General features: G+C 65.6%; 53 protein-coding genes and 1 pseudogene (2 of these 54 cut by a window edge). 22 read left to right on the top strand and 32 right to left on the bottom strand.

Annotation, left to right across the window (positions count from 1 at the left end; translation table 11 throughout):
* Window positions 1-193, bottom strand: the 5' end (the start) of a protein-coding gene (locus KHO18_RS00515; RefSeq protein WP_211942578.1) for a Crp/Fnr family transcriptional regulator. 527 nt of this gene lie to the left of the window's left edge; the window shows 193 of its 720 coding nt (coding positions 1-193); it begins with the start codon at window positions 191-193; the stop codon falls past the left edge of the window.
* A 415-nt stretch (window positions 194-608) separates the two neighbouring features.
* Between KHO18_RS00515 and KHO18_RS00510 the strand changes: the two genes are divergently transcribed.
* From KHO18_RS00510 to KHO18_RS00500, 3 genes are all read left to right on the top strand, one after another.
* Window positions 609-863, top strand: coding sequence for a hypothetical protein (locus tag KHO18_RS00510; protein WP_211942577.1), 255 nt, complete (start codon window positions 609-611; stop codon window positions 861-863).
* A gap of 658 nt (window positions 864-1521) precedes the next feature.
* Window positions 1522-2589 carry an alpha/beta fold hydrolase gene (locus KHO18_RS00505; protein WP_144202158.1) on the top strand — a complete coding sequence of 356 codons (1068 nt, stop codon included), beginning with the start codon at window positions 1522-1524 and terminating at the stop codon, window positions 2587-2589.
* Window positions 2590-2693: 104 nt separating this feature from the next.
* On the top strand, window positions 2694-2942 hold the full coding sequence (locus KHO18_RS00500) for a DUF1488 family protein (protein WP_144202160.1): 249 nt from the start codon (window positions 2694-2696) through the stop codon (window positions 2940-2942).
* Window positions 2943-2963: 21 nt separating this feature from the next.
* Here the strand turns inward: KHO18_RS00500 and KHO18_RS00495 are convergent, their stop codons facing one another.
* Window positions 2964-3500: a GNAT family N-acetyltransferase gene (locus KHO18_RS00495; protein ID WP_144202162.1), complete on the bottom strand. Its 537-nt coding sequence runs from the start codon at window positions 3498-3500 to the stop codon at window positions 2964-2966.
* 303 nt (window positions 3501-3803) lie between these two features.
* On the opposite strand from KHO18_RS00495, the gene KHO18_RS00490 reads away from it, so the two are divergent.
* Entirely contained in the window at window positions 3804-5132 is a 1329-nt protein-coding gene (locus KHO18_RS00490) for an MFS transporter (RefSeq protein ID WP_144202164.1), read from the top strand.
* Between the two features lie 112 nt (window positions 5133-5244).
* On the opposite strand, the gene phaZ is transcribed toward KHO18_RS00490, so the two are convergent.
* The 8 genes from phaZ to KHO18_RS00450 form a co-directional block, all read right to left on the bottom strand.
* Window positions 5245-6087, bottom strand: coding sequence for a poly(3-hydroxyalkanoate) depolymerase (gene phaZ, locus KHO18_RS00485; RefSeq protein WP_144202166.1), 843 nt, complete (start codon window positions 6085-6087; stop codon window positions 5245-5247).
* A 70-nt stretch (window positions 6088-6157) separates the two neighbouring features.
* Window positions 6158-6598 carry a phasin family protein gene (locus tag KHO18_RS00480; RefSeq protein ID WP_244844390.1) on the bottom strand — a complete coding sequence of 147 codons (441 nt, stop codon included), beginning with the start codon at window positions 6596-6598 and terminating at the stop codon, window positions 6158-6160.
* Between the two features lie 46 nt (window positions 6599-6644).
* Window positions 6645-8363 (bottom strand): alpha/beta fold hydrolase, encoded by a 1719-nt coding sequence (locus KHO18_RS00475; RefSeq protein ID WP_244844389.1) that lies wholly within the window; start codon window positions 8361-8363, stop codon window positions 6645-6647.
* Window positions 8364-8374: 11 nt separating this feature from the next.
* Window positions 8375-8839 (bottom strand): MaoC family dehydratase, encoded by a 465-nt coding sequence (locus KHO18_RS00470; RefSeq protein ID WP_144202170.1) that lies wholly within the window; start codon window positions 8837-8839, stop codon window positions 8375-8377.
* Between the two features lie 40 nt (window positions 8840-8879).
* Window positions 8880-10673, bottom strand: a complete 1794-nt coding sequence (locus KHO18_RS00465; RefSeq protein WP_211942576.1) for an acyl-CoA dehydrogenase — start codon at window positions 10671-10673, stop codon at window positions 8880-8882.
* A gap of 267 nt (window positions 10674-10940) precedes the next feature.
* Complete coding sequence (locus tag KHO18_RS00460) at window positions 10941-11939, bottom strand: AraC family transcriptional regulator (protein ID WP_144202174.1); 999 nt, start codon at window positions 11937-11939, stop codon at window positions 10941-10943.
* Between the two features lie 241 nt (window positions 11940-12180).
* Window positions 12181-13173, bottom strand: a complete 993-nt coding sequence (locus tag KHO18_RS00455; RefSeq protein ID WP_144202176.1) for a tripartite tricarboxylate transporter substrate-binding protein — start codon at window positions 13171-13173, stop codon at window positions 12181-12183.
* A gap of 39 nt (window positions 13174-13212) precedes the next feature.
* Entirely contained in the window at window positions 13213-14379 is a 1167-nt protein-coding gene (locus KHO18_RS00450) for a mandelate racemase/muconate lactonizing enzyme family protein (RefSeq protein ID WP_144202178.1), read from the bottom strand.
* 112 nt (window positions 14380-14491) lie between these two features.
* On the opposite strand from KHO18_RS00450, the gene KHO18_RS00445 reads away from it, so the two are divergent.
* Both KHO18_RS00445 and KHO18_RS28610 read left to right on the top strand, forming a co-directional pair.
* Window positions 14492-15424 carry a LysR family transcriptional regulator gene (locus KHO18_RS00445; RefSeq protein ID WP_144202181.1) on the top strand — a complete coding sequence of 311 codons (933 nt, stop codon included), beginning with the start codon at window positions 14492-14494 and terminating at the stop codon, window positions 15422-15424.
* Between the two features lie 123 nt (window positions 15425-15547).
* A pseudogene (locus KHO18_RS28610) lies at window positions 15548-15887 on the top strand (gamma-glutamyltransferase); the annotation flags it as partial.
* A 535-nt stretch (window positions 15888-16422) separates the two neighbouring features.
* On the opposite strand, the gene KHO18_RS00435 reads toward KHO18_RS28610, so the two are convergent.
* A complete protein-coding gene (locus tag KHO18_RS00435; RefSeq protein ID WP_144202183.1) occupies window positions 16423-16755 on the bottom strand; it encodes a DUF883 family protein in 333 nt (110 codons plus the stop codon).
* A gap of 159 nt (window positions 16756-16914) precedes the next feature.
* Window positions 16915-19572 (bottom strand): cation-translocating P-type ATPase, encoded by a 2658-nt coding sequence (locus tag KHO18_RS00430; RefSeq protein WP_144202185.1) that lies wholly within the window; start codon window positions 19570-19572, stop codon window positions 16915-16917.
* Between the two features lie 379 nt (window positions 19573-19951).
* Between KHO18_RS00430 and KHO18_RS00425 the strand changes: the two genes are divergently transcribed.
* Genes KHO18_RS00425 through KHO18_RS00410 form a run of 4 tightly spaced genes read left to right on the top strand, consistent with a single transcriptional unit; the run spans window position 19952 to window position 21864 of the window.
* Entirely contained in the window at window positions 19952-20617 is a 666-nt protein-coding gene (locus tag KHO18_RS00425; protein WP_144202187.1) for a SagB/ThcOx family dehydrogenase, read from the top strand.
* Between the two features lie 45 nt (window positions 20618-20662).
* Window positions 20663-20905: a hypothetical protein gene (locus KHO18_RS00420; RefSeq protein ID WP_144202189.1), complete on the top strand. Its 243-nt coding sequence runs from the start codon at window positions 20663-20665 to the stop codon at window positions 20903-20905.
* Between the two features lie 54 nt (window positions 20906-20959).
* Window positions 20960-21607: a BON domain-containing protein gene (locus KHO18_RS00415; protein WP_144202191.1), complete on the top strand. Its 648-nt coding sequence runs from the start codon at window positions 20960-20962 to the stop codon at window positions 21605-21607.
* Between the two features lie 2 nt (window positions 21608-21609).
* Window positions 21610-21864 carry a hypothetical protein gene (locus tag KHO18_RS00410; RefSeq protein ID WP_144202193.1) on the top strand — a complete coding sequence of 85 codons (255 nt, stop codon included), beginning with the start codon at window positions 21610-21612 and terminating at the stop codon, window positions 21862-21864.
* Between the two features lie 241 nt (window positions 21865-22105).
* On the opposite strand, the gene KHO18_RS00405 is transcribed toward KHO18_RS00410, so the two are convergent.
* Window positions 22106-22384 (bottom strand): DUF1488 family protein, encoded by a 279-nt coding sequence (locus KHO18_RS00405; protein WP_144202195.1) that lies wholly within the window; start codon window positions 22382-22384, stop codon window positions 22106-22108.
* 205 nt (window positions 22385-22589) lie between these two features.
* On the opposite strand from KHO18_RS00405, the gene KHO18_RS00400 reads away from it, so the two are divergent.
* Window positions 22590-23036, top strand: a complete 447-nt coding sequence (locus tag KHO18_RS00400) for a universal stress protein (protein WP_144202196.1) — start codon at window positions 22590-22592, stop codon at window positions 23034-23036.
* Between the two features lie 119 nt (window positions 23037-23155).
* On the opposite strand, the gene KHO18_RS00395 is transcribed toward KHO18_RS00400, so the two are convergent.
* The 4 genes from KHO18_RS00395 to KHO18_RS00380 all read right to left on the bottom strand — a co-directional run bounded on the left by KHO18_RS00395 (window position 23156) and on the right by KHO18_RS00380 (window position 26958).
* Window positions 23156-23410 carry a hypothetical protein gene (locus tag KHO18_RS00395; protein ID WP_144202198.1) on the bottom strand — a complete coding sequence of 85 codons (255 nt, stop codon included), beginning with the start codon at window positions 23408-23410 and terminating at the stop codon, window positions 23156-23158.
* A 266-nt stretch (window positions 23411-23676) separates the two neighbouring features.
* Entirely contained in the window at window positions 23677-25281 is a 1605-nt protein-coding gene (locus tag KHO18_RS00390) for a DHA2 family efflux MFS transporter permease subunit (protein WP_144202200.1), read from the bottom strand.
* Window positions 25281-26387, bottom strand: coding sequence for an HlyD family secretion protein (locus KHO18_RS00385; RefSeq protein WP_144202202.1), 1107 nt, complete (start codon window positions 26385-26387; stop codon window positions 25281-25283). The genes KHO18_RS00390 and KHO18_RS00385 overlap by 1 nt, the downstream gene beginning before the upstream one ends.
* An 82-nt stretch (window positions 26388-26469) precedes the next feature.
* Window positions 26470-26958: a winged helix-turn-helix transcriptional regulator gene (locus KHO18_RS00380; RefSeq protein WP_144202204.1), complete on the bottom strand. Its 489-nt coding sequence runs from the start codon at window positions 26956-26958 to the stop codon at window positions 26470-26472.
* 117 nt (window positions 26959-27075) lie between these two features.
* On the opposite strand from KHO18_RS00380, the gene KHO18_RS00375 reads away from it, so the two are divergent.
* Window positions 27076-28548: an efflux transporter outer membrane subunit gene (locus tag KHO18_RS00375; RefSeq protein WP_211942575.1), complete on the top strand. Its 1473-nt coding sequence runs from the start codon at window positions 27076-27078 to the stop codon at window positions 28546-28548.
* 22 nt (window positions 28549-28570) lie between these two features.
* Here the strand turns inward: KHO18_RS00375 and KHO18_RS00370 are convergent, their stop codons facing one another.
* The 4 genes from KHO18_RS00370 to KHO18_RS00355 all read right to left on the bottom strand — a co-directional run bounded on the left by KHO18_RS00370 (window position 28571) and on the right by KHO18_RS00355 (window position 34885).
* Window positions 28571-30304, bottom strand: a complete 1734-nt coding sequence (locus KHO18_RS00370) for a SulP family inorganic anion transporter (RefSeq protein WP_211942574.1) — start codon at window positions 30302-30304, stop codon at window positions 28571-28573.
* Window positions 30305-30461: 157 nt separating this feature from the next.
* Window positions 30462-32600, bottom strand: a complete 2139-nt coding sequence (locus tag KHO18_RS00365) for a TonB-dependent receptor family protein (protein ID WP_211942573.1) — start codon at window positions 32598-32600, stop codon at window positions 30462-30464.
* Window positions 32601-32757: 157 nt separating this feature from the next.
* On the bottom strand, window positions 32758-33669 hold the full coding sequence (locus tag KHO18_RS00360) for a bestrophin family protein (RefSeq protein WP_211942572.1): 912 nt from the start codon (window positions 33667-33669) through the stop codon (window positions 32758-32760).
* 1 nt (window position 33670) lies between these two features.
* A complete protein-coding gene (locus KHO18_RS00355; protein WP_144202214.1) occupies window positions 33671-34885 on the bottom strand; it encodes a cation:proton antiporter in 1215 nt (404 codons plus the stop codon).
* A 206-nt stretch (window positions 34886-35091) separates the two neighbouring features.
* On the opposite strand from KHO18_RS00355, the gene KHO18_RS00350 reads away from it, so the two are divergent.
* The 6 genes from KHO18_RS00350 (at window position 35092) to KHO18_RS00325 (ending at window position 40072) form a co-directional block, all read left to right on the top strand.
* Window positions 35092-36516, top strand: a complete 1425-nt coding sequence (locus KHO18_RS00350; protein WP_211942571.1) for a PepSY-associated TM helix domain-containing protein — start codon at window positions 35092-35094, stop codon at window positions 36514-36516.
* Between the two features lie 78 nt (window positions 36517-36594).
* Window positions 36595-36993, top strand: a complete 399-nt coding sequence (locus KHO18_RS00345) for a hypothetical protein (RefSeq protein WP_144202218.1) — start codon at window positions 36595-36597, stop codon at window positions 36991-36993.
* 172 nt (window positions 36994-37165) lie between these two features.
* The gene (locus KHO18_RS00340; protein WP_144202220.1) at window positions 37166-37957 is read left to right on the top strand and encodes an alpha/beta hydrolase; all 792 of its coding nucleotides are present in this window, start codon (window positions 37166-37168) and stop codon (window positions 37955-37957) included.
* Window positions 37958-38055: 98 nt separating this feature from the next.
* A complete protein-coding gene (locus tag KHO18_RS00335; RefSeq protein ID WP_211942570.1) occupies window positions 38056-38607 on the top strand; it encodes a DUF3455 domain-containing protein in 552 nt (183 codons plus the stop codon).
* 128 nt (window positions 38608-38735) lie between these two features.
* Window positions 38736-39314 (top strand): sigma-70 family RNA polymerase sigma factor, encoded by a 579-nt coding sequence (locus KHO18_RS00330; protein WP_244844387.1) that lies wholly within the window; start codon window positions 38736-38738, stop codon window positions 39312-39314.
* Window positions 39311-40072 (top strand): anti-sigma factor, encoded by a 762-nt coding sequence (locus tag KHO18_RS00325; protein WP_211942569.1) that lies wholly within the window; start codon window positions 39311-39313, stop codon window positions 40070-40072. Before KHO18_RS00330 ends, KHO18_RS00325 begins: the two co-directional genes overlap by 4 nt.
* Before the next feature lie 5 nt (window positions 40073-40077).
* On the opposite strand, the gene KHO18_RS00320 is transcribed toward KHO18_RS00325, so the two are convergent.
* From KHO18_RS00320 to argH, 3 genes are all read right to left on the bottom strand, one after another.
* Window positions 40078-41070: a DUF3616 domain-containing protein gene (locus KHO18_RS00320; protein ID WP_211942568.1), complete on the bottom strand. Its 993-nt coding sequence runs from the start codon at window positions 41068-41070 to the stop codon at window positions 40078-40080.
* 98 nt (window positions 41071-41168) lie between these two features.
* Entirely contained in the window at window positions 41169-41726 is a 558-nt protein-coding gene (locus KHO18_RS00315; protein WP_211942567.1) for a hypothetical protein, read from the bottom strand.
* Between the two features lie 212 nt (window positions 41727-41938).
* A complete protein-coding gene (gene argH / locus KHO18_RS00310; RefSeq protein ID WP_144202231.1) occupies window positions 41939-43450 on the bottom strand; it encodes an argininosuccinate lyase in 1512 nt (503 codons plus the stop codon).
* Window positions 43451-43559: 109 nt separating this feature from the next.
* Between argH and KHO18_RS00305 the strand changes: the two genes are divergently transcribed.
* Window positions 43560-44432, top strand: a complete 873-nt coding sequence (locus KHO18_RS00305; RefSeq protein ID WP_144202233.1) for a LysR family transcriptional regulator — start codon at window positions 43560-43562, stop codon at window positions 44430-44432.
* Window positions 44433-44436: 4 nt separating this feature from the next.
* Here the strand turns inward: KHO18_RS00305 and KHO18_RS00300 are convergent, their stop codons facing one another.
* From KHO18_RS00300 to KHO18_RS00285, 4 genes are all read right to left on the bottom strand, one after another.
* Window positions 44437-46248 carry a tyrosine-type recombinase/integrase gene (locus tag KHO18_RS00300; RefSeq protein WP_211942566.1) on the bottom strand — a complete coding sequence of 604 codons (1812 nt, stop codon included), beginning with the start codon at window positions 46246-46248 and terminating at the stop codon, window positions 44437-44439.
* A 169-nt stretch (window positions 46249-46417) separates the two neighbouring features.
* Entirely contained in the window at window positions 46418-48082 is a 1665-nt protein-coding gene (locus KHO18_RS00295) for an S-layer protein (protein ID WP_313817364.1), read from the bottom strand.
* 111 nt (window positions 48083-48193) lie between these two features.
* A complete protein-coding gene (locus KHO18_RS00290; RefSeq protein ID WP_211942565.1) occupies window positions 48194-49159 on the bottom strand; it encodes a SphA family protein in 966 nt (321 codons plus the stop codon).
* A gap of 122 nt (window positions 49160-49281) precedes the next feature.
* Window positions 49282-50337, bottom strand: a complete 1056-nt coding sequence (locus tag KHO18_RS00285; RefSeq protein ID WP_144202258.1) for an SMP-30/gluconolactonase/LRE family protein — start codon at window positions 50335-50337, stop codon at window positions 49282-49284.
* 277 nt (window positions 50338-50614) lie between these two features.
* Between KHO18_RS00285 and serA the strand changes: the two genes are divergently transcribed.
* Window positions 50615-51817, top strand: a complete 1203-nt coding sequence (serA, locus tag KHO18_RS00280; protein ID WP_144202260.1) for a phosphoglycerate dehydrogenase — start codon at window positions 50615-50617, stop codon at window positions 51815-51817.
* Window positions 51818-52033: 216 nt separating this feature from the next.
* Window positions 52034-53023, top strand: coding sequence for a tripartite tricarboxylate transporter substrate binding protein (locus tag KHO18_RS00275; protein ID WP_144202262.1), 990 nt, complete (start codon window positions 52034-52036; stop codon window positions 53021-53023).
* A gap of 31 nt (window positions 53024-53054) precedes the next feature.
* Here the strand turns inward: KHO18_RS00275 and KHO18_RS00270 are convergent, their stop codons facing one another.
* On the bottom strand, window positions 53055-54125 hold the full coding sequence (locus KHO18_RS00270) for a type IV toxin-antitoxin system AbiEi family antitoxin (RefSeq protein ID WP_144202264.1): 1071 nt from the start codon (window positions 54123-54125) through the stop codon (window positions 53055-53057).
* A 300-nt stretch (window positions 54126-54425) separates the two neighbouring features.
* Between KHO18_RS00270 and KHO18_RS00265 the strand changes: the two genes are divergently transcribed.
* A complete protein-coding gene (locus KHO18_RS00265) occupies window positions 54426-54713 on the top strand; it encodes a DUF2188 domain-containing protein (protein WP_144202266.1) in 288 nt (95 codons plus the stop codon).
* 80 nt (window positions 54714-54793) lie between these two features.
* Here the strand turns inward: KHO18_RS00265 and KHO18_RS00260 are convergent, their stop codons facing one another.
* The 3 genes from KHO18_RS00260 to KHO18_RS28330 all read right to left on the bottom strand — a co-directional run.
* Entirely contained in the window at window positions 54794-55108 is a 315-nt protein-coding gene (locus KHO18_RS00260; protein WP_144202268.1) for a hypothetical protein, read from the bottom strand.
* Window positions 55109-55185: 77 nt separating this feature from the next.
* On the bottom strand, window positions 55186-55464 hold the full coding sequence (locus tag KHO18_RS00255; RefSeq protein WP_144202270.1) for a BON domain-containing protein: 279 nt from the start codon (window positions 55462-55464) through the stop codon (window positions 55186-55188).
* A gap of 103 nt (window positions 55465-55567) precedes the next feature.
* Window positions 55568-56501, bottom strand: the 3' portion of a protein-coding gene (locus tag KHO18_RS28330; protein ID WP_244844385.1) for a BON domain-containing protein. The gene runs 758 nt beyond the window's last position; only the last 934 of its 1692 coding nucleotides appear in the window; its start codon lies off the right edge, out of view — the gene reads right to left on this strand; it ends in the stop codon at window positions 55568-55570.

Here is a 56501-nt window from a genome sequence, read left to right as displayed (position 1 = left end):
CTTCCATCACATACAGCAGAGAAATGATCGCATTGGTTGGGAAATAGACAGAGCGTAGTTGATCACCCGACTCGTACACGACGTGGCCTAATGGCAACTCCACCAACATTAGGTACGGTGCGAGGCGCTCCCGGTCCGCCGCGGGGAGTGCGGCGAGAAGATGGTTCGATTTCGGATCCTGCATGATGCTCATGACTGCACCTCCCCGGCCAGAAAGGTTGAAAACGGTGACGTCTGACATCGATCTGTGCCCAGGATATTGAACCGCCCACAAGGCGACACAAGATCACTTGCTTTTAAAATATAGATCGGCGGACCGACCAGGCAAGTGCCGTAACGATTGCAGTACAAGTCGCGCTCGCGGCATCACCTTCGCACTATCTCCGTCCCGTCAGAACGGCTTGCGCACAACGGAATAAATGCCAGGTTCGACGCCCTGCGGACGGCACTTCTCCGCTGATAGCACGCTAGCGTACCGACAGATCGCCGGCATCCGTCGATAGTCGGGCCAGATGTGACCCTAGTACGAGGGATAGCTGTTCAGAAGTTCCGCCCCCATCCCACCGGACTGCGGAGGGTCCATCGCAAACCGTGGCATGGAGGATGTAATGCAAGCTAAGAGTGATGGCCACAGTGTGATCGTTTTCCCCGATCTTGTCGGTGGCTGGTACTTCGTAGAAATAGAAGGGAAAGCCGTCTATCGCTTTGGGCCCTTCGAGTCATACAAAATCGTTAGTGATCTAGTGCCAGTTCTGTTCCCTAAAGTTCCCAAGCTGGAGATCTTGGAACCCGCAGAATTCGACGACGATGCGCTGATGATTCTTGGCAATGGCGAACGCGTGGGGGAAATATCCAGGGAGTAGGCCAATCTTTCCGTGAGTGGGCGCCCGGCCCAGGCGCCCCTGACATGCTTGTAAAGGCCGAGCCGGATATCGCTGCGCACGTAGCGCAGTGCCAGACACAGTTCATTCCAATGATCGCTCGACAGCGACCAGCGAAACAACGAGCTGCAGGGCTTCCTCGACAGGCTAACCGCCCCCTAGGGGCCCCGTGTGTCACTGATTTGTAAGGGCTCTAGGTTGGGAAACCTATAACACCTATTCTTACGAGGTGAAACGTCCTGCACCGCTGTTCCCGGATTTCCCGAACTCTTCCAGACGCCCCCGCCCCTCCCCTGCATGCGATACCCGCCCTTCGTCATTGCATGCGCGGCCCTTCCCGTTCTCTGTTTGCCAAAACGCTTGCTGAGGCGAGGCGGCCGAATTGGTGCGCCTGGGCCTTCTTGATGCATCGCTTCTGCTTCTAGCTGAAATGGATTGTCTCCGTCCAATTTAACGGGGGCCTCACCACGATTCGATGGAACGCCCGTCTGGTCAAGCTCCAGCGGAAAATATGATGGAACCTGCAGAGGATCTTCACGAGCGGCTCGCGCAACTGAGCCGCCCCGCCGGCGACCTACTGGCGCCGAGCTTGCACACGAAATCCGAGTAGTTCAATGCGCCGCGCCCATGCGAGGAATTCATGTCTTCTTTCAAGAATAAGTCAAGTCAAACTTCAGTTGGCACCGCCGGTGCCCTTGCCGGAATAGGGATGGCGCTGGCCGGAGGGGCAACCGCACTATGGGTGCGAAGGCAAGCTCGCAAGGCGCAACACGACAATCCTCCGCTCGGGCAGTTTGTCGAGGTGGATGGCGTGCGCCTGCACTACGTCGAGAAGGGTGCTGGCCCACCCGTCCTCTTGCTCCATGGAAACGTATTCCAGCTAGAGGACTTCATCGCCAGCGGATTACTGGAGGTGTTGGCGCGGCACCATCGGGTGATTGTGTTCGACCGCCCCGGCTTTGGTCACAGTGACCGCCCCCGCGACCGCCAGTGGACGCCAGAGGCGCAGGCCGCGCTGATGACCGCGGCCCTGGCGAAGCTGGGTGCGGACCCACCCGTGGTAGTCGGGCATTCGTGGGGCGCGCTTGTAGCGCTCGGCATGGCGCTCGATTTCCCCACAGCAGTGCGCGGCCTGGTGCTGATAGGCGGCTACTACTACCCCACTGCCCTGGCCGAAGGCCCCTTGGCCGCGCCGGCGGCCATCCCAGTGGTCGGTGATGCCATGCGCTACACGGTAGCGCCGCTCGCCGGCCGCTTGTTCCTGAAGCAGGCGGTGCGCAAGATGTTTGCACCCGCGCCTATGCCACCCAACTTCTTCGAAGTGGTACCGCGTGAAATGCTGCTCAGGCCGTCACAGATCAAAGCCGCGGCAGAAGATGCCGCGACCATGACCCCAGCGGCGAAAAGGTTTCGAGATCGCTACGCCAGCATGGAGATGCCGGTAACCATCCTCGCAGGCGCGGGGGACAAGATCGTTGACGTCAAGGCGCATGCGTCCCGCCTGCATGATGAGCTGCCTCGCAGCACGCTCGTGATCGCGCCAGGGGCGGGTCACATGGTTCATCACGCGGTGCCGGGAGACATTGCCCAAGCGGTCGAGTCCATGTCGCGTGGCCCGGGCTCGTTGCGGCTTGCGCAGGCGGGACCATCTTCCTCGCCTGACGACGCCGGGGATGAAGTGGCCGAGGACGCCCGCACAACCCCGTGACGTCCTTCGCTCGCTGCCCCGCCTCTGGCCGGGAGAATGCGGAGTTGATGCGAAAGAACCTCTAGACACGTCCGGGTTAAATCCGGCTTCACAGGAATTCCGCTATGGCACTGAACTTCCCTAACCCCAGCCGCATCTACGACGCGTCGCGGCACTGCGTGTGTTTCTGGGGCTACGACAACGCACGCGAAGTCACCTTCCAAGTCTCCGACGATGTCCTTGCACACCTAAGCAAGGAAACCACCTCCGAAGAAGCCGCTTTTCTATCCACATTCGACCAGCATCGCGAGCAGATACTTCTGCTGGCAAGGGAACTCTACACGCCGGGCATGCGCAACACATACTCCATTTGAGCACTCTCAATCAACACTGTCTTACAGCGCAAGGGTCACCACGCGCAACGTAGTGTCGTCGGGACACGGTATGTCGGCGAATCCCAAATGGCGAGCCAATCGCCGCATCGCGGTGTTCGATGACAGGACATAGCCTTCCATGGATCGATACCCGCGGCGGCGAGCGGTGTCGATTAGCACGCTCAGCAATCGGCTGGCAAGGCCAAGCGCCTGCCAGTCATCGACGATCGTGACCGCAAACTCGCAAGTATCGTTGCCGGGTGCCGCGGCATAGCGCGCGCCCCCCACAATGGACGGCGCCTTGCCTTTGGTGGCAATTGCCACCAGGACAAGCTCGCACTCCGCCGACGGATGCGTCGCGTGCTCAAGCATTGCTTCGGGTAGCTGTTGCATGGCGGCCATGAATCTCGTGTAACGCGCGTCGGCGGAAAGTCTGTCGAACGCCGCCAGCAGGCCAGCCTTGTCGTCTTCGGCAATCTCCCGAACCAGCACCTCCCGTCCGTCGCGCAGCGACACGCTGAACGGCACGAATGTTGTTGTGTCAGATTTGTCTTGCATGGCAACCGTGTCGTAAGGGAAAAGGACGGGTTCGATGCATTCGCCTCGTCGCATTTCATACTAGGTGACCCGGTGCAGTTCGCCGGAGTTGGAGTCAGGCCGCCAGGCCCGGCATCGGGACCCTCAGGTTTTCCCGGACTTCCCGAAAAGCAAAATGCATGTCCCGGAATGTCAAACCGTACGCATCTGATACTAGATACTTGCTTCGGTTGCGACCGGACGTTGGCAAGCGCCATGGAAGGAAGCGTCAACGCCTCGGCTCAGGTGGCCGGGAGTCGTCAAAGTGTTCCCTCTGAGGTATTCATGCTCGAACGTTCCACATTTCCCACCCTGGCAGCAGATCCAGCCAGGCCAGTCGGACTCCACTACTACTCGTGGGTAGTGTTCGCCCTGGGCTTTGGTCTGCTGCTGTCAGACTACATGTCGCGCCAGGTGCTCAATGCGGTATTTCCGCTGCTGAAGCACGAATGGGCGCTGACTGATACGGAACTGGGCGCGCTCGGCGGCATTGTTGCGCTGATGGTGGGGATCCTGACATTGCCGCTGTCTGTCCTCGCCGACCGCTGGGGCCGGGTCAAGAGCCTCATGCTGATGGCCGGCTTGTGGAGCCTCGCTACACTCGGCTGTGCAGTGGCGACGAACTTCGGCGAAATGTTCATCGCCCGGCTGTGCGTGGGAATCGGCGAAGCTGCCTATGGCAGCGTGGGCATTGCCATGGTGCTGTCGGTATTCCCCCGCCGCTTGCGCTCCAGCCTGAGCGCCGCGTTCATTGCCGGCGGCCCATTCGGATCGGTGCTGGGAATGGCCCTGGGCGGCACCCTCGCCGCTCATCTCGGGTGGCGCTGGGCGTTTGCCGCGATGGCCATCTTCGGCCTGACACTCGTAGCAGTGTTTCGCTTCGTGGTAACGGAACCGCGCCTGAAGGCGCAGCGCGCGCGGATTGGTGAGGACAAGGGCGACGCGGCAGCACCCAAACGCCTGGCATTGCGGCCCCTGGTATCCGCCCTGTTCTCGGCCCCTTCGATTCTTTATACCTATGTCGGCAGCGCCATGCAGTTGCTGGTCACGGGCGCCCTGCTTGCGTGGATGCCGAGCTACCTGTCACGCTACTACGGCATGGCGACGGATCGTGCAGGCCTGACAGCCGCAGGCTTCGTGCTGGCGGCCGGCGCAGGCATGATTGCCTGCGGTGCGCTGACCGACTGGGCCGCCCGCAATGCCCCCACCCGCAAGTGGCTGATGGCCATTGCCTACAGCACCACCAGTTGCGTGCTGCTCGTGGCGGCCTTCCACACGCCGGCGGGCACAACGCAAATGGTCCTGATCTTTGCCGGCATGTTGCTGGTGGGCGGTACGGCCGGACCGGCGAGCGCAGTGGTAGCCAACCTCACGCATCCCGCCATTCACGCGACGGCCTTCGCCACGCTCACGCTCGCCAACAACCTGCTGGGCCTCGCGCCCGGTCCCTTTGTGACGGGACTGATCGCCGACAGAATCGGCTTGCTTGGCGCCCTGCAGATCATTCCGCTGGCCGGCCTGTGCGCCACATTGTGTTTCGGGATCGGGCGCAAGTACTACGCCGCCGATCTGCGTCGCATCGAGAGCGAGCGAGCCTCGCAGGCACAGACCTGACCGCCCTCCCCGCACTCTCCTACCTTGAGTTCCAAGGGAGGGGCCGACGCGGCATCTCCATCCAAGACAATGAGAGGAAGAGGTGGCCCCCCGGAATCCGGGGGCCACTGCGTCAGGCCTGAGGCTGACGCAGGAAACGCAGCACCACCGGTGCCGCTTCGCTGATGCGAGTCAGGAGGAAGAGGTGCCCATCCTCGAAGACGTGGAGCGCTGCATGCCGAATGCGCGAAGCGAGGATCCTGGCATTGACCAGGGGCACGATGGGATCGTCGGAGCCGTGCATGACCAGCGTGGGCTGGCTCAGCGCGCCGAGCCACAACAGGCTGCTCCATCCCCATGCCGCCAGCAACTGGTACATATAGCCGCGGCCGCGCGGCGGATGCATATGGCGGCCGTGCGCGTCCAGCAATGCGGGATCGTCGCGGAAGGCACCGCCATAGATATCGGCGCCCACGCGCCGCAGGTAGTCCGGGTCGGTATAGCGGCGCGCGCCGATCATCTTCGAGAGGACCGACACGCTACCCGGCACCATGATCACGCCGGGCGACGTTGCCGCCAGCACAAGGCGCCGGCAGCGCATCGGATAGAGATGCGCGAACTCCTGCGCGAGCGCCCCACCCCAGGAAACGCCGAGCACATCGACCTGCCCTTCATAGCCGAGATGACCAAGCAGTTTGTCAGCGAGCACGCACAGGTTGGACAGGCGATAGGGAAGCAGCGGCGCGGGAGAACCGCCAGCGCCGGGGACATCGAAAATGATCACTTCGACGCCATCGAGCGCATCGACGAACGGTTCGACGAGTTCCAGATTGGCGCCGATACCGTTGAACATAAGCAGCGGCGGCCCCGCATCGTTACCGGGCCGGATGCCGACCCGCAGCACCTGTCCATCCAGGTCTACGGTCCGGATTGCCATCTTGTGGCCAGATTCAACGCTGGCACCGTTTATTGTCATCAAGTCGTCCTGGAAGCATTGCCCTGAAACGGGCGGGACGGCACGACCTGGTGAGGCCGTGCCGGGTGCCTTACGGCTTGGGGCGCAGGATGCTTTTCACTTCTTCCACATTCTCCGCGAAACGCTTGCCGACCACAGCGAAGCTGTCGGCTTGCGTCTTGTACACGGTGTCGGTCAGGCCGCGCAGGCCGGCCACGGCCTTGTTCAGGCTGAGCGGCAGCAGGTCGGTCACGCGCACAGGCGAAGCCTTGGCTTCATCGCCCAGCTTCGCCGTGCCGAGCGACTGCAGATCGGCGGCGGTGCCACACAGGTACTCGGCCTGCAGACGGACCAGCGATTGCAGGCCGCTCAGCAGCGTGAGATTGACGCCGGCCAGCGCCTCGATGTCCTTGCGACGGGACTCCAGGATCGCCACCGGATCCAGGCGGTTGTGCTTGACGAAGTCAAACAGCTTCTTGTGCGGGGCGAAGGCGCCCGCGGTATTGGTCGATTCCATCTTCATGGTCTCCATTCAGGTTGCGTTGAAAAACTGGAAAAAGCTGCGGTATGGCCGGGCGTCAGGCTTCCATTACGTAGCGTCCGGGGGCTTCGCCGCACGGCGCGTGGCGTGCGTTGCCAGGCGCCGAGGGGGCTTTGCACTTTGGGCCGGACCGCTGCTTCAGCCACTGGCTCCAGTGGTTCCACCACGAATCGGACGTGGCCTCGGCGCCGTCCAGCCAGGCTTGCGGGTCGGTCGTATCGTCGCCGTTCACGAAGAACTTCGCCTTCGCATTCCCGGGCGGGTTGATCAGGCTTTGAATGTGGCCGCTGGAGCTCAAGACGAATTCGGTCTGTCCGCCAAAGGCACGTGCGGAGCGGAGCACGCCCTGCCACGGGGTGATATGGTCGGTCATGCCGGCCAATACAAATTTGTCGCAGGCGACCTTCGACAGATCGATGGGCTCGCCCATCACCGCCAGTGCGCCCGGAGTGGCAAGCAGGTTGTCCGAGAGGATGTCGAGCAACTGGCAATGGAATCCTGCGGGCAGCCGTGTCGTGTCGTTATTCCAGTACAGGACATCAAACGCCGGCGGCGCCTTGCCAAGCAGGTAGTTGTTGACCCAGTAGTTCCACACCAGATCATTGGGCCGCATCCATGCGAATACCCGGCCCAGTTCCTCGCCGTCGAGCACACCCCTGGCCTGGCTGCTTTGCCGCGCGGTGGTAACGGCCTCCGGCGTGGCGAACAGGCCCAGCTGAGATTGCTCGTCCAGGCTGAAGACGGACACCATCAGCGTGGCGGCATTCACCAGTTTCTCGCCACGGCTTGCGCAATAGCCCATCAGTGCCGCCATTGTCATCGCGCCGGCGCAGGCGCCATGCAGGTTCACGTCGTCACTGCCGGTGATATCGCGAATGGCATGGATCGCTTCGATCAGCGCCGCCACGTAGGTGTCGAGATTCCACTCGCGCTGCGCCGCAGTCGGATTGCGCCAGCTCACCATGAACACCTGGAATTCCTGCCCCACCAGGTACTCGACGATGCTCTTGCCCGAAGCGAGGTCGAACACATAGAACTTGTTGACCTGTGGCGGCACGATAAGTTGCGGGCGGGCGTGGACTTTGGCCGTGACAGGCGTGTACTGGATCAGTTCGAGTACGTCATTGCGGAAGACCACCGCTCCCTGCGTGCTCGCCAGATCCTTGCCAACACGAAACGCGCCCTTGTCGACCTGGGAAGGCATGCCCTGATTGGTCAGGGCATCGGTCAGCAGGTTGGTCATTCCGGAGAGCAGGCTGAGACCGCCCGATTCGAACGTCTCCCTGAGCGCCGCCGGGTTGCCCAGCAGCATATTGGTCGGCGCCAGCGCGTCGAAAACGAGGGATGTGAAGAACTGCGCGCGTTCCTTGCTGCGCGCATCCATGACAGAGCGGCTGACAAAGCCGGCCGCGGCATCCCGCCACGCAAGGTAGCCCTGCAGCGGCATGCGGAACAGTGGGTTGTCGTGCCACTCCCGGTCCGCGAAGCGACGGTCGCGGGCTGGCGGGGCACTGGCCGTGCCGGCGATCACGCGCAGCAGGTCATGCGCCAGTTGCGTCTGCTGCTCCAGCAGCAGTGCGGGCTCCTGAACGCATTGCGTGCCGATCTGGTGGGCGGTGGAAGCCAGATCCTCCGGGCGCAGGCCCACAAGGGGATTGGGGACGGCGGCGATCGATCCACCGCTGTCGGGCACGGCCGGCCGATTGGCCTTGGTTGGCTTGCCGGCCTTGCCTGTACGTTGCTTCGTCATTTCCATGGCGTCTCTCCTCAGGCCACCAGCAGTGCCAGCGACTCGGCAACCAGGGCCGGCCGGGCCTGGCCTTCGATTTCCATGGTGTTCTCCGTCCTCAGCATGATGCGGCCTTCACCTTTGTCCTCTGCCGCGAGCAGCTTCACACGATTGCGCACCCGGGCGCCGGCCCTCACTGGCGTCAGGAAGCGCGTTTTTTCGAGCCCGCAGTTCACGGCCGCTTTCGCATCGACCGGAACGATACCCATGCGGGTCAGCTGGCCGCCCAGCAGCGAAAGCGTGAGGAAGCCGTGCGCGACGGTGCCGCCAAACGGGCTTTCGCGACCCGCCCGGTCCACATCCACGTGGATCCACTGGTGGTCGTCCGTGCAGTCTGCAAATGCATCGATGCGCGCCTGATCCACCTCGACCCATTCCGATACGCCCAACTCCTGGCCGACGAACGCGCCAAGCGTCGCCATGCTGTAACCGTCGATTTTCATGCTGCTGTCCTTCAAAGTTTTTGGGTCTGGGCTGACTGCGTCAGAACTGCGCGTCGTTCAAGGCAAGGAATCCGTCTGTGCCGACGACACTGGTGATCGCCGCCTCCATGGCCGGCGCGCGCACCAGGATATGGTTGGCAAAGAACTCCGCGGTGGCGATCTTGGCGCCGTAGAAGGCCTCGTCCTCGTGATGCTTATCGATGGCAACGATGAGTGCCCGCGCCATCTGCCAGCCGGTCAGCACAATGCCAGCCATCTTCAGGTAGGCCACGCTGGCACCGAACACGGCGTTGGCATCGGTACGCGTCTTCGCGACGACGAACTCGATGACGTTTGCCAGTGCGGTGTGCGCTGCGCTCAGACGCTTGTACATTGCGCGGCATGCCGCATTGGCGCCACGCTCCGCGAGCGCGGCAAGCGTGTCATCGATCTGCGCGAGGATGGCCCGTGCGGTGGCGCCGCCGTCGCGGACGGTCTTGCGGCCAATCAGATCGTTGGCCTGGATGGCGGTGGTGCCTTCATAGATCGGCAGGATGCGCGCATCGCGGTAGTGTTGCGCTGCACCTGTTTCCTCGATAAAGCCCATGCCGCCGTGCACCTGCACGCCTAGGCTGGTGACCTCCAGCGACATCTCCGTGCTCCATCCCTTGATGACGGGCACGAGGTATTCGTAGACCGCGGCATACTGTGCGCGCGTCTCGGCATCGGCAGCGGCATGCGCGATGTCCGAGTAGCCCGCTGCCACCAGCGCGAGCGCCCGCGCGCCTTCGGTCAGCGCCCGCATTTCGGTCAGCATGCGGCGAACGTCGGGATGCCGGATGATCGGGACGGGTTCCTTTGCCGTGCCGTCCACGGGGCGGCTCTGCACCCGATCCTTCGCGTAGGCGACGGCCTGCTGGTATGCGCGATCCGAGATCGCGATGCCCTGCACGCCCACGCCAAAGCGCGCCGCATTCATCATGACGAACATGTATTCGAGGCCGCGGTTCTCTTCCCCGATCAGGTAGCCGATGGCGCCACCGTGATCGCCGAACTGAAGCACGGCGGTCGGGCTGGCCTTGATGCCAAGCTTGTGCTCGATCGACACGCACTGGACATCGTTGCGCGCCCCCAGCGAGCCGTCATCGTTGACGAGAAACTTCGGCACCAGGAACAGCGAGATACCCTTCACGCCTTCGGGCGCATCCGGCGTGCGTGCCAGCACCAGATGCACGATGTTCTCGGCCATGTCGTGCTCCCCGTACGTGATGAAGATCTTGGTGCCCGATACCTTGTAGGCGCCGTCCGCCTGGCGCACGGCGCGCGAGCGGACCAGCGCGAGGTCGGAGCCGGCCTGCGGCTCGGTGAGGTTCATCGTCCCGGTCCATTTGCCTGCGATCAGGCGCGGCAGGTAGCGCTGCTGCAGTTCGTCGGAGCCCGCCGTGAGCAGTGCCTCGATGGCGCCGTCGGTCAGCAGCGGACACAGCGCAAAGGACATGTTCGCCGCGTTCATCATCTCGATGCATGGCGTGGCGACCAGCTTGGGCAATCCCTGTCCGCCGAATTCGGTCGGATGGACGACGCCTTGCCAGCCGCCATCGCCGAACTGGCGAAACGCCTCCTTGAAGCCGGACGTGGTCCGCACTTCGCCGTCGTGCCAGCTGCTCGGGGCCTTGTCCCCTGCCGCGTTCAGCGGCGCCAGTACCTCGCCGTGGAATTTCGCGGCCTCGTCGAGAACCGCCTCGACCGTCTCCGGAGTGGCGTCCTCGAAACCGGGAAGCGTGGCAATCTTTGTCAGTCCGGCCAGATCCCGGATGATAAACAGCATGTCCTTGGTGGGTGCGGTATAGCTCATCTCTTGCCTCTTTATCTTGAGATGCAGCGCCCGCGGCTCGGTAGCCTGCTGCGCTGCGACATTGACGGAGTGATCGTAATGTCGGGCAGCGCAAAGCGGATTACCCGAACCGGCCCATTCGCTGACAAATCGTGCCGCTTTCCGCCTTGAACGGGCGCATGCACCCGGCGGACGGGATGAGTGTCGCCTGAAGTGGCAGGATTTGTTAGTCGACGGCCAGGATTGACAGTCCGTGTCGATCGACGCCAGCTGGCGCCAATCAACGGATCAGAGTGGGCGGCGGTAGGCGTTGGGGGTGCTACCCGTCCAGTGCCGGAATGCCCGATGGAAGGCGGTGGGATTGTCGAAGCCCACGTCGTAGGCGATCGCGGCAATGGGATCTTCGGAGCGCGTCAGGCGCTGGATGGCAAGATCGCGCCGCACCTCGTCCTTGATGGCCTGGAACGTCGTGCCTTCCGCCGACAGTCGCCGGCATAAGGTGCGCACGGAGTGGTGGAGTGCCTGCGCGACAGCATCGATGGTCGGCGAAGCAGGCAGGCATTCGGCAAGGTGCTGGCGCACGCGGTGGCAGGTCAATTGCTCGGCGAACGCGACGAAGATCCAGTCTTCGGGCGCGCGTGCTAGAAATTTCTCGAGGTCAGGCTTGCGTTGCCTGACAGGCAAGTCAAGGTAGGCCGCGTCGAAACTGATCTGCGTGCGTGCGCAGTCAAAGTGGACCGGGCCTGGAAACAGATAGAGATGATCGCTGCTCTGCGGCGGGAGCGGAAAGGCGAACTCGGCGCCATTGAGCAGGATTCTATGGCGGATGAGCCACGAGGCCATCCCATGCACCAGCTTCAGCATCAGTTCGCAGCCCAGCACGCTCACGCCCGGGCCATCCGGGTTCGCCACCAGTTCGACATACCCGTTCCCACCCTCACGCCGTAACGTCAGACGAAATTCATCAAGGATCAGGTGGAAGAACTGGCCAAAGCGATGCAGGGCAACCTCCAGCCTTGGCGCGTCGAGCAGACTGAGACCCAGGAACTTCAGCACGCCATTGCGCAGCGGACGGCTGAAGATGCCAGGCATTTCATCGTCAAGCTCCATTGCCAGCAGCCGATAGAGCGTGGCGAACTGTTCCTGGGTGACCCGCGCGGCGGGCTCCTGCAGAAGTTCATGCGCAATCCCCGAGCGTTCGGCAAGCCGCGCGATAGCAGCCGGGTCCGCGCCCGACAGGAAGCCGTTGACGACGGATATAGGGACGGTAGCGGACAGGCCTGTCAAGTGAGGGGGCAGGCAGTGAATGCCGGTCTGGGGTGATGACGCTACATTCTGGCACAGCCGTGGTGCCTTGAAAACGTGATATGGCTGCAAGGCCGCGTGGGGCAGCGATGCCCATGTGATGGAACGGTTCGGTTGCGTCGGCGTCGGGGTTCTCCCGGGCCCAGTCGTCCACCGAGCGCTTCGAGATGGCCCGACTGGGTTGTCTCCTGCCTGTGCGATTCGTCATAGCGCCGTCGCCGCCTCACTCCGGCTGGATTCCTGCGTCCTTGATAACCTTCGTCCACCGGACAACCTCGTCATCGAAGAACTTCTTGTGGCCTGCAGGAGAGAGGCGATCATCGGATATGACGGTGATGCCCAGCGCCTCCTCGCGCTTGATCAGGCTGGGATCCTTCAGTGCTGCGCGAAGCGCCTTGTTGATTTTATCGAGCACGGCTTGCGGCGTAGCCTGAGGGGCATATACGCCATGCCATACCGTGAAGTTGAAGCCGGGAAGCCCCGCCTCGATGAGCGTCGGGATTCCTGACAGCGCCGGCACCGCAGAGCGCTGCGCGCTGGTGACAGCGTAAGCCTTGACCTTCCTGGCTTCGATCTGCGGGGTGCTGTTGGTTGCCTGTTCGCACATGAGGTCGACTTGGCCTCCCATGATGTCGGACATCGCCGGTGCGGTTCCCTTGTAGGGAACGAACGTCATGTCGCTCTTGAGCATGTTCTGCAGCAGCAAGCTGCAGAGATGCGAAGCCGACCCCACCCCGGCATTCGCGAGATTCAGCTTGCTACCGCTGGCGCTGATGAGCTCTCGGAGCTCGGCGAAATTATTCGGCGCCAGAGCCGTTTTTCCGATGAGCGTCGACGGCGCCTCGTTGATGAGGCCAACGAAGGCCAGATCCGATGTCTTGTATCCGAGCTTCTTGTAAAGTGCGGGTGCGGTGGCCAGCCCGATATGGTGGACGAGCAACGTATAGCCGTCAGGCGCGGCGCGAGCCACACGTGCCGTGCCGATGGTGCCGCCCGCGCCCGCCGTGTTTTCGACGACGACGGTAGTGCCGAGCGTCTTGCGCAACGACTCGGCAACGTCGCGGGCGATCTTGTCGCTCGGGCCACCAGCCACGAACGGGACAACCAGGGTGACAGGCTTTTCTGGATACTCGGCGTTGGCGTGACCCGCACCGATAGCCAAGCCACTGACAAGGCAAAGGGTTGCGGCCCGTCCGGCCGCTTGTCTGATCCACATGGTTGTCTCCGTTTGTGTATTTTTTTTGATGTCTGCCGCTTAGTTCGACAGTTGCTGCATCACGCTGTACAGGTCCGACTTGCCTTCGAAGCCGATACCCGGCAGGTCCGGCATCGTGAGGTAGCCTCTCTCCACCTTGACCCCGTCGGGGAAGCCACCGAACGGCTGGAAGAGATCGGGATAGCTTTCGTTGCCACCCAGGCCGAGGCCGGCCGCGATGTTCAGCGACATCTGATGGCCGCCGTGCGGAATGCAGCGGCGCGCCGACCAGCCGTGCTCCTTGAGCATGTCCAGCGTGCGGAGGTACTCCACCAGGCCGTAGCTCAGCGCGCAGTCGAACTGCAGCCAGTCTCGGTCAGGACGCATGCCCCCATAGCGGATGAGATTGCGAGCGTCCTGCATCGAGAACAGATCCTCTCCGGTCGCCATCGGCTTGTCGTAGTAGTTGCGCAGCGTGGCCTGCAGCTCGAAGTCCAGCGGGTCGCCCGGCTCTTCGTACCAGAAGAGGTCGTATTGCGAGAGCGCCTTCGCATACTGGATCGCCGTATCGAGGTCGAACCGACCATTGGCATCGACCGCCAGCTTCTGCCCGTCCTGCAACACGCTCAGAATGGAGTCGATACGACGCAGGTCCTCGTCGAGCGATGCGCCACCTATCTTCTTCTTGACCACCGTATAGCCGCGGTCGATGTAGCTGCGCATCTCGTCCTTCAGCTTGCCGTGATCCTGGCCCGGATAGTAGTAACCACCCGCCGCGTAGACGAACACCTTGCGGTCCGCCTGGCCATTGCCGTATCGGTCAGCCAGCAGCTGGAACAGCGGCTTGCCCTCGATCTTGGCCACGGCATCCCAGATCGCCATGTCGATCGTGCCGATGGCGACAGACCGCTCGCCGTGGCCGCCGGGCTTCTCGTTCTTGAACATGGTGTCCCACACCTTGTGCGGGTTCAGGTTGTTTCCGGTGCTGTCGACGAGCGATTCCGGGTCTGCTTCCATGATGCGGGGGATGAACCGCTCGCGCATCAGGGTGCCCTGTCCATAGCGACCGTTGGAATTGAAGCCATAACCCACCACCGGCTTCCCGTCGCGGATCACGTCGGTGATCACGGCGACCAGGCTGAGGGTCATCTTGCTGAAGTCGATGTAGGCGTTGCGGATGGGCGAGCTGATTGGGAAGGTCTTCTCGCGGATTTCTACGATTCTCACAATGTGTCTCCTGATACACAGAACGCTCACGCCCATCGGCGTGGTAGTGCGTAGCATAGGTGCGGAACACTGTTCTAGAATTGAATCAAAATCACAACATTATTAAATCAAAGTGAAAGCTGACCTCGCCACGGAACTTGAGTTCTTCGTCCTCGTCGCCAAGCTGGGCACCCTCTCCGGCGCCGCGCGCGAACTCGACCTGACGCCTCCCGCCGCCACCAAGCGCCTTGCGCAAATGGAGAGCCGTTTGGGTGTGCGCCTCGTCAACAGGACCACGCGAAGTATCAGCCTCACGACGGAAGGCGAGACGTATCTCTCTTACGCGACGAGAATTCTGGCGGATCTTCAGGAGATGGAGAATGTCGTCTCCAGCAGTGGGTCGGAGCCGCGCGGACTATTGCGCGTGAACGCGACGCTCGGCTTCGGTCGAACGACGATAGCGCCTCTCGTTTCTGAATTCGCCAAGCGGTACACGCACGTTGAAGTCCAACTGGAAGTGACAGACCGGCCGGTCGACCTGGTCGATAGCGGGATCGATCTGGCAATCCGATTCGGCGCCCTTCCCGACCGCCGGCTCTCTGCGCGCCGCATCATGTCGAACCGGAGGTTTATCTGCGCATCGCCGGGATATCTCGAGCGGTTCGGCACCCCCAAGACCCTCTCCGATCTGATGCACCATCGCTGCATCATCCATCGTCAGAATGACAGTGCCTACGGCGTTTGGCGCTTTGAACATGATGACCGTCACGAGACCGTCAAAGTCAATGGCGCGCTATCCAGCAACGATGGAGACATTGTCTTGGGGTGGGCTCTCGACGGCCACGGCATACTGATCCGCTCCGAATGGGATCTGGCCAAGTATGTGGAGAGTGGCCGGCTGAGAATTCTGCTGCCCGAGTACAAGCTGCCATCCGCTGACCTGTTCGTGTACTACTCGCAGCGGCGAAACCAGACGGCACGAGCGCGCGCCTTCATCGATTTCGTCACCGAGAAGCTCAAGGGGACCGGCATTAGGAAGAAGCCTAAGGCAGACCGCACCAGTTGAGCGGCCAGAGTGCCGGGCCATCGCGCCCGAACAGACGCCCAGGTAATTGACTGGCATGGAGAATGGATTCGAGAACCATGACCGATCCCGTCTCCAACGCCGGCACGATTCCGGCGCCGCCCCGCTCCAGCAGCAGCCGCGACACCTCGCCTCGTTCGAGATGGCGATGGCAACTGCGTGTCGCTGACACATTCGCTCGCCATGCCGGCCGGGGCGATTACACCCTGACTGGGGTTTATGTACGACGGCTGCATGGGTGTGTTCGATCCCCGGCCCGGTCGGGCCGGGAGCATTGCGCCGGGCAAGCGCTGCTTCACGTCGTTTTGCCCGACGATTGTGTTCCGGGACGGCAAGCCCGAGATTGTGCTTGGCGCGCCCGGAGGCGGTGTCGGCACCCCGGTTCTCGTCGACCAGCAACGCCATCGACATCTGCAACCGGGTACCCCTGGCAGTGGCTCGTGCCGGTCTCCGAGTGCCGAAGACCGGCCGTCCTTGCCGCGTTTGCCGCTTCCGCCAGTATGCAATGTCCGAACTCGAGCAGTTCCATCTGAAGTAATGAGCGTGCGCGTGAAGACCACTGCACTGCGACGAGCCTATGGCATTGATCGTCGTCAATGCCTGCGGTGATTCAAGGCCGGATCGGGCGGTATGTGGCTATCGTATTAGGAAAATTACTACGACCCACGCTTCTTTCGTCGTTCGGAGACAGCCCATGTTGAGCGCCCATGAAATTGCTGCGCTAATGGTTCTCGATTCTCGGGGATCAGGCGCTGGCATTGACGTCACGGATCTCGCCGAGTTGGCGCAACGCCGACTGATCGATCTTCAGCAGCCTCAGCCATCAGGCCGCCCCATCCGCCTCACACGCGAGGGATACCGGCTTCTCGGCGCCATGACGAGGCCGGGCGGAGAGCTTACGAGCCTCGCGTCGGCTTCAGGAAATTAGCACTGGGCGCCGCCTAGGCCCGCAACCGCGAACTGTGCTGGCGCCGACGTGCCTAGCGTTGGCGAAGCGAATGCGCCGCAAGCGCCCCCGCGGCCGCTGCAAACGCAGCAACGATGCTCATGCTTCGCCACGGGTGCTCATGGGCATAGCGGTCAGTCGCGTCTACCCACTGGCCGACCTGCACCTCCTGTTCGCGCCGCAGGGAGGAAAGCCGGGCCTGCAAGGCATGCAGGCGTCCCGAAATTTCATCCCGCGTGCGCTCGGATCTGTTGTCCACTTCGGCGACGATATCACGCAGGAGCGCCTGGATATCGGCGATCAGCATGCTCGAATCCCGACGCAGTGCCTTTCTGTGCTCGATGAAATCAGACTTGATCTCGTTCATGTTCCTTGTCCTTTCCGGGAGTCGCTTTGGCCCGCTGGGGGCGGACGCTGAGTCGACTATAGGCGGCCCGGATCTCCGATACTTGATCGAGGACAAGGCAAAAGGTGCGCTGCAGAAGGGGGCCTGCTCGCTCGCCACGGTCGGGCGTGTCCATCAGCGCTACATCACCGGCGCATCGCCATGCCTCGCCCGTTGCCTGCCACTCCGGGTGCACCCTTTGTCCAGTTCCATCACCATAGTCAGCGTCATGGCGACGAGCGCCAGACTGATCCATGCGTTGAGCGACACCGGGATAAGATGCACCGCCTCGCTCAGCCCCGGGATGTACATCGCCGCCATATGCAGCGCCTGAGCGGCAAGCACGCTCACCACCAACATCGGATTCGAAAAGAAGCCCAGTCGCAGCACAGACTGGCGCTCCGACCGACTGTTGAAAGTCTGTACGTTCTCGAAGAGCACAAACAGCAGAAGGAGAAGGTTGCGGGCCTCCTCCTCCGGATAGCCGTGCTTGAGCATCCAGTAAAAGGTCACGAAGCCGCCTGCGCCCATCACAAGTGTCGAATAGCCGATGCGACGGATCATCACGCGGTCGAAAATGGGTTCCTGAGGCTTTCGGGGGGGATACGACAGCTCATCGCCTTCGGCATGCTCCGCGGCCAGCGCTACGTCCTGAATGCCATTGGTCACCAGGTTGAGCCAGAGGAGTTGCACCGGCAGCAAAGGCATTGGCAGCCCGAGAGGGATCGCCAACATGAACAGCGTGACCTCCGCAGCGCCCGTGGATACCAGCATGAAGATCACCTTGCGGATGTTCGCGTAGGCTACCCTGCCCTCGCGGATGCCACTAACAATTGACGCAAAGTTGTCGTCTGCGATGACGATATCCGCGCTTTCCTTGGCCACTTCGGTACCCTTGCGCCCCATCGCTACGCCGACATGGGCATGCTTGAGCGCAGGCGCGTCGTTCACCCCGTCGCCAGTTACCGCGATGAAATGACCCGCCCTTGCCAGCGACATCACAATCGCCAGCTTCTGCTCAGGACTCACTCGCGCATAGATCCGCGCATGCCGCGTCAAGTCGTCGAGCGCTTTCTCGCCGAGTTGCTCGGCCTGGCGAACCTGGCCCCCCGTCACGACCTGTTCAGCACTGAAGCGTATCCCTGCCTCGGTGGCTATCGCACTGGCGGTGACCGGGTCGTCACCTGTCACCATCGCGATCTCGATGCCGGCGTTGTAGCATTCTCGAATCGCATCCGGCACCTCGGGTCGAACCGGGTCCTGCATGCCTGCCAGCCCCAGGAAGGTCAGATTGACCAGATGCCCGTGGCCGTAGACCTCGTCCGGCTCGGCGCCGATGGTTCCCTCGGCGAATGCCAACACACGCAGTCCTTGCGCGGCGAGTGCCTCCTTCTGTTGCAGCAGCACTTCCCGCTGAATCGGCGAGACGCTCCCCCGCACATCCACGTGGTCGCACATTGCGATCAACGTCTCTGGTGCGCCTTTGACGAAAACGCGGATCCGGTCTTCGTGCCGGTGGAACGATGCCGCATATCTCAGGTCGGGCTCATAGGGAATGCGTGCGACAAGCGGATACCGCTGCCTGACCTCGTGAACAACGGTGCCGCCCTTGTGCGCCGCAGCCAGAAGCGCGATGTCCACGGTGTCCCCGGTACCGGACCAGCCCTTCGCCTCCCTGGCGAGCTGCGCCTCGTTGGGCAGTGCCGCCGCCCTCAGCAAGGCTGACACGCGCGTCCTGGCCTCCTCATCGGTGGTGTCCGCGGTGTGGATGGCGCAGCGGTCCACATCCGGGCCAACATCGCAAGATAGCGCAGTCCCATCAGGTAGCCGGATGTCTGTCACGACAAGCTCGTTCATCGTCAACGTGCCAGTCTTGTCCGTGGCAATCATCGTGCACGAGCCCAGCGATTCCACAGCGGGCATCTTGCGCACGATGACGTTGGCCTTTGCCATCCGCCGCATGCCGATGGCCAACGCCACCGAGATCGCCACGGGCAGCCCTTCAGGAATCGCGCTTACCGCCAGCCCCACTGACATCATGAAGAGTTCGGACAACGGCATGCCGCGCAGCAAGCCCACCGCTACCAGCAGGGCCACGGCAACGCCTACCGCCAGGGCGATCAACCGCGAGAAGCGTTCAAGTCGGATGAGGAGCGGGGGACGTGATACCGATTTTCGGTTCAGTTCACGGGCTATTCGTCCGAACTCGCTTGCTGCACCTGTTGCCACCACGACGCCCCGGCCCCGCCCCCGGTTCACCACGGTGCCCGCATAGGCACGGCACAAGCGATTGTGAGCCTCGTCATCGGCACATTCGTGCATTGCGCGCTTTCGTACAGGCAGGGATTCGCCGGTTAGCAGCGATTCATCGCACTGCAGATCTGACGCTTCCACGAGTTCAAGATCTGCCGGCACCCTGCCACCTGCCTCCAGCAGCACAATGTCACCCGGCACCACACTGCGCGCCTCGATACGCTGCTGCGCGCCATCGCGGATGACAGTGGCATCCGGCTGCTCCATCTTGGAAAGTGCGGCGGCAGCCTTGTCCGCAGAATGCTCCTGCGCGGTGCCGACGACCCCGTTGATCAGCAGCACGACAGCGATGAACAAGGCGTCCCTCGGCTCGCCAAGGGCAAGCGATACCGCTGCTGCGGCGAGCAGAATGTAAATGAGCGGGCTCAGAAACTGTCGCAGGAATACTGCGACGATCGACGGCGGCTTTGGCCGCGGTAGCGCGTTGGGGCCTATCTCGACCAGGCGCTGGGCCGCCTGCGCGGTGGTCAACCCGAGTTGGGCCATTGTGGGACGCGCCCCGCTTTGGCGACTGCCATCTCCTTGGGCGGGACGGTCGGCCTCTGCGGCACTGGACCGGTCCACAGGAGAGTCTTCGCCGTTTGTCCGGTGCATGTCGGTCGCGTCAAAGTGATGTTGGGGACAGCGGAAAAATTTCGAAGAAGGCGTCTTTGACGGCCTGACTCGCCCACTGATCGTCATCTAGCATATTTGAGCGCATCCGGACTCAATTGACGTGGATCAAGTGACGGTTGGCCGCCGTCCGGCACGCCCCGTGAAGCTGGCTTGATGCAACGCAAACCACGGCTAGACGCAACACCTACATTCGTCCTACCGAGGCCTCCCCAAAGTGGAGCGGCATTCTTGGGAACATTGTGAGCATCCTATGGACGAACTCAAATTTATCCCCTACCAGCCCATTAGGGGCCTGCTGCCACGCACCGCCTCCGGCACGACCGGGCGGGTAATCGCCCTGCCACAGCCGGACCGCACAAATGGTCTGCCGCTGATGGGGGCGTTGTGGCAGCGCATGAGCACCCGTGAGTTCGACGAGCAGGCGCTGCCGTTGCAGCAACTGAGCGAATTGCTGTGGGCCGCAGCAGGGATCAATCGCTCGCAAGGCGGCGGGCGTACCGCCCCCTCGCCGCACGGCGAGGCCGTCATCGACGTCTACGCAGCGCTGCCCGCCGGCCTCTACCGCTACGACCCAGTACACCATTGCCTGGCGCTGAAACGCGCGGCGGACGTGCGCAGCATGACCGGCTATCAGGATTTCGTCGGCATGGCGCCGCTGGACCTGGTCTACGTGGCCAACCACGGCCGGATGCAGGATGTCCCACCCACGCTGCGCGACACCTTTGCCGCCGCCGCGGCTGGCGCCATGGTTCAGAACGTCTATCTCTACTGCGCCTCGGCCGGGCTGGGCGCCGTAGTGCGGGGCTGGATCAACCGGCGTCAGCTGGCAGAGCATATGTCGCTTAACGAGGACGAGGAGCCGATCCTGTCGCAGACCATCGGACGTCCGGCACTGCCCCACCGATCGCCAACCTAGACGCCCTGGCCGAAGCGCCACTGAGAGAAATCAGGAGACACAACCATGATCAGGAACTTCGGCAGTGCGGATGAGATCCGCAACGAAATCCTGCGCCGCCTGCAGGAGAACGCCGACCTTGGCGATGACTGCCGCGACTGCGACATCCCGTTGCCGCAGCGTGTCGACGCTGCTGCCAACGGCGGCTGCAATTGGACTATTGAAGCCTTCCCGGCAGTCAGGCCGTCGTGCCTGCCCACGATCAAGGCCGTTACGACAGAGATGATGCGCGAGTACGAACTCCGCTAGCCAGTCTCCACAGCGTCTTCGGACGATTGCCAGGTGCGACAACAGGGGTAAAGCATGAAATCAGATCATCAGATCCAGAAAGACGTCACCGAGGAACTAGACTGGGACCCGGCCATAGACGCGGCGTCCATTGGCGTGGAGGTCCACAAGGGAATTGTCACACTGAGCGGACACCTATCCAGCTACTCGGAGAAGCTCGCCGCCGAGCGCGCCGTGGAACGAATCTCTGGCGTACGTGCCGTCATCATCAAGCTCGACGTACATCCGCCCGGCGCACTCCTTGACGAAGCCGTTGCCGAGGCAGCCCGCGAGGCCCTGCAATGGCACGTGCATCTGCCCGCAGATGCCATCAAGGTGCGCGTCGAGCGCGGGTGGGTGACGCTATCGGGCGATGTCGATTGGGGCTACCAGAAGCACCTGGCGGAACGCACGGTAAGCCAGTTGCGCGGTGTGATCGGCGTGGTCAACAGCATCCGGATGCACGAGAAGGCAGCGTCCCCCGACGTGGAGAAACGCATCGAAGAGGCGTTGCGCCGTCATGCCGTGCGCGAGGCCCATCATATAACTGTGAAGGTCGAGGGCGGCACGGCCACGCTGAGCGGGCACGTGGACTCCCTGGCCGATCGCCGCGCCGCTGTCGGCGCCGTATGGTCGGCCCCGGGCATCTCGGCGGTCATTGACCAACTCGAGACGCGGCCGTAACCATGCATGAAGCAAAACGGTCGTACAAGGGGTTCCAGATCATACTCTTTGTCCCCGACGCCATTGCTGCGGGCCACCCCGGCGGCAGTATCCATATTGGCGCCCCGGAAGGCGGCATCGGCATCCGGTTTACGCCTGACTGGCCCGCCCCACCCGAGAGCGTGGAACAAGCCGAGTCATGGCTGTTCGCCTATGCTGCGGGGATCGTCGACTGCGAACTTGCGGGTGGCTTCGGCATCGACCTGCGCCACGATTGAGTTATGCCGGGCCAGGAAGACGCCGCCTGCGCTTGCTCGAGGCCCGTGGGAGCGAGCGCAACCGCGCGCGGCCTCGGGGGATGCAGCGGGTTGCGCGCCGAGGAACATCCGGCACAGAACGGCACCAGCGCGCAAGCGGCGAGCGCCCACCATCGCCCCCGCCTTGCCTGTTTTGCCTGTTTTGCCTGTTGGCACGAGCGCAAGTACTTCTCCATGGCGTACCTCCAGGCCCTGTCCGGCTTTACAACGCGAAGCGGAAATGGCCACTGTGCAGCACGATATGCCGCGCTTCCGTCATCTCGAACAAGGCGCCCGCAACGCGCTCAATGTCTTGGCGGTTGCTCATGAATGCCGGCAGCAGATCCTCGCTGAGGTATGAGCGGGCGCCAAAATGATCCTCGAGCGCCTCGGCGGTAATCTCATATGTCGCAGGCACACCGTCCACTGTTGCTGAGCATTGCAGACTGGGACCGGTCGGGTAGTAATCCGGCATTTCGCCGGCAAATTCGATCTTGTGCATAGGTATCCGCCATCCGAGGGCCGTGTCGGTCTTTCCAAGGTAGGGGCCACCAGGACTTGCAGGTTGACCCCAGTCAATGAAGTGCCATTAGCTTCCCCATGACATGCATCAACTGGCAGCCGCATCCCGCACCTATGCTGAAGCGGCGTCTATCTACCCGCACACCGGTACCGCTTAACCGGCGTCCTTCCAAGGGGACCATGTCATGTATCAGACCATCCTCGTCGCCATCGATGGCAGCGACTGCGGCAATCTCGCCCTGGACGAGGCCATGCGCCTCGCGGCAATGTGCAATGCGACCCTGCATATTGTTCACGTGATCGACAACAGCTATCTCAAGTACGACATGGGCTACGGCAATCTGGGAGACTTGCGCCCCGCCTTGCTTGAGGGCGGACGCAAGCTGCTGACCGAGGCCGAGGCGAGGGCTCATGCTGGTCATGTCACATGCCGCGCGGAACTGCTTGACGAACTGCTCGGGCTCGGCGACGTTGCCACGATGATCAACGCGGCGGCGCAACGCGCCCACGCCGACGTGGTCGTACTTGGCACGCACGGCAGGCGCGGGGTGCGGCGCCTGGTAATGGGCAGCGTGGCAGAGGGTCTGGTGCGGGAATCGAAGGTGCCGGTGCTACTGGTGCGCGCCCCTTAGGCAGCGAGCCATCGCGGAAGGCCCTCTACTTCGTGAACGTCGCGGCGTCGCAGGACGCGCCAGGCCAAGGCACTATTCCCAGGCACTACCCCCAGGCACGGCCCCATAAGCCATTCCCACTAACTTTGGCCACCTTTGGTGCGGGCTGCAGAAATCGCGGTGTCGCGTTCCTGCGCAGCGGCCTTCTTCGCCTCATTAAACACGCCCTTCGCCTCCTTGACTTTTCGATCATATTCCTTTCGTGCGGATTGAATTTCCAACCGCATCTGAACCAACTGATCATTCGTTGCGGAACTTCCGGGGCTGGCCTGCTGAGCCCACGCCATCGTCGAGATGGTAGCCGTCAGCAAAATGAGGGTAGCGATCTTCTTCATGTGCGTGCTTCCAGTTGATGAGAGAGGTATGAATCCCGATGCTACGGGCATTCCATCTGCGGCAGATCCGGAGAATGGGCCCGTGGGATAGGCGAGTGCTGCGGTTGCCAAGCCAATATAGAGGGGCAGCTGGACCGCAGCCTGATCTACATCAAGCATCCGCGAGCACGCACCCGCTCCCTGTTGGCGCGAACAGTGGCCTCGCCCTGCGGCTGATCGAGCATATCTGCTACCAATCGCCGCACCAACTCAACACGTCCGTTTCCTCAATGCGCATCCGCAGACGGTGCCTTCGGTGCGGCCACCTTGCGCATCAGCGGCACCATTGCCGTGGCAATGCCGAAGCACACCAGAATCAACAGGTAGATGTCGCCAAAGGTTTGCGTCTGGGCCTCGCGCCAGGCCAGTCCCCATAGTTGCCGCAGCGCGGCGGTCTGTGCATCGAGGGCGTCGTGGCCGGCTGCCATGAACCGCTCGCTGACGCTCTGCAGCAGGTTACCCATGGCTTCATTGCGGATGTTGAGATGCTCCGCCTCGCGCAGGAAGTGCATATTGCCGCGATCGTTGAGCACCGTGGCACACGCCGCGATGCCGATAGCGCCGCCCAGGTTGCGCATCAGATTGAACAGCCCCGATGCCAGCCTGAGCCGCTCCGGCGGCAGACTGCCGAGCGTCAGCGTAACCGTAGGCGCCACCGCAAACTGTTGCGCCATGCCGCGCAGCGCCTGGGGCAACAGCAGTTCTGCCGATCCCCAATCGTGCGTGATAGGTGCGAAGTACCACATCGAGATGCCGAACATCGCCAGGCCGAACATCATCAGCCAGCGCAGGTCCACCCGGTTGGCCAGGAAGGCATAGAGCGGGATCGACGCCATCTGGAACACACCCGTGGAGAATACCGCCAGCCCGATATCAAGCGCGCTGAAGCCGCGCACGCGCCCCAGGAACAGCGGCGTCAGGTAGATGGTGGCGAAGATGCCGATGCCGGTGACGAAGGAGAAAAAGCAGCCGAGCGCGAAGTTGCGCTCCTTGAGCGCGCGCAGGTCCACCACCGGATTGGCATGGGTCAGCGAGCGCCAGATGAAGGCGGCGCCCGCCAGGCCGGAGATCCAGGCGGTGGCCAGGATGACGTTGTCGCCGAACCAGTCCCAGCGCGGGCCCTCTTCCAGCGTGTATTCGAGGCAACCCAGGAACACCGCCATCAATCCCATGCCGAGGTAATCCGCCCCGCGCAGCAGCGACCAGTTGGGCCGGTCGACCTTGACCAGCAACGGTACCGCCACGGTCACGAAGATGCCGGGCACGAGGTTGATGAAGAACAGCCAGTGCCACGAGAAATGGTCGGTGATCCAGCCGCCAACCGTTGGCCCCAGCGTGGGCGCCAGCGAGGCCAGCGCGCCGACCGTGGCGGCCGCGATCACCCGCTGCGGCCCGCTGAAGAATGCGAAGGCCGTGGTGAACACCATCGGGATCATCGAGCCGCCCAGGAAACCCTGCAGCGCGCGAAACGCGATCATGCTCTGGATGTCCCACGCCATGCCGCACAGCAGGCTGGTCACCGTGAAGCCTGCCGCGGAGGCGGCAAACAGCCAGCGCGTCGACATCACACGCGAGAGCCAGCCTGACAGCGGAATGACGATAATCTCGGCGATCAGGTAGCTGGTTTGCACCCAGACCGTCTCATCGGCCCCGGCGGAGAGCGCGCCGCCGATATCGCGCAACGATGCAGAAACGATCTGGATGTCCAGCAAGGCGATGAACATGCCCACGCACATCGTGCCGAAAGCAAGCACCTTGGCGGCGGTGGACATCTGTCCCGGAGGCGTGTCCGCCACGGCGCGCGACGAGCGGGTCAGGCCGGCAGCCGTCATCACTGCACCTGCTTCGGCGGCAGCGTATTGACCTGCGCGACGACCGAGAGGCCCGGGCGCAGCACGCCAAGCCGGGCATCCTGCTCATCCAGCTGCACCCGCACCGGCACGCGCTGGACGATCTTGGTGAAGTTGCCGGTGGCATTCTCCGGCGGCAACACGCTGAACTGCGCGCCGGTGGCAGGCGCCAGGCTTGCCACGTGGCCATGGAAGACACGGCCGGGCAGCACATCGGCCTCGATTTCCACCGGCATGCCGGGGCGCATGTGCGCGAGCTGCCCTTCCTTGAAATTGGCATCCACCCACAGCCCGCCCGCCGGCACGATGGCCAGCAACTGGCTGCCGGCGCCCGCAAAGGCGCCCACCCGGGCGCGCCGGTTGCCCACGGTGCCGTCCACGGGCGCACGCAACGCCGTATAGCTCAGGTTCAGTTTGGCGATGTCCCGCTCGGCAATCGCCTGCGCCAGCGCCGCCTGGGCCTGCTGCTTCTGTGTGCCGATCACGTCCAGCTGACGCTGCGCGGCGAGCAGCGAGGCACGTGCGCGCTCGCCGTTGGCCTGCGCCTGCTTGTAGTCCGAATCCGCCTTTTGCGAGCTTTGGATGGAAACGGCGGCCTTGGCCACGAGGCTCGCGTAGCGCAACTGATCGTCGCGGGCCCGCACGGTGTCGGCATTGGTCGACGCTATCCCGGCCTTGGCCTGCCCGATCACGGCCTCCTGGAGGCGCGCGGTTGCATCGAGGTTGGCGAGCAACGCCTGCTGGGCCGCCACGGCGCCCTCGGCCTTGGCGAGTGCGGCGCGGTAATCGCGGTCGTCAATGCGTACCAGCAGGTCACCAGCCCGGACGGACTGGTTGTCCGTCACCGCCACTTCCGCGATATATCCGCCCACCTTGGCGCCAATCACGGTGATATCGCCACCGACGTAGGCATCGTCGGTGCTTTCCACGAACCGGGCGGATGTCCACCAGTGGTAGCCGTAGCCCACCCCGGCGAGTCCGGCCGCCACCAGCAGGCCAGTCGCCAGCAACCGCTTGGCGCTGACCTTGGATTTCGTCGCGGGAATGGAGTCGGCTCCGACCCGTTCAGTCAGCGTATCGCTGCTCATGGCACTTCCTCTCTGCATGCGGGGATTTCCCGCTGCCTGCGCAGCGGTGTGGGTAAAAGGGGGGCAAATCAGGTGGGGCGACTCAGGCTTCGGCCGAGCGGTCCAGTCGCTGGCGCAGGCGCTCGGTGGCGGCCGGGCCGGGCACAACGTGGAAATCGGCCCCGGTAACGGGGCGCCCGCTGGCGGCGTCAACCAGCACGGGCTCCACACGCTCGCCGGTCTTGCGGTCCGCCAGTTGCACGCTTTCGCCTTCGGGCGCGAGATGCTTGTTGCCCCAGGCCAGCATCGCCAGCAGCACCTGGCGGAAATCCCGGCCGCGCTCGGTCAGGATGTATTCGAAGCGCGGCGGGCGTTCGCAGTACTGCCGCCGCTCCAGCATGCCCTCCTCGACCAGCGAGTTCAGGCGGCGGGTCAGCATATTCGGGGCGATATCCAGGTTCTGCTGGAACGCATCGAAGCGCGTGATGCCGTAGAACGCCTCACGCAGGATCAGCACGCTCCAGCTATCGGCGACCCGGGCGGCCGTGCGGGCGATGGGGCAAGGCGTCTCCCCAAGCGGCTTTTTCTGCATCTCCGGACTCCTTGAAATACACGTTGCTATCAATTTGAAAGTTAGTCTAGACTAGTCACTATCATCATGCAAGTTAGTTGATGCAATGTTCCTGGTTGCTGTCGAAAGGTGTCCGCAATGCCGCTTCATACGCCCCACCCTGCCCGCGCCGGTCTCCCGCGCCTTCTGTCCACGCTGATCGCCGCCGGTGTCGTCACCACCCTGGCCGCCTGCGCCGCCGGCCCGGACTACCACGCGCCCGCGGCGGATATGCCGGCGGTCTACCCGCATGCCGCAGCACTGGCCGCCCGAGAAGCCACCCAACCGGCACCGTCACTGGATAGTTGGTGGCTCGGCTTCAACGATCCCGCGCTGACACGGGTCATCCAGCGCGCGCTGGAGCAGAACCTGGATCTCGCGGCTGCCATCGCCCGTGTGGATCAGGCCCGCGCCGCCGCGCGCCGGGCCGGCGCCGAGTTGCTGCCGCAGGGGGCGTTCTCCGCCAGCGTGGGCAAACAGCGCCAGTCGCTGGAAGGACCGCAAGGCCGGCTCGGCAGAAACCTGCCGGGCTATGACCGCGACCAGACGCTGTACAGCACGGGCGTGGGGGCAAGCTGGGAAATCGACGTGGCCGGCGGCCTGCGTCGGGGCGCCGAGGCGGCGAGCGCGGAAGCCCAGGCCGCCGAAGCCGAGCACTTGGGCGTGCGCGTGCTGGTGGTGGCGGAAGCCGCCGATGCCTACTTCCGCGTGCGCGGCGCGCAGCAACGCATCGCCATTGCACAGGAGCAGGTGCGCACCAATGCCCGGCTGTTGGAACTGGTGCAACTGCGCCTGGCCGATGGCATCGGCGCCGAGCGCGAACGGGCTCAGGCAGAAGCGCAGCTCGCACAGACCCGCGTCACCCTCCCACCGCTGCAGATCGAACTGGAAACCCAGCTCAACCGCCTCGACGTGTTGATGGGCGCGCAGCCCGGCACCTACGGCGCAGAACTGGCGGTGCCCACCGAGCGCATGACCGTGCCGCAGATCTCCGTGGCGCAGGGGCCGGCCAACCTGCTGCAACGTCGCCCGGACGTGATGGCGGCTGAGCGCCGCCTGGCGGCATCGAGCGCCCAGATCGGCGTCGCCACGGCGGAGTACTACCCCAAGGTGTCGATCTCCGCCCTGCTTGGTTTCGAGAGCCTGACCGCCAGCAAGCTGTTTACCGCGTCCGCATTCCAGCCCGCCGCCATCGCGGGGCTGCGCTGGAGACTGTTCGATTTCGGCCGGGTGGACGCCGAAGTTGCGCAGGCCAAAGGCGCCAACGCCGAGGCCCTGGCGAACTATCGCAGGTCCATGCTGCGCGCCACCGAGGACGTGGAGAACGCGATCATCGCGCTGACCCAGCTGGAGGTGCAAAGCCGGGAACTGGCGGTGGAAGTGGCGGCCCACGCCCGCTCGCGCGGCGCCGCAGAGGAAGCCTACAAGGGCGGCGCGGTCAGCCTGTTCGAAGTCCTCGAAGAAGACCGATTGCTATTGGCAGCGCGTGACCAGCAGGCCAGCGTACGCGCCGACAACGCCCGCGCAGCCGTGGCAACGTTCCGTGCGCTGGGCGGGGGGTGGATGCAATGAGAACGGGGCGACACCAGCCGCGTCAGCCCACGCCTGCAGGGTCAGCCGGCGGATCGAGATAGTCATCCACCGCGCTGCCCACGGTGGGATGAAAGCGATCATGGCTGTAGATCTCGGTCAGCTCGAAGCGCTTGAGCTTGTCGCGGACGGGGTCCTTCATCTCGGCGAAATGCAGCGCAATGCCGTCCGCGCCCAGGGCCAGGCCCAATTCGCGCAGCATGTCCGCCGAGGTGACATCGACACTGGTGACCGGCTCGGCGGCCACCACCACGCGGCGCACCGGGGTGGGCGAGTCCGCCACTGCCTCGGTGAGCCGTTGCTGGAACAGCTCGGCATTGGCGAAGAACAGCGGCGCGTCCCAGCGGAACAGCACCAGTCCGTCGATCCTTGCGGCGTTCGGATAGCGCTTTATGTCGTGATAGCCGCGCAGCCCGGGCACCCGGCCCAGCACCGCGAAGTGCGGCCGCCAGCCGTCCCACAGGAACTCGATCACGGCGACCACCACGGCGAGACAGATGCCGGGAATCGCCCCAAACACGGCTACGCCCGCGAAGCACAGCATTGACAGCCAGAACTCCCATTGCTGGATGCGAAAAATGCGCTGCAAGTCCCTGAATTCGAACAGGCCGATGGCCGCGGCGATGACCACGGCGGCCAGGGCGCTGGTGGGCAGGTAGCGCAGCAGGTTGGGGGCGAACATCAGCAGCGCGGCTACGGCGATGGCGCCGACCACGCCGGTCAGTTGCGTGCGCGCCCCGGCCGCCTCCGCCACGGGGGTGCGTGACGCGCTGCTGCTGATCGGAAAGCCCTGGAAGAAGCCCGCCGCCAGATTGGCGGCGCCGAGCGCCACCATCTCCTGGTTCGGATCCACGCGCATGTGCGAGCGCGCCGCGAAGGTGCGCGACAGCACGCTGGTATCGGCAAACGCGATCAGCGCCACGGCGCCGCCGCCGAGCACGATCTTGACCAGATCGGCCTCGCTAAGCCAGGGCACCGCGAACGCCGGCAGCCCCTGCGGAATCTCGCCCAGGATCTTCACGCCGAGGGTATCCAGATGGAACACGCTGACCGCCAGCGTGGCCAGGATCACGGCGATCAGGATGCCGGGAACCCGGTCGAAACGCTTGAGCAGCAGTATGACGGCCAGGCTGGCTGCCCCCACTGCCAGGCTGTACGCGTGGGTCTGGCCATCGGCAATCGCCCGGGCCAGTTCCCACAACTCGCGCAGCGGACCGGCATCCTCGATCGGGATGGCGAACAGCTTCGGCAACTGGCTGACCAGTACGGTCAACGCAATCCCATTCATATAGCCGTAGCGGATGGGCTTCGACAGCAGTTCTGTGATGAACCCAAGGCGCAGCAGCCCCAGCACGATGCAGAACAACCCGGAAACGATGGCCATCAGGCTGGCGGTGGCGATGGCGCGCGCGGGATCGCCGGCGGAAGCGGTGATGACGACGGCGAGGATCGGCGCCGCCAACGCGGAATCCGGCCCCAGCACCAGGATCCGGCTCGGACCGAACAGCGCATAGGCCAGCAGGGGGACGATGGTCGCGTACAGGCCGTACACGCCGGGCACGCCCGATGCCTCGGCATAGGCGATGCCCACCGGCACCAGCATCGTGGTCAGCACCAGTCCGGCAGCAAGATCCCTGGGAAGCCACGCAGGCTGATAGGCCGCGAGGGTTACCAGTCCGGGCAACCAGCGCCGCCATAGGGAGGAAGGGGCGTCACGCGGGGCAGATGCGTTGGCCATGGAGGGGTGGGCAGGCACGCCGCATGCGGCGCGATGCTTCAGCATAGGCCGGAAGTCCGCAAAGGGAAATAGGTCCTAGGCCCATGCCCAGCGCGCGGCGTGCCCGCCGGGATGGGGCGCCGGGAAACTTCCCCGGCCGCCCCACCCCGTTGGCCGGTCAGAACCCGGCGCGTGCCTGAATGTAGACCATGCGCGGTGCGCCCACCAGACGGCCAGCATTGCTGTCCGTGGTACGCGTGTAGTAGCGCTTGTCGAACACGTTGTTCAGTCCGATGGTGATGTCGGTGCGCTTCATCTGCGGCACCTTGAACATCGCCTGGAGATTCCAGGTGCGGAAGCCCGGAATACGCCCCACGCTGCCATCCGCCGACTCGGCCACGGTGTTCGCCAGATCCGCGTACTGCGAGCTCTGGTGCGTGGTGGAGATGTTGAACGTCCAGCTACGCCAGTCGTAGCGCGCACCGATGGTGTCGGTATTGCGCGAGTAGAACGGCACGTCCAGGCCGGCCGTGGGGCCGGACTTCTGGATCGCGCGGGTGTAGGTGTAGTTGGCGTACAGGTTCAGGCCGCCGAGCAGGCTGGCGCGGTCGAAGGTGTAGTCGATCGCGGATTCCACGCCATCATGGTCGGTGGCGCCGATGTTCTGGAACGTGGCCGGGGACAGCCCAGGCACCTGCTGAATCTGGTTGTCGAACTTGATCTTGAACGCGGTCAGCTCGGCACGGATGCGGCTGTCGGTCCAGCGCGTGCCCAACTCGAAGGTGCGGGCCACTTCCGGCTGCAGCGGATTGGAAGGCGTCTGGGAGTTGAGCTGGATGTTCTGCACCGGGCCGAACGATGTGCTGTAGTCCGCAAACACGGTCCACGCATTGTTCACCAGGTACGAGACGTTCACCGACGGCAGCGCCTTATTGTTGATGCTCTCGAACTGCGTGTTGGTGCCGCGTTGCTGGCGGTTGGTGTCGATGTGCTCGAAGCGCACGCCCGGCACAAAGCGCCAGTTGCCGTAGGCGATGCGGTCGTCGATGTAGACGGCATGGGCATCGGTGGCGTTGTCAAACGAGGTGGTCGGGCCCGACACGCCCGTCACCAGGCTCTGGTTGTACGCGTTGTCGTCGCCGCGCTCGCGGATATAGCGGTAGCCGACGGTGATGTCATGCTGGGTCGGCCCCAGGGACACGCGCTGCGTGTAGCGCGGCTCGATCCCGAAGGTGGTGTAGTTGCGCGGCTGGTGCGCAATCTGGGTGGCGCTCTGCTGCAGCGTGCTCTGGCGATAACTGTCGTTGAAGAACGTACGGATCTCGACCTCCTGGTTGGCGGAGATCGTGTTCACGTAGCCCAGGTCGAAGCCGGTGCGATTGCCGCTCCAGTAGTCGTTCGGCCGGGTGTTCTGGAACGGGTCGGCATTGTATTGCGCCACGGACAGGCCGCCCGGCGTACGCGAGCGCACGTCGTAGTACGAGAACTTGCCGTAAACCTGCTGCGACGGGGTGATGTCGTACGCGAACTTCAGCGCCACGTCGTTGACGTTGTCGTCGCTGCCCTTGCGCCATTCGCGGCCAGTCATGCCGGAGTACAGGAAGGCCAGGCCCAGGCCGCTCTCGAGCGTGGTGCCCACGAAGGCGTCGTACTGGGTGTTCCTGCCACCACCCTCGGTAAAGATGTTCTGGCGGATCGACGCGTCGCCGCTGATGCCCGGCCCGGTGGGAATCGGCTTGGTCGTGAAGTTGATGATGCCGCCCACGTTCTGCGGGCCGTAGCGCACCGCGCCGCCGCTGCGCACCACGTCGATGGTTTCGATATTGCCGAGGCTCACCGGCGCGAAGGACAGCTGCGGTTGCCCATAGGGCGCCACCGCCATCGGAATGCCGTCGAGCAGCACGGTGGAACGCGGGGAGTACCGGCCGGTCAGGCCGCGCACACCAATATTGAGCGAAATCGCGCTGCCGGCGGTGCCCGAGTTATCGGTCGATTGCACACCGGGGATGCGACGCATGACATCGCCGATGCTGGACGCGCCGCTCTGCTCGATCTGCTTTTCGTTGACCACGGTGCGGGCGCCCGGGAAGGTCTTGACGCTGTTCTGCAGCCCGGTGCCGAGCCAGTTGCCGCTGACCTGAACCGTCTCCAGCATCCGCTCGTCGTTGCCGCTTTGTCCGGCTTGCCCGGTCTGGCCCTCGGCCTGCTGCGCGCGAGCCATGCCCGGCGTCAGACTCAGGATGGACACCGCAAGCGCCGTGGCGCACAGCGCGATCTGGGGTGCGGCAGGCAGCTTGCCGCAACGGCTCGACTTCATGGCTTTGATCCCTTGTATCAACAACTTTACAAAGCCAATGAATGTAAATGATAACGGTTATCGGTACGAGCTTTCTGTCTGGGACCGGTATGAAATTCGGGGACTTCCCAGGCAAAGTGTTGCCGCCGCACGACAATGCCTTTGGCGCGGCAAGGCTTCAGGTCTGGATGAAATCCCGGTGGGCAGGCGCAGCACTTTTGGGGGCTTCGCCGATCATCTCCAGCACCGTGGACTCGATCATGTACGACATGGCGGCCAGAGCCAGGTCGTTGGGTTCCTCGCCGAACGGCTCCTCGATCTCGGCGCTGAGGGCCTCCAGCGCAAAGAACGTGTAGGCGATGAAGCACACGATCACCGGCGTCATCAGCCCTATCGAATCCAGGAGGCCGAACGGCAGCAGCATGCAGTACAGATAGATGCACCGATGGATGATGACCGAATAGGTGAAGGGGATCGGCGTGCCGGCCAGCCGCTCGCAGCCGCCCAGTGCCGTGCTGAGTTGATTGAGCGACATTTCCATCGACTGGGCCAGCGGCGGCGCCAGTTGGCCGGCGCGGAGCCGCTCGCCCACCCATTCGCCCGCCATCAGCAGCGCAATGGCGGGTTTGAACCTGGCGGCCTTGAGGCGGGCCGCATCGGCCTGGTCGAGGAACGGCGCCACGTCGGGCCATGCGTCGCTGCCCCGCAACTGATGGCGTAGCGCGTGCACGAATGCGCAGAGCCGGTAGGCCAACTGGCGGGCGTCGCGCGGGTCGGCCCCCAGCGTCAGCGCCTGCCTCGTCAGCGAGCGCGCTTCATTGAGCACGCTGCCCCAGAGCGTGCGCCCCTCCCAGAATCGCGCGTAGCTGGTGCTGTTGCGAAAACCGAGGAAGATCGCCAGCGTCAGGCCGATCAGCGAGAACGGCACGAAGTTCAGCGATACCTTCCAGTCGCCAATCCTGCCGTGGAAGGTGGTGATCAGGGCGGCAAACAGCGTGATGGTGATGAGCTGCGGGGCGATCTTGGGTAGCACCGAGCCTCGCAGGACAAACAGCATCCGGAACCAGTGCAGCGGCGGGCGGGTAATCATCTCAGGGCGCCTCGCGCAGCCGCAGCGCCGCCAGCGCCAGCGGTTTCGCCAGGACGGTCGTGGCGAGAGCCATGAGCAGCAGCCCGGAGAATGCCGCCGCGCCGATCAGGCGATTCTCGAGCAGGATGGCCAGCACCACCACCTCCATCAGCCCCTTGGTCTGCGCCAGCGCGCCCAGCGTCCAGGCGTCGCGCCGCCCCAGGCCAGCCATCCGCGCCGGCAGCGCCGTGCCGGCCATCTTGCCCACCACGGCCACGACGGTGGCCACGGCAAATACCACCAGGGCGTCGCCGCCGGCCGTGGTCAGGTCCGTACGCAGGCCAGTCATCAGGAAGAAGAACGGCATCAGCACCACTACCGTGGTGGGCTCCAGCTGCCGGCCGATATCAGCCGCCGCGCCGCGCGGCAGCACCACGCCGGCCAGGAATCCGCCCAGGATGTAATGCAGGCCGATCATCTCCGAGGCGCAGGCCGAGCCGAAGATCAGCACCACCACCGCCGCCAGCCGCGCATCCGTCCCGCGCAGGCGCGGCAGCCCCGCCGCCAGCAGCGGCCGCACGATCAGGAACATGGCGGCCACGTATGCACCGCCAGTCAGCACCAGCCGCAGCGGCGCCTGGGCCGCCTGCCCGGTGCTGGCGAGGATGCACGAGAGCACGATCCAGATGGCGGCATCGCTGACCGCCGCGCAGGCCACCGCAAGCCGGCCGGCCGTGGAATCGCTCAAGCCCATTTCCCGCAGGATGGCGCCCAGCACCGGCAGCGCGGTCACCGCCATCGATACCCCCACGGCAATCGCAAACTGCCACAGCGTGGCGGCGTCGCCAAGCAGCCCGGGCCGGTACTGGCCGAGACCCAACCCGGCGCCCACGCCCAGCGCAAACGGCACCAGCACGCAGCCCAACGCGGCGCTGATCGCGATCTTCCGCAGGCCGCGCGCCTCGCCGCCGCCAATATGCAGGCCGGACAGGAAAGCGAACAGCACCACCGCCAGCCATTGCAGGCCGGTCAGCGCGGTCAGCCGTGTGGCGCCGAACAGCGCCTGCCAGCTATCCGGCCAGAAGGCCCCGAGCAGCGACGGCCCGAGCAAAATGCCGCCCACGATCTGCATGACCACGAGCGGCACGATGCCGCCCATGCGCAAGCCGCGCCACAGCAGGAGCGGGGTGCCGACGACCAGACAGGCCTGGGCGAAGAAGATCGAGGTGGGATTCATGGCTGAGCGAGTTGGCGCGATGCAGCGGCGATGATACCTCGCCGGCGTCACGCGCCCACCGCTCGGGGCGGTGTCTTGGGGCAGGCAAGCGCGAAGCGGCCCCCAATAGCAAGGGCATCATAGAGCACATCGTCCAGCGGCATTCGGTCGCAGCCGCAAACGCCACCCGGACGGTATCCTTGGCCCACGTTTGTTTCGCACGCGCCATGCCCCCTATCGCTCCCCGGCCCGCCCCCCGGCCCGCTCCCACCGCAAGCGCGGACGCCTCGTACCGCATGCTCTGGCGCTGGCATTTCTATGCCGGCCTGTTCGTCATGCCGTTCCTGATCGTGCTGGCCGTGACCGGCACGCTCTACTGCTTCCAGCCGCAGATCGAGCCCCTGCTCTACCCGCACTTGCTGAAAGTCGAGCCGTCCGGCGATCGGCTACCCCCCCAGCGGCTGCTGGACCGCGCGCGCGTGGCGGCGCCCGCCGGGGCAACGGTCACCAACTACACGCTCAACACCGATCCGCGGGCGAGCGCCGAGTTCGTGTTCCGCCTGCCTGCAGGCGGCAGCGACAGCGTCTACCTGAACCCCTACACCGGCGCCTACCTAGGCAGCCTGAGCGTGGAAGACCGGTTGATGAAGCAGGTGCGCATGCTCCACCGGGCCTTGCTCGTCGGCAAGCCGGGCGAGTTGCTGATGGAACTGGCCGCATGCTGGGTGCTGGTGATGATCGCCACGGGCCTGGCGATGTGGTGGCCGCGCCTGCGCCAGCGCGGCGCGCGCGCCTTCGTGCCCGGCCCCGCCACGGGATCACGCGGCGGGTGGAAGGAAATCCATCTCGCGCTGGGCGCATGGCTGGCGGTGGGCGCCGTGGCGTTCATCCTCTCCGGGTTGCCGTGGACGGGCTCATGGGGCAAGCAGTTCAAGGCGCTCGCCACGGCCGCCAATCTCGGCCGCCCGGCCGATGGCCAGGGCGACATGCACGCGCATGCCGCGCCCCCGGCCAGCGGCGCCGATCACATGAAGCACCACCACACGATGGAATCGCTGCCGCTGGCGGACATGCCCTGGGCCGTCGGCCTGACCACCGTGCCCAGCGTAGCCCCGGCGAAGACCGCGCCGCTGACGCTGGATCAGATAGTGGCCGTGGTGGCCGCCCAAGGCATCACCACCGGCTGCCAGGTGGTCTTCCCGAAGGCCCCCGGCGGCGTCTACACCGCCTCCTGCTTCCCCGCCGATCCACGCGGCGAGCGCACGCTCCATATCGACCCCGCCAGCGGGCAGGTCGTCAAGGATCTCCGCTTCGCCGACTACGGCCCCGTGGCGCAGGCCATCTCCTACGGCACCTCCCTGCACATGGGGCGCTACTTCGGGCTGGCCAACCAGCTCATCTGCGCGGCGATTTCCCTGGGCCTGATGGCAATGGCTGTGACCGGCCTGGTGATGTGGATCCAGCGCAAGCCCGCGCGCAAGCTCGGGGCACCGGGCCATCCCGCCGCGTTGCCGCCGATGCGCGCCTGGGCCATCGGCCTGGGCCTGCTCGGCGCCGTGTTCCCGATGATGGGCGTCACGCTGCTTCTGGTCTGGCAGCTGGACCGCCGCATCGCCGGGGCGGGCGGCGTGCGCACCGCGCCGACGGTGTGACAGGTCGGGCCGGGGCATTGGGGGAATTTGGGAGAATTTGGGGGTAAGATCGCTGCACTCCCCAGCCTTGCATCCACCGTGGAAGACGCTCCGTACCTTGATTTCGACGCCTTGCAGCAACTGGCGCAGCACACCGACCACGTCACCGCCGACTGCGCCTGTGCCACTGACGCACTCCTTGGCTGGGCCAGCCTGCCGATTTCGTTTCCCGAGCCACAACTGAAGAAGATCGGCACGCTGGTCGCCAGCGCCTATGAGGAAGCGACGTTCCAGGAGTACGACCCCGACAGCGTCGGCTTCTGGTCGCCGGACGCCCCCGTGGCACCGCTGTACTACCCGGCCAACCGCTGCGATGTCTGGGCGTGCACGGTCTGCAGCCGCGCGTTCCTGCGCTACGTGGAAGGCGGCGGCTACTTCGTCGATCCACGCATCCGGCGGCTCACGGGCCGCGTGCTGGTGGATGCACGTCTGGGCTGAAGCGCCCGCCTAGCGCGCGCCCCATTGTCAAAGGCGCACGATGCTTCCATGACTGCATGCGGCGGCGTCCCTTCACCCGATCGACAAAGGAATACACCCGCCGGCGGTTCGTCTGACTGAAGACAGCGCATCACGCTGCATTTCACTCTCCGCCTGATCAAAAGGACAGACCATGAACCTCCACCGTACCCTCCCGGCCACACTGGCCGCACTTGCCGCTCTCACCCTCGCCTCCGGGGCCATGGCGCAGACGCCTTCGCCGGCCAACACCGTCCCCGTCAAGAACATCGTGCTGGTGCACGGCCTGTATGCCGATGGATCGAGCTGGGAAAAGGTCATTCCGCTGCTGCAGGCGAAGGGCTACCACGTCACATCGGTGCAGAACCCCACCACGTCGCTGGACGCGGATGTCGACGCCGTCAAGCGCACGCTCGCGCTCCAGGACGGCCCCACGCTGCTCGTGGCGCACTCCTATGGCGGCATGGTCATCAGCCAGGCCGGCGACGACCCGAAAGTGGCCGGGCTGGTCTACATCGCCGCCCGCGCGCCAGATGCCGGAGAGGACTATCCCGCCCTGACCCGCAGGTTCCCCGCCGCACCCGCCTCCGCCGGCCTGCAATGGGGTGCGGACGGCTATGGCCGATTGTCCGAACAGGCGTTCCTGCACGACTTCGCCGGAGATCTGCCCGAGACCCAGTCGCGCGCCTACTACGCCGTGCAGCAGCCGATGGGCAAGGCCATCACCATGGCGAAGACCACCGTCGCGGCATGGCGTGACAAGCCCACGTGGTACGCGGTGTCCACCGAGGACCGCACCATCAACCCGGATCTGGAGCGCTTCATGGCCAAGCGCATGGGCGCGCAGACCGTGGAGATTCCGGCGAGCCATGTCTCGCTGCTGTCGCGCCCGCAGGATGTGGCCAGCCTGATCCTGCAGGCCGCTGCCGGCAAATCTGCCGGATAAAAACTTCCGCGCCACTGCATCCAAACGCTCCGCTGGTGTGTAGCCCCTGTGCAGCCTCCGGGTTCGCACCGATCCACGACACACCAAGGAGCCCCACCATGATCCGCACCTCCCTTCTTGTTCCCGTCTCCGCCTGCCTTGCCCTGACCGCCTGCGGCGGCATGCACCAAGCCGGTCCGATGCCCGCGCCCATGCCGGTGGCCGACGCCATCAAGGTGCCAGACGGCCACAAGCTCGCCATGCAGACAGTTGGCGTGGGCGAGCTGCGCTACGAATGCCGGCCCAAGGCCAACGCCGCCGACCAGTTCGAATGGGCCTTCGTCGGCCCCACCGCCACGCTGAACGACCGCAGCGGCAAGGCAGTCGGCAAGTATTACGGCCCGCCCGCGACGTGGGAGTTCATGGACGGCTCGAAGGTCACCGCCACCCAGGTCGCCGTGGCGCCGGCCGGCGATGGCAATATCCCCCACCAGCTCGTGAAAGCGAATCCAGCGACCGGCAGCGGCATGATGAGCGGCGTCACCTTCATCCAGCGCGTGGCCACCCGTGGCGGCGTGGCGCCGGCGGCGGCCTGCAGCGCGGCCAATCGCGGCGCGGCGCAGATGGTGCGTTACCAGGCGGACTACCTGTTCTGGAAAGCGGCGGCCTGAGCGGGCTGGCGCGCGCGGCATTAGGGAAAGCCCAGCGGGCCGCTGCCGACTGTCGGGCGTAAGATGTGCGCTCGGGCGCCCCCAGCCCGCCGCCCCTTGCAGCCCTGCAGCCACCAGAGAGCCCGCTCTTGACCGCCGCCCTGCCCTCCGTCAACGACCATTTCGACTACGAATCCGCGCTCGCCGGTTGCGCCGCGCGGGACGTGACGGCCTTGCGCCGTCTCTACGAGCATGCAGCCCCGTACCTGTTGGGCGTGGCGGTCCGTATCGTGCGGGACCGGGCCCTGGCGGAAGACGTGCTGCACGACGCCTTCGTCAAGGTCTGGAGCCATGCCCATACGTTCGACCCCGCACGCGGCGCGGCGCGCGGCTGGCTGTTCAGTCTGGTCCGGCATCAGGCGCTCAACCTCGTGCGTGACCGCCTGCGGCTGGTGCTACCCGACGAGGAGATGGCGCAGGCCATCGAGGACGAGGCAGCCCTGGCCGCCATGGCGGGCGCGGCCCCGGCCGGCGAGACCCGCGTGATGCTCGGCCGGCTGGCCATCTGCCTCGACCAACTGGACCCGCCCAAGCGCGACAGCATCCTCTATGCCTATGTCGATGGCTGCTCGCACAGCGAGATCGCCGCGCGGCTCGGCGCGCCGCTGGGCAGCGTGAAAGCCTGGGTGCGGCGCGGCCTGCAGGCGCTGAAGGAGTGCATGCAATGAGCGTCGATGCCGGAGATCCGCACCGCGGCGATTGGGATGCGCTGGATGAACTCGCCGCCGGCTACGTGCTGGGCACGCTTTCCGCCGCCCAGCGCGAAGACGTGGCGCGCCGCCTGCCCCAGGAGCCCGGCCTGCAAGACCGTGTCGATGCCTGGGAAGCGCGCCTGCATGCCTTGTCGGCCCTGGCCGAGCCGGTCACGCCCGCGCCCCGCGTCTGGAGCGCCATCGCGCGCAGCATCGGCCATGCCGAACAGCGCCCCACGTCTGCCACGTCTGCCACGTCTGCTACGTCTGCTACCGTCAGGCCCGGATGGTGGCATTCGCTGGCGCTGTGGCGCGGCATTGCGTTCGGGGCGACGGCCTGCTCGCTGCTGCTGGCCGCCATGCTGGGCCTGCGCGCGTTCGCGCCGCCCGCGCCGCCGCGCTATGTGGTAGTGCTGGCCGCGCCTCAGGACAAGACACCGGGCTGGCTGATCCAGGCCTCCAGCCCACGCCGGCTGAAGCTGATTCCGCTCGGCGCGCAGGCCGCGCCAACCAACCGGGCGCTGCAGTTCTGGACCAAGGCGGACGACTGGAGCGGGCCGGTCTCGCTCGGTCTGGTGCAGGCCAACCAGTCGCTCGATGTCGCGCTGGACCGCCTGCCAGCCCTCCAGGACAACCAGTTGTTCGAGATCACGCTCGAGCCCGCCGCCGGGTCGCCCATCGGGCGCCCGACCGGCCCGGTGCTCTACATCGGCCGCGCGGTGCTGGTGCGCTAGCGCGCTTACGGTGCTACCGTCACGCTGCGGAATCCCTGCCGGGCTGCCGGCAGGCGCTTGCATTCCACGCCGTCGCGCAGCACGCCACCATCGTCGCTCAGAATGCGCAGGCGCTGCGTGCCGGGCATCGTGAAGATGGCTTCCGGCTTCAGCGTGGCGATAGCCGACTGGCCGAACGCCACGGGCCGGTCACTGGCGGCGCCGGACCATCGATACAGCGCAAAGGTGCCGTCATCGGCCACCGGCCCGGCCGCGATCACATAGCCGTGCGCCACGCGCTCGATGCTGCGGATGCCCCGTCCGCCCAGATCTAGCAGTACCGGGCTGCCAAACTTCGCCGGCTTGGCGTCGATCAGCCCGTCGGGGTTCTCCAGCGGCACGAGAATGGCCTTGCCATCGACCAGCGGATTGCGGAAGCCAATCAGCAAGCCGCCGTCCGCCGCCGCGAGCCCTTCGATATTGAGCCCGCCCGGGCTTTCCGGCGCCCGTTCGGCAGCCGCCTTGAGCGGCAGCGACGCCAGCGCCGGAGCCGCCACGAGATCCTTCAGCAGATCCTGGTAGGGCCGGCCCACCGGCTTGAGCGACAGCCGGCCCGGATCAAGTTCCACCGCGAAGAACCGATGCCGGCGCCCCTGCACCTTGCCCTTGGCATTGCGCCCGTGCGACGAGATGACGTAGGCGCGCTGGCCGACAACAGCCGCGCCTTCGAGGTCCGACTCGCCATCGTCATCGGTGCCGAGGAAGTTGCCGAGCGTGAAGGTCTTGACCGCGCGCGCCTGACCGGGCTGGTACACCGTCAGCACATTGCGCTCGTCGCCCACCACCACGAAGTGGTCCGGGCCGAGGGAAAAGCCGGCCGAGGCGTCGCAGAGTCCCGCGTAGGTCTCCACGGCATCCGCCGGCCCAGCGGCCCCGGCCCCCCCAGCCGCCGAGGCCCCGCCCGCGCCAAGCATCAGGCATAGCGCCAGACAAACCATGCTGCGTCGGGGGATTCGCATCGTCGGTTCTCCTTCAGGGTGGGGGCTGCGACACCATGCCGGGCCGGGCCCAGCATACGCGCACCGGAAGCCCGCGTCGCTCGGCTGTGGGAATCTGGCTACAGGATCGTACACGTGCCGCGTTGCGCGGGACGCTGATACATGTCGAGCGAGAGGCCGCTGCTGGCATCGACGTATGGCGTGACCTGGCCGCAGATTTCGGCAAAGTCATACAGAATGCCGCCGAAGTTGCCGGCGTCGGGGCTTCCGACGATGCGGAGGCGCCTGACCGTGTCGTCGAGGTCGATGCCCAATATGCGCTCCTGTCCGCCGAAGTGGACCACCGCCAGCAACGCCACGGTGTGCATGCCGGTGTAACGAGACCCGGGCATCGTCACGTTACAGCCGCTCAGCAACAACGGGCCGTGCGCAAGTTCGGCGCGCAGTGCGTCGTCGTCCAGCCCGCAGCCGCCACGGCGCAGCGGCTTCACGCGGCCATTGGCGATGCCTGCTGCCGCAAGCACTACGCGGCTGTGGTCGAAATAGCATTGGCCCGGCTGTTGGGGCTTGAGCATCCGCGCCGCAAGGAGCCGGGCGACAGGCGCGTAGGATTTGAACAATTGCAGGGAGGCAAACTTTGGCATGACGGATTCCTGAAAGGCGACCATGCGTCGCATGATGCGCAAGTCGAAGGAATCTATCAGCGCCACCGCGCCCCGCCTCTGATGCCGGACAAGCCCGCGTGGCGCCGAGGCATTCTCGTACAGTTTCGCCAGGGGGGCGGGCGCCGGCTGTTCGATGCGCTCAGCGGGGTGCCGCTGGGGGAGGCCGTGTCCGCCAGCGGCACCGTGCCGGGCGTCAGGCCGCCAGTGCAGATCGGCGATGCCTTCTATATAGATGGCCCGCGCGCAAGCGTTTCGACGGCTCGCTTCAGCGCGGCACGCTCGGTCTGCATACGCTCACGCATGGCGCTCACATCACTTCGCGCCGCGCTCAAATCGGCCCGTTGGGCCAGAACCTGCGCCTGTACCAACGCGGGCGACGGCCCGCCGGCGGCAGTGCGTGCAGCCACGCCAGATTCCGGGTCGAGGCTGCGCGCCACGGCCTCGGCGGACAGGTGCACGGCGCGGCCTGTGTGGCGCAGCGCCGCCGCATCGACCATTGCCGAATCGATCTCGCTGGCCGGCAGATGGCGGTCCAGCGCGTCGCGCACCACCGCGCCCACCACGTGGTGGGCCTCGCGGAACGACATGCCGGCGCTGCGCACCAGCGTGTCGGCCAGATCGGTGGCCATCGAAAAATCCCGGCGGGCGCGCGCCAGCATGTGACTGGCCTGCGGCGTGGCATGGCTCAGCACCAGCCGCAGCAGGGCCACGCAGCGCTTGCACTCGTCCGCCGCCTCCCAGAAACCGCGCATGCTTTCGCGGTTGCCGTCGCCGCTGTGCGTGAAATGGCTGCCCTTCAGCGCCGCCAGCGAGGCCGTGAGCAGGCCGATCATGTGACCGCCCTTGCCCTTCAGGTATTCGAGCACGACCGGGTTTTTCTTCTGCGGCATGATGCTCGACGTGCCCGCCACGCTGTCCGGGAAGTCGATCAGCCCGAATTCCGGCGTCGCCCAGACATAGAGATCCTGCGCCACGCGGCCCCAGGTGACTGTGCCGATGGTGATGGCGGCGAGGATTTCCCACGCAAAGTCGCGCGAGGCCACGCCGTCCAGCGAATTGGTGGTCGGGGCGGAGAAGCCGAGCCAGCGCGCCGTGGCCGTACGGTCGATCGGGAACGCCGTGCCGGCCAGCGCTCCGGCGCCAAGCGGGCAGGCATCGAGCCGGGCCAGCGCCTGCCGCAGCCGGGCGATGTCCCGCCCCAGCGACTCGGCCACGCCGGCCAGGTAATAGCCATAGGTGATCGGCTGGGCCGATTGCAGGTGGGTGTAGCCCGGCATGACGGTGCCGGCATGCTCGGCGGCGCGGTCCAGCAACACCGTGCGGGTGGCCAGCAGTTCGTCGAGGATGGCCAGCGCCGCGTCACGGGCGCGCAGGCGGTCATGCGTGGCCAGGATGTCGTTGCGGCTGCGCGCCACGTGCAGCCGCCCGCCCACGTCGGCGCCGGCCAACGCCATCAGCCGGGCCTCGTAGTTGAAATAGGCGTCCTCGCGGGCCGGGTCCAGCGGCACGGCGTCCGGGCCCTCGGCCTCGATGCGCACCAGCGCCTGCGCCAGTTGCGTGGCCACCTCGGCCGGCACCAGCCCGGTGCCGTGCAGCATCAGCAGGTGCGCCTGGTTGATATCGCTCAAATACGGGAAGCCACTGCCGAATTCGCGCGCCAGGCGCGGCAGGTAGATGTGTTCGCAGACCTCGGGGGCGGTAGCCTGGGTCAGGCGGCGGCTGACTTTCGATTCCATACGTGTGTTGTTCTCCGGTACGTTGGAGCCAAGTATGGAAATACGGTGGTCATATCGTCAAATCAGTTATTTCGGCCTGTGCATACGGATTTGATATACCATCGCCCGCATGAATTTCAAACAGATCGAAGCCTTCCGGGCCGTGATGGTGACCGGCTCGATGACGACCGCCGCCACCCAGCTGCACACCTCGCAGCCGAACATCAGCCGCGTGATCGCCCAGCTGGAGCGGGAGACGGGATTCAAGCTATTTGCGCGGATTGCCGGCCGGCTGACGCCGACCGTGGAGGCCGAAGCCCTGTTCCGGGACGTGGAGCGCTCCTTCCTCGGGCTCGACAGCCTGCGCGCCTCGGCGCGGTCGATCCGGGAGGTGGGCGTGGGCACGCTGCGCATCGGCACCGTGCCGTCGATTGCCATGAGCGTGATGCCGCAGGCCATCGCCCGGTTCCGGGAGCAGCACCCGGACGTGCCTATCGCCGTGCATACCAGCGATTCGCCAACCGTCGCCAAATGGACGGCGAACCAGTTCTGCGACTTCGGACTGGTGTCTTACGTGGTGGAGACGGCGGGCATCGACAGCGCGCTGCTGCGCGACGAGCCCGGCGTCTGCATCGTGCCCGCCGAGCACCGCCTGGCGCGCAAGCGCGTCGTCCACGCGGCGGACCTGGACGGCGAGCGCTTTATCTCGCTCACCCATGGCGATGGCACGCGCGCCATCGTCGATGCCGCCTTCGCGCCGGACCGGCGCGTGCTGACGCTGGAGACGCCCTACGCCGCCACCATCTGCACGATGGTGGAGATGGGCCTCGGCGTCAGCGTGGTGAACCCGGTGGTGGTGCGCAGCCTGAAGCTGCCCGGCGTGCGCGCCATCCGCTTCGAACCCGCCATCCCGTTCGAAAGCTACGTCCTGCACAACCAGCAACGCCCGGTGCCAGCGCTGGCGCAGGCGTTCCTGGACTGCCTGCCCGCGGCCGACGCGTAGTGGCTTAATACATCCCAGCCTGATCCAGTTCCCGCGCGCGGCGGGCGTCCTCGGCGTGCACGTAGATCGAGGTGGTCGCCAGCGAGGCATGGCCCAGCTGGTGCTGCACCACGTCCAGCGCCACCCCGCGTGCAATCGCGTGCGAGCCGAAGGTGTGGCGCAGCCAGTGCGCGCTGGCCTGCCCGAGCCGCGCCGCGCCGGCGGGGTCTTCCGCGGCCATGGCCTGCGCCGCCTGCGCGAAGAAGCCCTTCCAGATCGCATCGAGCTGCGCCACGGACAGCCGGCCCACGGCGCCATCGTCCTTCACCCGCCCGATCAGCGGCGTGGACGGGTGCAGCCGCTCCAGCTCGCGCCCCAGGCCGCGCACTTCCAGATAGTCACGCAGCGCCTCGATCACCGGGCCCGGCACATGCACCTCCCGGGCGCGCGTGCCTTTGCCGACGAACGAGAGCGTCCACACGCCACGCTGGTCGGCGGCCAGGTCCTGCTGGGCGAGGTCGCCCACGGTCACCTGCGCCTGCTCGGAAATCCGCAAGCCGGTGGCATAGACGAAGCGCAGCATGAACTGGAGCCGTGCCGTGCGCGGGTCATCCGCCGGCAGGCCCGCCGTGAACTTGCGCAGGAACTGCCACTGGGCGTCGGTAAAGCTGCGCGCCACCTTGATTCGGCCCTGCCCCGCCGCCTTGGGCTTGGGCAGCAGCTCGAACGGGTTGTAGCGCAGGTACTGCGCGTTGACCAGCCACGCGCACAGCGATTTGACGATGGTGAACGCCTGCCGCACGCTACCCGCCGACAGCGGTCCCTCGAATGGCCGCCAGTCGTGGCGATAGCGCGGCGTGCCGCGCGGGCCGACCCACTGGGCGGCCGGTTGCGGATCGGCCAGGAAGGTCAGGTAGGCGCTGCAATCCTCGACAGTCAGGTCGGACAGGGCCTTGCCGCGCGCGAACACGGCCCAGAGCAGGAAGCGCTCGGCCTGCGTGCGATAGGCGCGCCAGGTGTGGCCGCCCACGGGCGGATGCACGCCCAGCCAGGCGTGGATGGCCATCAGGTCGTTCTGGGCCGAAATGCGGGAATCGACGCCGGGCGGCGTACGGTTGTGGCCCTGCCGGCCGTCCAGCGCGGGCGGCAGCAGCAGCGATTCGAGTGGCGCCACCGCCGCTGCCGGCGCACGCAGGCTCGCCAGTTCGGCGGCCGTGGCGGTGCGGCGTGGCACCAGCGCGGCGGCGGGAATCGCGCCGATATCGTCGGCCTGATCGGCCAGCCAGGCCTCGATGCGCCGGGCGGTATGGTCGCCGATGCGCCGCGCATGGCGGTGCCAGCGCGGGCCCTCATGGCCGATCACGGCTTGCAGCGCGCCGAGCGTGGCCCAGCCCGCCTCGACCAGCCGCTGGGCGATGGCCGGCGCGAACCAGCCGGTCACGGCGTCATTGGGCGTGGGGCGGGAAACCAGCTGGGGCTTGAGCGCGTCAAGCACGCGCAGCAGCTTGCGGCGACGGTTCTGGCGCGCGGTGGCGCTCTCCTCGGCCGGCGTGCGGAACAGGCCCAGCCAGGCGCGCTCGGAGATGGTCGGCTGCCCGTCGGCACGGGTTTCCAGCCGCTTGACGCCGCGCGCCAGCTCGGATTCGATCCAGCCGATGGTGGTGCGGGCCACGCGCAGGTCCAGCCCGGTCTCCAGATAGCGGTCGGCCAGCCGGGCGAGGTCGATCCCCTCGAGGTAACCGCGATAGAAAGCGAAGTGATGCGGGCCAAGCAGCCGCTCCGGGGCAACGGGCGGGCGCTGCCGGCGACGGACGGCAGTACGTTCAGGGTCAGACAAGGTGCAATGCGGACATCAAGGCGAAGGGCGCGATGATACCGCTGTTTGTTTTTCGCCCCTCTCCCGCTTCCAGGAGAGGGGAAAACCACCCCTTACAGAAACGTCTGTGCCTTGATAATTACCATTATCTCGACCCGGCGTTTAACGCCGCAAACTCAGCTACCTACCGTCACGAACCCACCGTCACGAACACCGGGTTCGAGTAGAACCAGAGGTCGTTGTAGTTGCGGGCGTTGATGGCGTTGAAGCGCGCGGTGTCCTCGGTGACCGTGGTCTTGGCGTCCGGCAGCGGGTTGCCGTTCTGGGTCTCGCCCGCCACGTTCATGCCGAGGTTGGTGCCGCGCAGGCGGAAGTACTGGTTCTTCGCCGCCGTGTAGGTGTAGGTCACGGCGTAGTACCCGTCCGAATCCAGCTTCCAGTCGGCCGATGTAAAGGTGGCGATCACCTTGGTCGAGTCGTTGGTTTCCTTGCTGTAGCCCGGCGTGCCAGCCGCGGCGCGCGGCGTCACGTCTCCGGCGATCAGGTCGATGTGGTCCACCGTGGGGCGCACGTTCACGTTGATGCCGCTGTTGATCGGGTACTCGTAGTGGTTACGGTCCGGGCTCTTGAAGCGGATGCTCACCGTCACGGTCTCGCCGGCCTTGGCCTTCAGCTCGCCGCCCATCTCGCCCTTGCCGGCGGCGCCGGCCACGTTGAAGTCGAGCGCGTTGATCAGGTCGCCGAACACCGAGAACATGCGGCCCGAGCGCACGCCTTCCAGCACGCCCTTGATCCCCGTGTACTGGTTTTCGATCCAGACATAGGTCTTGGCGTACTCACCCGGAAAGTAGCCGCTGCTGTTCGCGCCGATGGTCTTGAAGTGGTGGTCGGAGTCGGCCACGTTCCAGAAGCGCCGGCCGTCACCGAGCAGCGCGTCCCAGATGCCGCCGACCTGCGCCACCACGTAGTCCACCCCGCCGTAGACGCGGTTCTTGAGGTTGGCGTCCACGTAAGCGGTGGTGTAGCCGCCGCGGTCCGGCTCCATCTGGTTGCCGACCATGCCTTCCACGCCGAAGACGATGTTCGGGGCGGTGTCGTTGAACTCGCGGTAGTCGGCGGCGGTGTACTTGCCGGTGTTGCGCGAGGGGTGGTTGATCAGCGCGTAGCTGGTGTCGGGATAGTTGTCCCGCAGCCAGGCCACGGCCTTCACGGCGTCCGCGTGCGTGGTGTAGGCGCGCGGGCCCTTGGCGTTCCAGTTGGTCACGTCCACCGGATCGAACTGGGTGTCCGGGCGGTTCGTGAAGAAGTATTCGAACTCGTTGGCCGCCTTGGTGGCCGTGCCCAGCGGCGCGCCGCCGAAAATGCCCACGTTCATGTGGTCATGGGTGGGCATGTCCCATTCGAAGGCCGAGAAGATTAGCTTGTTGACGTACGCGCCATTGACCTGCATCTGGCGCACCGCCGGCATCTCGTACTGGGCCATGGCCTGCGAGAACGGCAGCGGGCCGCCGACGATGGCGGTGCCGTTCTGGTCGCGCGTGGACGGGCGCAGGTGGTTGGAGATGGCGGTCCAGTCGAGGTTGTTCTTGACCAGCGCCTCGTCCAGCACGCTGGCGAGCAGGCTCTGGGCATCGTCCGATTCCACAGTGTGGACGTGCAGGTCGCCGGTGGTCCATTTGCCCGTGGCTGCGGCGGGCGTCGGGTTGACCGGGGTGCCGGGTTCGGTGGGGCTGGTCGGGCCGGACGGCGTGGCCGGGTTCGATGCCGGGGCATCGTCGCTGCTGTTGCAGCCGTAGAACAAGGCGGAGACAAGCACAGCTGCCGCGATGCCGATCGCGGAGTGGGTATAACGCATTTCTGACTTCCCTGATTTCTAGTTTGAGCGCCGATGGTGCCGGCGATTCATGACAGGAAAGTGATAGTCGTGCGTATTTTCAGAAAATCATTGCGCAGGATGGAATACCCGCTACAGCACCAATGTGACAGTCGCCATGAATGTGGAGGTACTGTCGAGCCGGTTCTTGCTGCTCACCGTCGGCACCCAGCGCAGCCCGAACGAGAGCGGATGCTTGCCGCCGAGCTTGGTGTCGTAGGTAACGATCGGCCCCATGGCAAAGTCGTGGCCGTGGAAGCCATGCAGCAGGTCTGCCGTGGGGCCGCTATCGCCGCCGAGCTGCTGCACCGTGCCCATGACCAGCCCCACGCCCCACGGCCCGAAGCGCTTCACGCCCATCACGTCCAGCGTGAACAGCGGCGCGTTCTGGTAGTCGGTGGCCGTGTTGCGCGTGTAGAACTGGAACGCGCCGACGGCGTTGAATTCCAGCCCGTACTGCGGCATCAGGTGGGTGAAGGCCACCTGCGGGACGAAGGTCCAGTTGTTCAGGCTCGGATTGGCCAGCGCGTCCTTGTTGTACTGGCCGGTGGGCGCCCAGACGTTGAAGCTCAACGCCATGTGGCTGGTCTTGGAGAAGTGATAGCCGGCGATGATCGGGGCGAAGTAGATATCGAACAAGTTCGAAGCCCGGTCCGACGTGCCGGTCGAGAAGTTGCCGAGCGCGCCGCTGGCGCCGGCCGTGGCATGCACCGTGGTCCAGACATAGGGCAGCGTGAAGCTGGAGGCGAAGTTCCACGCGCCGGGGCCGGTGTCCCAGACCTTCATGGCGGTGGCCAGCGTGAAGGCAATCTTGGCTTCCACACCGAGCGTGGTCCGACCGCCGATGGGCACCTGCCGGTCGCCGCCCACGGAGCCGTTCAGGTAGATTTCGCCGAAGTTGACCACCCAGACCGGCTCGGGCGGCACCACGCCAGCGTTGGCCTGCACGCTGGTGCCAGACACCGGGCGGCCCAGCGCCCCTTCCGTGGCCTGCGCGGCCAGCGGGACCAGGCCGGCGCCGCACGCCACCGCGCCGTACAGAAGCGACTTCCCGACCATTGACTGCCTCCATCCCGTATCTGCCAGCATGCAGGCATGCTGACAGAATCCATACGGAATGGAATTCAGTTTTCTCGTCGGCGAGTTGAAACTTTTCAGCGATTTTCGATCAATATCGAGAATCAGACCGCGCCGCGCGTCTCCACGTACAGCGCGTACAGCGAGTGGCTGGACGCCATATAGAGACGGTTGCGCTTGGGGCCGCCAAAGCAGAGGTTCGGGCAGCGTTCCGGCAGGTGGATATGGCCGATGGCCTTGCCCTGCGGATTGAACACGCGCACGCCGTCCAGCTTGGCCGGGTCCGCGCCGGGCGCCCCGCTACTCCCCCAGCCGGCCCAGATGTTGCCGTCCACGTCGCACTTCATGCCGTCCAGCGCGCCGGGGCCATTGGCGTCGATCAGCTTGGTCTTGTTCGACAAACCGCCGTCCGCTGCCACGTCATAGGCCCAGACCACGCGGTGCGGCTGCGCACGCGCCTCGATCACGTAGAGCTTCTTCTCGTCCGGCGAAAAGCACAGGCCGTTCGGGCCGTTGAGATCGGCAATGACCTGCGTAACCGCGTTGTCTTTCGGATCGATCCGATAGACAGCGTGCGGCAGTTCTGGCGTGGCCTTGTCCCCCTCCCACTCGCCGCCGATGCCAAACGGCGGATCGGAGAACCAGAGCGAGCCGTCGGACTTGCAGATGATGTCGTTGGGGGAGTTGAAGCGCTTGCCCTGGTAGCGGTCTGCAAGGACCGTGATGGACCCGTCGTACTCGGTGCGGGTGACGCGGCGCGTCAGGTGCTCGCAGCTGACCAGCCGGCCCTGCTTGTCACGGCAGTGGCCATTGCTGAAGTTGGCCGGCTGGCGGAACACGCTCCACTGGTTGGCGGCTTCGTCGTAACGAATGATGCGGTTGTTGGGGATGTCCGAAAACAGCAGGTAGCGGCCGTCGCCGAACCAGACCGGCCCTTCCACCCAGCGGAAGCCCGTGGCGAGCTGCTCCACGGTGGAGCTGAACAGGCGGTATTTGGCAAAGCTGGGGTCGAGGATCTCCACGGCCGCGTCGGGATAGCGCTGGCTCGGCTTGAATTCGAAAGCCTGGGCGAGAGCCACGCCGCTGGCAGCCGCCGCTGCGGCCGCGCCGCCGGCTTTCAGCAGCGTCCGCCGCCGTGCGTCGATTGGGGTGTCTTGCATCGATTGTCTCCGTCCTCGTTATAGTTATCGGACATCATATGAGAACAAAAGCGGCGCCGCAAGCATTCGGTTAGAGGATGTTGGCGACAATTGCCTTGGTTGTACGATGACAAAGACATCCAGGCGAGGGGGCACCGCGAGTGCCCAGCCATGCCCACTTCATGAGCACGGGTAAGGGACAGTGATAAGGTGAGCGCATCGGCGCGCCAGCTCCTCAGTTCCTCATGGCCGCGCGCCCGGCAGCATTCCCAACCTCCCTGACCTTCGGCAGACCCTCATGGCCACCGCCATCCTCCTAGAAAATATCCACGCCAGCGCCCAGCAGATGCTGGGGCGCCATCAGATCGACGTCGCCACGCAGGGCAAGGCCCTGGCCGGCGAACCCCTGCAGCAAGCGGTGCAGGGGCACGAACTGCTTGGCATCCGCTCCGCCACCACGCTCACGGCGGAAACCTTCGCCCAGCCCGGCAAGCTGCTGACGGTGGGCTGCTTCTGCATCGGCACCTCGCAGGTCGACCTCGGCGCGGCGGCCCACGCCGGCATTCCGGTGTTCAATGCCCCGTTCTCCAACACGCGCTCGGTGGCGGAACTGGTCATCGGCCAGGCGATCATGCTGATGCGCCGCATCCCCGAGAAAAGCCGCGCGGCCCATCTGGGGGAATGGCAGAAATCCGCCAAGGGTTCGTTCGAGATTCGTGGCAAGACCATGGCCGTGATCGGCTACGGCAATATCGGCGCGCAGGTTGGCATCCTGGCTGAAGCCATGGGCATGCGCGTGGTGTTCTACGACATCCGCCCGCGTCTCTCGCTCGGCTCGGCCATGCCGGCCCACACGCTGGAAGACGCGCTGGCGCAGGCCGATGTGGTCACGCTGCACGTGCCCGCCACCCCGCAGACGCGCGGCCTGATCAACGCGCGGGCGCTCTCGGCCATGAAGCGCGGCGCCATCCTGCTCAACGCCTCGCGCGGCACGGTGGTGGATATCCCCGCCCTCGCCCAGCATCTGGACGATGGCCACCTGGCCGGCGCCGCCATCGACGTGTTCCCGGAAGAGCCGCGCAGCAACACCGACCCGTTCGTCACGCCGCTGCAGGGCAAGCCCAATGTCATCCTGACCCCGCACGTGGGCGGCAGCACCGAAGAGGCGCAGGAGAACATCGGCGTGGAAGTGGCAACCAAGCTCGCCAACTTCCTGGAAACGGGCGCGACCATCGGCGCGGTGAACCTGCCCGAAATCCAGCCGAACCCGCTCGAGGCCCCGGCGCGCATCCTCAACATCCACTACAACCGCCCCGGCACGCTGTCGCACTTCAACCAGGCGCTGGCCGAGATTGGCGCCAATATCGTGGCGCAGCAGTTGCAGACCGCCGGCGATATCGGCTACGCCATCACCGATATCAGCCTGGTGCCGCCCGCCGGCTGGGCCGAGGCGCTGATGCGTGACGAGGCCTTCATCCGCACCCGCGTGATCGCCGCCTGACATTCAGCGGGCAGCGCTCCTCACCGCCCCCACCGGCGCCTCCGGACTTACCCGGAGGCGCCAATGCAGCCGGCGCATGACGTCGATGAAATCGACGGATAGCGGGCTCGCACCCCCTGCAAGGCGCCCCGCGCGCCCTGTCTCCCGGTCATACTGCGGCAGATGTATTGCCAGCCGGACAACCACGATCCGGCGTGATGAACCCAAGGAGACAACATGCAACGTCGTACCTTTGTCCGCTTCGCCATGGCCGGCGCCGCCGTGGCCGCCACGGGCGCCGGCATCCTGCCGGGCGTCGCCCAGGCCGCCGATGAATTCCCCACCCGCCCGATCCGCCTGATCGTGCCCTACGGCGCCGGCGGCGTGACCGACCAGGTGGCCCGCGCGCTGGCCGATGCGGCTGGCCGAGAACTGGGCCAGACCATCGTGGTGGAGAACAAGCCGGGCGTCAGCGGCACACTGGGCGCCACGCAGATGGTGACCACCGAGCCGGACGGCTACACCCTCAGCATGGCGCCGGTGGTGATCTTCCGCCTGCCGCACGTGCAGAAGATGCGCTACGACCCGCTCAAGGACCTGACCTACGTGTCGATGATCGCGGACTACAACTTCGCGGTAGCGGTGAAGAAGGACGCCAAATGGCAGACCATGCAGGAGCTGATTACCGAGGCCAAGGCCGACAAGCGCGGCATCAGCTACGGCACCACCGGCATCTATGGCAGCCAGCATCTGACGATCTCCGAGCTGGCGCGTGTTACCCAATCGAACTGGACCCACGTGCCCTATAAGGGCGACGCCGAGGCCATCACCGCCCTGCTGAGCGGCTCGTCGGACGTGGCCGTGCTGTCCAACACCCTGCTGCCTTACGTCCAGAGCGGCCAGATGCGGGTGCTGGCCACGCTGTCGGAGAAGCGCGCGGCGGACTTCCCGGACGCCCCCACCCTCAAGGAGATCGGCTATCCGGTCTGGTCGAACTCGCCGTTCGGGGTGATCGGGCCGGCCGGCATGAAGCCCGCCGTGGTCAAGCGGCTGGACGATGCGTTCCGCAACGCGCTCAAGGACCCCAAGTTCCTGAACGTGACGCGCCAGTACGGCATGGTGACCAACTACATGGGCCCCGAGCAGTATTCGGCCTATGCGCAGAAGGCATTCAAGAGCGAGGGCGAGATTATCGCGCGGCTGGCAGCGGCGATGAAGAACCAGTAAGGCAGGATCGGGCGATGGTGGGCCGGGGGTGTCAGAACCGGTCCAGCACGTCCTTGATGCGCGCCTTGCGCAGCTGCGTGGCCGCCGCGAGGTGGTCCGCATCGAGCGTGGCCACCAGATCGGCATAGACCAGGACCGGCGGCGCCAGGTCTGTGCGGCCCGGTGCCGGCGTCTCCCCGCCCTCCACCGATGGGTCCCAGAACGCTTCCAGCACTTCCACCATGCCGTCCGGGTCCGGCCGCAGCCGGTGTTTCTGGGTCAGCACCTGCAGCGCGCCCGCCATCCGTGCAGGGGCGATATAGAGCGTCTGGCTGGCCGGACGGATCCCGCCGACCATCGCCGCCGCCGCGACCTCGCCACTCCAGTAGCCCCCCAGTTCCGCCGCGTTGACGGCCTGCCACCAGTCGGCCGCCGGCGCGCTGAAGCGGCGCGGCTGCAACCGGTGGCGCAGGATGGTCGGATAGTTGGCCACCCATTCATCGAGCAGCCGGTCCGGCGCGGTCAGGCGGCGTCCCTCGTCCTCGCGCGTTTCCAGCAGCCAGCCGCGCGCGGAGAGGCCGTTGAACACCGCCCCCACCGAGCCCAGCGCAATGCCGCTGACCCGGGCGATCTCCCGGTACGTGGCCTGGAGCAGTTCCGGCTGGCACAGCAGCGCGAACACCATCCGTTGCGAACTCGGATTGCCGCTGATGCGCACGGCGGGCCGCACCACGCTGTCCGGCGGGGTCTGGCCGATGACGAAGACGAACAACTCCGGGGCGTCGAGGAAGGTATTGCCGGCCGTGTCGAGGAACTGGAGCCCCATTTCGCGGCATTGCCCGGCCAGCGCCGGCGTCAGGTAGGTGGTAACGAGCAGGCCCGGCGCGCGCTCCTGCAACTGGGCGCGCACCACGGAGAGGTCCGCCACTGTGCGCACCGAGCGCCGGCACTCCACCGCGTAGCGATGGGCGGCGTCGCCGCGCCGCAGGGAAATGGCGGCCACCGGCGCCTCGCCGCCGGGGTCACGCCGGCCATGGCGGATGCGGGCCTGCATGCCGGTGGTGCGGTGCAGGGCCACCAGCGCGGCCTCCACCCAGTCGATATCGCCCGCCTTCTGGTCCATGGCTGCGTCCTCCGGGTCGCCGAACGGGAATCGGGAAAGGTAACCCCGATCATGGACCAAAGGACGCCGCTGTTCAACTTTTCGCGCTGTTCAGCCCGGTTGAACAGGCGGCGAAACATGAACATGGCGGGCGGCTGACCCTGCCCCCCGCCGCCCGCATCACACGCCAAGCGGCGGCCGCCGACAGCCCTGTCAGACAAACGCCGATTCAGCGTGCCGGGGTCGCCATCCGAGAATATTGGCAGTCCGCGAGGAGACGGACCTCTCATCATTCGGGAAGCGACCAGGAGCACTTTCACCATGCCGAAGAATTTTCACATCGTGTTGAACGACGGCTTTTGGGATCTGCGGGCGGACGGCGTGCCGCGTGCCATCAGCCGTCACAAGACCCGGGACGAAGCCATCCGGGTGGGCCGGGCGGCGGCAGAACGCCTGAAGGTCTCGCTGCGTGTGGAGGACGAACAGGCTGAGGAAGCCGAAGCGGTAGCCGAGGTGGCAGAGGTGGCGGGCGCGGGGCAGGCCGATACGTCCGGCGCCCCCCCCACGTTCAAGACGGATTGCGGGATTGCGCGCATGGCCGCGGCCTGAGCCCCGTCCAGCCCCGTGCAGCCCCGCCCCGTTCCTGTGACAACGCCCCCTCGGGGGCGTTGTTGCGTGGGGGTGGCGTGTCAGGAGCGATTGTCCACCGGCGGCGCGTCGGGGTCCCGGCTGCCCGGGTCATGGAGGTCCTGCTCGTCCTCGCCGGGCGACGCATTGCCCCGCCCTTCCTGCTTGCCCCGCTCCGCCAGCGGGTTTGATTGTGGGCCCGACTGCGGGCCGGACTGCGGACTCGACTGTGCGCCGGACTGCGCGCCGGACTCCGTGCCGGACTGCGGGGCCTGCGGGTTGTCGCCGCGCTGGCCGGCATCCGCGGAAACCGCATCATGGTTGCGACGGCGGTCCCGATTGCGCCGGCGGCGTGTTCCTGCATAGGCGAATGGCATGGGCGTCTCCTTCTTCTTGCTGTGATGCGGATGGTCGTCCTGCGTTGCAACGTCCGGCTGGGGTGTCTCCGTCTCCGCTAGCGGCCTGCCCCGGTTCGGTCAGGCGCCACGCGGACGCGGTTCTCCACGGCGCGCACGCCGGGAATGTGGTCGATGGCGTCCTCGATGCGCGCGCGGTCTGCGCGGGTGCCGATGGCGCCTTCCAGCGTCACCGCGCCTTCCCGCACGGTCAGCGACACCTCGCTGACATCAATCCCGCTGCGCCAGAGGCGTTCGCAGAGCAGGTCATGCAGCGATGCATCGGAGCGCACGCGCGTGGCGCGCTGGCTTCCGGGCGCCGGGTTCAGTTCAGTCATGGTGGCTCCTGGGTTTGGGGGGACCGCCGCATCGCGGCGCTGCGGCGGCGCGATGCGGTGCCGGCGGTCAACTAGACGCTAAGGTCGATGCTCAGGTCGATGCTCAGGTCGACGATTTCCCCGGCGTGGTCGAGTCAAGGTGCTGCTCAATAGCAGCGGGCGCCTTGCCGCTCTTGCCGGCCTCCAGCCCGCCCGTATAGCTGCTGGCGGAGGATCCGGTGGCGCTGCCCGAGCTGCTCATCCCGCTGAGGCGGCTGCCGGATTGGGTGCCCGATTGGCTGTCCGATTGCCTATCCGATTGGCTGCCGGACTGTGCAGCCCCCTCGCGCTGGACCCGCAACTGGTTCTGCACGTCCTTCACGCCGAACACGTCGTCGGCAATATCCTCGATGCGGTACTTCTGCTGACGGTCCATCACCGACCCGCTCAGGGTGACCACGCCGCCGGACACCGTCACCTCCACGTCGCGGACGTTGAGGCGGCCGTTGTGAGTCAGACGCTCGCAGAGGTCTTCGCGAATGCGTTCGTCGGAGCGCTGGTAACCCTTGGGCGCCACGCGCTGGGCACGCGCCACCGCCGAGCCGCCCGCGCCGCCATAGCCGCGATTGAGCGAACTGCGCTCGTTGGCGCCGGTGAACTGCTCGTAGGCCCGGTCGTCGCGGTCATAGCCGGCCCGGTCGACGCCGGCCGAGCGGCTGGCGCCGCCGTAGCCGCCGTACCCACGTGAACCGGCAGCCGGGCCACCCCAGTTGCGGGTGCCCTGCTGACCGCCGGACGGTTCGTAATCGGACACGCCATAGGCGCCGGGATAGTGAGTACGCATGTCCGGTGAACGACTCGGCTCATCCCACGGCGCGCCGCCGCTGCGCGACGTGTCGGGCCACTGCCCGCTCATCTGGCGGCTGCGCTCCTGCATGCGGGGGGACTGCTCCTGCATGCGCCGGTTCGGCTGCTGGTTCGACCATTCACTGGCACGTCCCGCACGGCCTTCCTGATGCCAGTCGCCCCAGCGCTCACGTTCGCCCGCACCCACAAAG

The sequence above is a fragment of the Cupriavidus campinensis genome (assembly GCF_905397395.1).
Classification (GTDB): domain Bacteria; phylum Pseudomonadota; class Gammaproteobacteria; order Burkholderiales; family Burkholderiaceae; genus Cupriavidus; species Cupriavidus campinensis.
Note: the sequence above shows the minus strand (reverse complement) of the source record. Positions and strands in the feature narration are given on the sequence as shown.

Bases quoted from the DNA above. Each gene is read 5' to 3' on its own strand.
- KHO18_RS00320 (WP_211942568.1), bottom strand. From the start codon at position 41,070: ATGCGAATCCCCCGACGCAGCATGGTTTGTCTGGCGCTATGCCTGATG.
- KHO18_RS00415 (WP_144202191.1), top strand. From the start codon at position 20,960: ATGAAATCAGATCATCAGATCCAGAAAGACGTCACCGAGGAACTAGAC.
- KHO18_RS00365 (WP_211942573.1), bottom strand. From the start codon at position 32,600: ATGAAGTCGAGCCGTTGCGGCAAGCTGCCTGCCGCACCCCAGATCGCG.
- KHO18_RS00385 (WP_144202202.1), bottom strand. From the start codon at position 26,387: ATGAGCAGCGATACGCTGACTGAACGGGTCGGAGCCGACTCCATTCCC.
- KHO18_RS00400 (WP_144202196.1), top strand. From the start codon at position 22,590: ATGTATCAGACCATCCTCGTCGCCATCGATGGCAGCGACTGCGGCAAT.
- KHO18_RS00270 (WP_144202264.1), bottom strand. From the start codon at position 54,125: ATGGACCAGAAGGCGGGCGATATCGACTGGGTGGAGGCCGCGCTGGTG.
- KHO18_RS00480 (WP_244844390.1), bottom strand. From the start codon at position 6,598: ATGGAGACCATGAAGATGGAATCGACCAATACCGCGGGCGCCTTCGCC.
- argH (WP_144202231.1), bottom strand. From the start codon at position 43,450: ATGGAATCGAAAGTCAGCCGCCGCCTGACCCAGGCTACCGCCCCCGAG.
- serA (WP_144202260.1), top strand. From the start codon at position 50,615: ATGGCCACCGCCATCCTCCTAGAAAATATCCACGCCAGCGCCCAGCAG.
- KHO18_RS00380 (WP_144202204.1), bottom strand. From the start codon at position 26,958: ATGCAGAAAAAGCCGCTTGGGGAGACGCCTTGCCCCATCGCCCGCACG.
- KHO18_RS00425 (WP_144202187.1), top strand. From the start codon at position 19,952: ATGGACGAACTCAAATTTATCCCCTACCAGCCCATTAGGGGCCTGCTG.
- KHO18_RS00420 (WP_144202189.1), top strand. From the start codon at position 20,663: ATGATCAGGAACTTCGGCAGTGCGGATGAGATCCGCAACGAAATCCTG.
- KHO18_RS00410 (WP_144202193.1), top strand. From the start codon at position 21,610: ATGCATGAAGCAAAACGGTCGTACAAGGGGTTCCAGATCATACTCTTT.
- KHO18_RS00500 (WP_144202160.1), top strand. From the start codon at position 2,694: ATGGCACTGAACTTCCCTAACCCCAGCCGCATCTACGACGCGTCGCGG.
- KHO18_RS00255 (WP_144202270.1), bottom strand. From the start codon at position 55,464: ATGACTGAACTGAACCCGGCGCCCGGAAGCCAGCGCGCCACGCGCGTG.
- KHO18_RS00360 (WP_211942572.1), bottom strand. From the start codon at position 33,669: ATGATTACCCGCCCGCCGCTGCACTGGTTCCGGATGCTGTTTGTCCTG.
- KHO18_RS00265 (WP_144202266.1), top strand. From the start codon at position 54,426: ATGCCGAAGAATTTTCACATCGTGTTGAACGACGGCTTTTGGGATCTG.
- KHO18_RS00490 (WP_144202164.1), top strand. From the start codon at position 3,804: ATGCTCGAACGTTCCACATTTCCCACCCTGGCAGCAGATCCAGCCAGG.
- KHO18_RS00510 (WP_211942577.1), top strand. From the start codon at position 609: ATGCAAGCTAAGAGTGATGGCCACAGTGTGATCGTTTTCCCCGATCTT.
- KHO18_RS00315 (WP_211942567.1), bottom strand. From the start codon at position 41,726: ATGCGACGCATGGTCGCCTTTCAGGAATCCGTCATGCCAAAGTTTGCC.
- phaZ (WP_144202166.1), bottom strand. From the start codon at position 6,087: ATGACAATAAACGGTGCCAGCGTTGAATCTGGCCACAAGATGGCAATC.
- KHO18_RS00355 (WP_144202214.1), bottom strand. From the start codon at position 34,885: ATGAATCCCACCTCGATCTTCTTCGCCCAGGCCTGTCTGGTCGTCGGC.
- KHO18_RS00465 (WP_211942576.1), bottom strand. From the start codon at position 10,673: ATGAGCTATACCGCACCCACCAAGGACATGCTGTTTATCATCCGGGAT.
- KHO18_RS00370 (WP_211942574.1), bottom strand. From the start codon at position 30,304: ATGGCCAACGCATCTGCCCCGCGTGACGCCCCTTCCTCCCTATGGCGG.
- KHO18_RS00350 (WP_211942571.1), top strand. From the start codon at position 35,092: ATGCCCCCTATCGCTCCCCGGCCCGCCCCCCGGCCCGCTCCCACCGCA.
- KHO18_RS00470 (WP_144202170.1), bottom strand. From the start codon at position 8,839: ATGAAAATCGACGGTTACAGCATGGCGACGCTTGGCGCGTTCGTCGGC.
- KHO18_RS00275 (WP_144202262.1), top strand. From the start codon at position 52,034: ATGCAACGTCGTACCTTTGTCCGCTTCGCCATGGCCGGCGCCGCCGTG.
- KHO18_RS00290 (WP_211942565.1), bottom strand. From the start codon at position 49,159: ATGGTCGGGAAGTCGCTTCTGTACGGCGCGGTGGCGTGCGGCGCCGGC.
- KHO18_RS00325 (WP_211942569.1), top strand. From the start codon at position 39,311: ATGAGCGTCGATGCCGGAGATCCGCACCGCGGCGATTGGGATGCGCTG.
- KHO18_RS00295 (WP_313817364.1), bottom strand. From the start codon at position 48,082: ATGCGTTATACCCACTCCGCGATCGGCATCGCGGCAGCTGTGCTTGTC.
- KHO18_RS00455 (WP_144202176.1), bottom strand. From the start codon at position 13,173: ATGTGGATCAGACAAGCGGCCGGACGGGCCGCAACCCTTTGCCTTGTC.
- KHO18_RS00340 (WP_144202220.1), top strand. From the start codon at position 37,166: ATGAACCTCCACCGTACCCTCCCGGCCACACTGGCCGCACTTGCCGCT.
- KHO18_RS00395 (WP_144202198.1), bottom strand. From the start codon at position 23,410: ATGAAGAAGATCGCTACCCTCATTTTGCTGACGGCTACCATCTCGACG.
- KHO18_RS00505 (WP_144202158.1), top strand. From the start codon at position 1,522: ATGTCTTCTTTCAAGAATAAGTCAAGTCAAACTTCAGTTGGCACCGCC.
- KHO18_RS00285 (WP_144202258.1), bottom strand. From the start codon at position 50,337: ATGCAAGACACCCCAATCGACGCACGGCGGCGGACGCTGCTGAAAGCC.
- KHO18_RS00475 (WP_244844389.1), bottom strand. From the start codon at position 8,363: ATGGAAATGACGAAGCAACGTACAGGCAAGGCCGGCAAGCCAACCAAG.
- KHO18_RS00405 (WP_144202195.1), bottom strand. From the start codon at position 22,384: ATGCACAAGATCGAATTTGCCGGCGAAATGCCGGATTACTACCCGACC.
- KHO18_RS00375 (WP_211942575.1), top strand. From the start codon at position 27,076: ATGCCGCTTCATACGCCCCACCCTGCCCGCGCCGGTCTCCCGCGCCTT.
- KHO18_RS00335 (WP_211942570.1), top strand. From the start codon at position 38,056: ATGATCCGCACCTCCCTTCTTGTTCCCGTCTCCGCCTGCCTTGCCCTG.
- KHO18_RS00435 (WP_144202183.1), bottom strand. From the start codon at position 16,755: ATGAACGAGATCAAGTCTGATTTCATCGAGCACAGAAAGGCACTGCGT.
- KHO18_RS00260 (WP_144202268.1), bottom strand. From the start codon at position 55,108: ATGCCATTCGCCTATGCAGGAACACGCCGCCGGCGCAATCGGGACCGC.
- KHO18_RS00305 (WP_144202233.1), top strand. From the start codon at position 43,560: ATGAATTTCAAACAGATCGAAGCCTTCCGGGCCGTGATGGTGACCGGC.
- KHO18_RS00390 (WP_144202200.1), bottom strand. From the start codon at position 25,281: ATGACGGCTGCCGGCCTGACCCGCTCGTCGCGCGCCGTGGCGGACACG.
- KHO18_RS00430 (WP_144202185.1), bottom strand. From the start codon at position 19,572: ATGGCCCAACTCGGGTTGACCACCGCGCAGGCGGCCCAGCGCCTGGTC.
- KHO18_RS00495 (WP_144202162.1), bottom strand. From the start codon at position 3,500: ATGCAAGACAAATCTGACACAACAACATTCGTGCCGTTCAGCGTGTCG.